Genomic DNA, 57,671 nt, shown 5'->3' on the forward strand with positions numbered 1-57,671 from the left:
GAAGAAGAATAGAGACTAGTTTTTCACAATTATCTGAGCAGTTAAATATAAATAAGGTAAAAACTAAGTCATACTGGGGCTTTATTACTAGAATCAAGATAAAAATTCTTTCTCATAATATATCATTCTTTATAAATAAATTACTTGGAAAAGATGAAGATATATCAAGAATTAAATCTTTAGCATTTGGATAATATAACCATACATTTGAAGTTAAAAGGATATTTTTTTGTTAAAATCAATTTATCATATTAAGTAAATTAATTTCAACTAGCACAATAGATTAAGTTAGCGTATTAAAATAAAGTGAATGCTATTATATTTATTAGGAGGATCTCATGAGTGATATTTTAAATACTTTAGAAATACTGAATAATATATGTGAGGAATGTCCATTTTATAATACCGAAGATTGTAATAATAAAAAATGCTTGATTGGTTATTCTAAAAGACTATTAGAGTTTTCAAAACTTAAAGGAGTTATACAAATAGAGGGTGCATCTAGTATGATTCCAGGTGATGATTTTAAATATTATGGAGAAGATTTAGTATGCTCTGGTATAGCTAATACTTGTGCTCACTGCAAGAACTGTCAGGAAAATCATAATGAGGATTGTATTATAGCAATTCTTAGAAAGTGTCTTGAAAATACTGTTATAAAGAAGAATATACCTTATAAGGGTTCAACTTTTATGTATTTGATGGATCTCAATAATGAAAATAAAGATATAGCAGCTCTTGTGAATGAGAGAATGAAAAGTGTTAATGCATAGAGTAAGCTTTATTTTATAAGTGGGTTATCAAAACTATATATTAAAATACCACGAATACAACTAAGTTTTTATCTTATTTCATGCTAATGAATGCATTGGAGATATATGAAGTATACTAAAAAACAAATGACATTAAAATACCACACTAGTGGTATTTTAATGTCATTTGTTCTGGGATTAAACTAATATGATTCTAAATCTATGAATAACGTTGATAAAAGAACTAGAGTACCAACTATTTTCAAGTAAACAGTCTTTAATGAATTAACTCATAGATTTCATCAGTATGTGCGAACTTTATATTTTTATGATAATATATATTTGGAAAGGAGATGAGATTATGAGTAAAAGTATTGTCGGAGGGCAAGCTGTAATGGAAGGCGTTATGATGAAGAATCAAAATAAGATAGCTGTAGCTGTTAGAAAATCTGATGGAGATATTGAAATAGATAAAAAAAGCATTAAAAGTTGGGTTGCCGATAAGGGGTTTAATAAAGTTCCGTTTTTAAGAGGTGGATTTATACTTCTTGAAACTATGGTTGAAGGAATTAAAGCTCTTAATTTTTCTGCTCAGTTTTTTGACGAAGAGGAAGCGGTTGAACCCTCTAAATTTGAAAAGTTTTTGGAGGATAAGTTTAAGGATAGGACAAATGATATATTAATATATTTCTCTATGTTTATAGCTTTAGTATTTTCTGTTTTACTGTTTATATTATTACCTACTTTTTTAGGTGGTATATTAAAGCGATTTACTGATAATGTAATGGCTTTAAATTTTGCAGAAGGATTGGTTAGAATAGGGATATTTTTATCTTATGTATCTATTATATCTTTAAATAAGGATATAAAAAGAGTATTCCAATATCATGGAGCAGAGCATAAATCTATTTATTGTTACGAGGAAGGTCTTGAATTAACAGTGGAAAATGCAAGAAAATTTTCGACTCTTCATCCAAGATGTGGTACTAATTTTATGTTTATAGTTATGATTGTATCTATGGCTATATACTTTCTATTTGGATGGCCAAATCCGTTTTTAAGAGTTATATATAGATTGTTATGTATACCTATTGTAGCGGGTATATCTTATGAGATTATAAAAATTGCTGGAAAGTATGATAATATATTTGTGAAAATTATTTCATTACCTGGTATGATGCTTCAAAGAATTACGACTAGAGAGCCAGATGATGATCAATTAGAGGTGGCGCTTTGTGCTCTAAAGGCTGCACTTGAAGAAGAGGTGATAAAAAATGACTATAAGACAGATGATGAAAAAGTGGATAAGAGAGCTTAGTAATAGTACTACCGCAAAGCTTGATGTTGAGCTTAGTATTTGTAAGGTTCTTGATGTTACTAGATTATATATACATCTCAATTTAGATGAAGAAATTTCTAAGAAGGATGAAAATAGAATTGAAGCTCTTTTAAAGCAAAGAAGAAAAGGAAGACCTATGGCTTATATTATAGGAAATAAAGAGTTTATGGGACTTAATTTCTTTGTTAAAGAAGGAGTATTAATTCCAAGACCAGATACTGAAGTACTGGTTGAGGATGTTATAGAGCAGGCAAAGAAAATAGACAATCCTTTAATTGTAGATATTGGAACGGGTTCTGGAGCTATAAGTGTATCTTTAGCTAAATATGTAAAAGATTCAAAGGTTTATTCGCTTGATATATCATATGATGCTCTAGAAGTTGGAAGAATTAATGCTAAGAATAATGAGGTAGAAGATAAAATAACTTTCTTAGAGTCAAATGTATTCTCGGCAATTGAAGATAAAAATATAAAATTTGATATAATAGTTTCAAACCCTCCTTACATAAGACGCAGTGATATATCTTGTCTTGATGTTGATGTTAAGGATTATGAACCTTCTTTAGCTCTTGATGGGGGAGCAGATGGACTTGATTTTTATAGAAAGATAACTGAGGATTCTATTAAATTTATAAAAGATAAAGGAATCTTAGGTTATGAAGTTGGATATGATCAAGCGGAGGATGTAAAAAATATAATGATAAAAAATGGATACGAGAATATAAGAATATTAGAGGATTTGGCATCTATACAAAGGGTTGTTATAGGTACGAAAATTTGATATAATGAAAAATTGATATACTGAAAGAGGTGGAAACTTATGTTTGATAAAGTTGGAATTATAGAAGATAAGTATAAAGATTTAACCCAAAAGATTGGGGATCCAGAAGTTATTAATAGACAGTCTGAATGGCAAAAATATATTAAAGAGCATGCGGAAATAGAACCTATAGTTATGAAGTATAGAGAATATAAGGAAACTGTTGCTGGAATTGAAGAATCAAAGCAAATACTTCAAGAAGAATCTGATGAAGAGTTAAGAGAGCTTGCAAAGATGGAATTATCTGATCTTGAAGAAAACTTACCAAATATAGAAGATGAGCTTAAGCTTTTACTTGTTCCTAAAGATCCTAATGATGAAAAAGATGTTATCGTTGAGATAAGAGGTGGAGCTGGTGGAGATGAAGCTGCACTATTTGCTGGAACTTTATTTAGAATGTATTGTAGATACGCAGAATCAAGAAGATGGAAAGTAGAATTAATGAGTAGCAATGAAACAGGTGTTGGTGGATACAAGGAGGTTTCTTTCTCTATAAAGGGAAAAGGAGCATACTCAAGACTTAAGTATGAGTCTGGAGTTCATAGAGTTCAAAGAATACCAACTACAGAATCAGGTGGTAGGATACATACATCTACTGCTACTGTTGCTGTTTTACCAGAAGTTGATGATGTTGAAATAGAAATAAATCCTAATGATTTAAGAATAGATGTTTTCCGTTCTTCAGGAAACGGAGGACAAAGTGTTAATACTACTGACTCAGCTGTAAGAATAACACATCTTCCAACTGGAGAAGTTGTATCATGTCAGGATGGAAAGAGTCAGCTTAAGAATAAGGAAAAAGCTCTTAAGGTATTAAAGGCTAGATTATTTGATAAGGCTCAAGCTGAACAACATAAAGAAATAGCAGCTGAAAGAAAGAGTCAGGTTGGAACTGGAGATAGATCTGAGAGAATTAGAACTTATAATTTCCCCCAAGGAAGAATTACAGATCATAGAATAAACTTAACGTTATACAAGCTAGATAGTTTTATAGAGGGACAATTAGATGAGATGATAGATTCTCTTATAACTGTTGATCAAGCTGAAAAATTAAAGGCTGTAAATAACTAAAATATTAGTCCTATATTATTCTTATGAATAATATTAGGACTTTTTTTCTAAGGAAAGAATATTTTAAATAGTATATCTTGATACTTATGATGAGGTGAGATAGTTGAAGAAAACTTTGGTTTGCAAAATTGACAAGAATAATATTGATATAGATAAAATACAGGAATTTGGAAAAATCTTAAAAAATGGAGGGACTGTTATATTTCCAACTGAAACAGTGTATGGACTAGGTGCTGATGCACTTAATGATAAAGCAGCCAAGAAGATATATGAGGCTAAAGGAAGACCAAGTGATAATCCTTTAATAGTTCATATTGCTGATAAAGAAAAGATTCACGAAATTGCTACTAATATAGATGAAAGAGTTTATAGTGTTATGGATAAATTTTGGCCAGGGCCTATAACGATAGTATTAAAAAAGAAAACGATAGTGCCGTCTATTACTAGCGGAAACTTAGATACAGTTGCAGTTAGAATGCCGTCTCATCCGATAGCTATATCTCTTATAAAGGAGAGTGGAGTATTTGTTGCAGGTCCATCTGCGAATATATCTGGAAGACCATCTCCTACTGATGAAGAGAATGTATATGAAGAGATGAATGGTAGAGTTGATGGTATTATACTTGGAGGAGATTCAAATGTTGGTCTTGAATCTACAGTTCTTGATTTAACTGGAGATATACCTACGATATTAAGACCTGGTGGAGTAACAATAGAAGATTTAAGAGAGGTTCTAGGAGAGGTTGTAATAGACCCTGCAATACTTGAAAAGAACGAAAACATAATTGCAAAGGCACCTGGAATGAAATACACTCACTATGCTCCAAAGGCAGAAGTGTTCATAGTTAAAAAATATGATGAAGACTACATAGATAAAATAAATAAATTGGTTGATGAAGGAATTAAAGAAGGAAAGAAAATAGGAATTATGTGCCTTGATAAAAATAAAGACAAATATAAAGGTGAGGTTATAGGTCTTGGAGAAGATTTGAATGAAGTAGCTTATAACTTATTCAAGGCTTTAAGAGAAATGGATAAAAAAGGTGTAGATATTATATATTCAGAGAGTTTTGAGAATGTTGGAATTGGGCAAGCTATAATGAATCGTTTAATAAAGGCGGCGGGGTATAAATTTGTATAGAATTTGATTTGTAAATTTACTGTATTTGAGCGAAAAATTATGATTATTAAAATACCGATAATGGATTGAATATTTTAATACAACTAAGCATTACGTCTTATTGAATATACTAAAAGTTCTGAACTCCCGTTGGTCAGACAAGGAACTTTCTTAACGTATATTCAAACGTCGTAATACTAGTTGTATAGTAAAATATTAAAAACATTATCTAACATTTTAATAATCATAATTTTTTGAATATGCATACAGAGTCAATCAAAAACCTTAAATATATACAAATTTAAGAGTATAAAAAAAGAAAAGAAGAAACAAAAACATTAAAGGACAAAAAGACAAAAATATTAGAAATAAAGGATGAAATTTAAAGGAAAAAATAAAAAAAGAAAAAATATAAAAAATTAAAATAAAAAGAAGGAATATAAGAATATATGTCGAAATATTATTAGGTTTGTAATTAATTCGATTAAAATGGCTTTAAAAATTAATTTGGAGGTGAACACAAGTGAAGAAAATAGGAATTGCAAGTGATCATGGTGGATACAATTTAAAGGAAGAGATTAAAAAACACCTACAAGGTGAGTTTGAAATTGTTGATTTTGGAACTGACTCATTGGATTCTGTTGACTACCCAGATTATGGAGTTAAAGTTGCTGAGGCTGTGAAAAGTGGTGAAGTTGAAGAAGGGATACTTTGCTGTGGAACAGGAATAGGGATATCTTTGGCTGCTAATAAGGTACCAGGAATAAGATGTGCAGTTGTTTCAGATACTTTTTCAGCTAAGATGTCTAAGGCTCACAACAATGCTAATATGATATCTATAGGAGAGAGAGTTGTTGGAAAAGGATTAGCTCTTGAAATTATAGATTCATGGATTAACACTGAATTTGAAGGAGATAGACATCAAAGAAGAGTTTCAAAGATAACAGAAATAGAAAAAAAATATTCTAAATAGATTTTTAAAGGGAGGAAATAAAATGTCAAAGGTAGTTATGATGAACCATCCATTAATACAACATAAATTAACTCTTATAAGAGATAAGAATACTGGATCTAAGGATTTTAGACAGTTAGTAAAAGAAGTTTCTATGCTTATGGGATATGAAGTAACAAGAGATTTAGCTTTAGAGGAAGTTGAAATAGAAACTCCAGTTACAAAAACTAAGTCTAAGGTTATTTCGGGAAAAAAATTAGGTATAGTTCCTATATTAAGAGCGGGTCTTGGAATGGTAGATGGAATACTTGAGCTAGTTCCAGCTGCTAAGGTTGGACATGTAGGACTTTACAGAGATCCAGAGACTTTAAAACCAGTTGAATACTATTCAAAATTCCCTGCTGATATAGAGGATAGAGAATTTATAGTAGTAGATCCTATGCTTGCTACAGGTGGTTCTGCAGTTGCAGCCATTGATGTTTTAAAGAAGCAAGGAGCTAAATATATTAAGCTTGTGAACCTAGTGGCTTGTCCGGAGGGAATAGAAGAAGTTGAAAGATGCCATCCAGATGTAGATATATATGTAGCATCTATTGACGAAAAATTAAATGATCACGGATATATAGTTCCAGGTCTTGGAGATGCTGGAGATAGATTATACGGTACTAAGTAGTAATTTGAGTGTGTCATATGACACACTCTTTTTTATCTATAGGAATATAATTAAAGTAGTATTTGAGATTGGAACAAAATATATGTTATTATTTACAAGGCAAAATTATACAAGAATCGACATGCTCATGTAGACCTTTAAATTGGTACGAGAGACCAGGAAGGGAGGAATCATGATGGGAGCCATCGGTGCGTGTTTTTATTATGCAAAAAATACTATGATAAGAATAAATATATAAGCGACGAACAGTTGTACCAAACATGGAAGCTTAATTTTGGTACGCTTGTTTGTTGCTTTTTTATATTTTGATTAATGAAATCAGTTGTTGATGCTATAGGAATATAGTAAATAAAAAAATAGGAAAGTCTAAAAGATTAAAATGTTGTTAAAAAATGGACATTTCAATATAAATAAGGTAATATATAAATATAAAATAATTGTAAAAAAATAACATGAGGAGGGGATTGAAATTAAACTTAAAACAAGACTTATATTTTTAAATTTAGGTTTTTTAGCACTTATATCTAGTATGATAATGTTATATTTGATTACAAATACGTATACTAGTGTAAAGGAAAATAGTATTGAAAATATTGCAATGAAGACAGATAAGATATCTAGTGAAATGGAAGAAATTCTTGATGATGCTAAGCATGAAGCTGAAGAAATTGCAATTATATTGAAAAATATGAAAAAAAGTGGTGGAACAAATCGAGATGTTGTTATTGAGGTATTAAAAGAAAAAATGGAACACAATGATAATTATATGTATTGCTGGGCTACTTGGGAGCCTAATGCATTCGATAATGAAGATAATAACTATATAAATAAGCTTGGGAATGATAATACAGGTAGATTTATTCCATTATGGTCTAGAAAAGGAGAAAATTTAGAACTATCATATTGTGAAAATATAGAAGGAAAAAAGTATTATGATATACCAAAGCAAACTAAAGAAAGCTATATTACTGATCCGACTACATATGAAATAAATGGAGAAAAAGTAACAACGATTACATTTTGTGAACCAATAATAATTGATGGTAAGTTTTATGGGGTAGCTGGAGTAGACATATCTTTAGAGCAGCTTACTTTAATCAATTCATCTGTAAAGTTATTTGATAGTGGATTTGGAAGATTAATTAATGATAAAGGAATGGTTTTAGCACATCCAGAAGAAGAAAGAGTAAGCAAAATTGGAGAGGAATTTGAAGGAGATTTAGGAAAACAATATTTGGGAAAGATTAGCAAGGGTGAAAGTTTTATGAATAAGTCATTTTCAACTAGTGTGAAAACGGAAGTTTATAAATTCTATACACCTATTGAGTTTGAGGATTCGAATTTAAAATGGTCTTATACAACAATAGTGCCTATAAATGAGTTGATGAAAAAAACTAATCATATGATATATGTTATGATAATTATTAATATTATTGGGGTATTAATTATATTTGCTGTTCTTTATTACAATAGTAGATATATAATAAAATCAATAACTGCTATTTCGAATATTATTGTAAAGTTATCAAGATATGATCTTACTTTTGATGAAAATAGTGAAGTAGCTAAATTCTTAAAAAGAAAAGATGAGACAGGAGAAATAGCAAGGGCACTAGAAACAATGGAAGATAACTTTACTCAATTAATTAAAAAAGTACAGAATGTATCTGTTCAAGTGTTAGCGTCTTCAGAAGAATTAACAGCTACATCTCAACAAGTAGCAATTGGGTCAACAGAAGTGTCAAAAACTATTGAGGAATTGGCAGTAGGAGCTATGCAGCAGGCTGAGGATACAGAAACTGGTGCTGAAAAAATGAATGATTTAGGGAATTTAATTAAAGAGAATCAAATATATATGAATGATTTAAGTACTTCATCAGAAAAGGTAAATAATTTAGTAGAAGAAGGTTTAGTAATTATAAAGGATCTTACAGATAAAACAAAAGAAAGAGGACAGGCAGCTAGTGAAATATTTGAAGTTGTAAGAGAAACGAATAAAAGTTCACAAAAAATAGGAAATGCAAGTCAGGTTATTGCATCTATTGCAGAACAAACTAATTTATTAGCACTGAATGCAGCGATTGAAGCAGCAAGAGCGGGTGAATCTGGAAGAGGTTTTGCAGTAGTTGCGGATGAGATAAGAAAATTAGCAGAAGAATCTACTAGTTCAACAAAAGAGATTGATAATGTAGTAAATGAACTAATAACAAATTCTTCAAATGCTGTTGGTATAATTAAGAAAGTAAAGGATATTGGTCAAGAACAAGCTCAGAGTGTAATTAATATTGAAAATAAATATAAGGAAATTGCTATATCAATTGATGAATCAGAAAACTCTATAGAAAAAATGAGTACCTCTGTGGAAAAAATGGAAAATAGAAAGTCAAATGTTCTTGATGTTATACAGTCTCTTTCAGCTATAGCTGAGGAAAATGCAGCTAGCACAGAAGAAGCATCTGCATCAACACAACAACAATCAGCCTCTGTTGATGAAATCGCTAATTCTAGTGAAAATCTATCTGAATTAGCAAGAGAATTACAGGAAAATATTTCGAAGTTTAAGTTATAAAAAAGTTATTTCTAAAAAAAATCTAACCCACTAAATCCTATATTTAGGTATGTGGGTTAGATTTTTTATGATATAGGATATTATATGATTTTGAATCTATGGATAATATTGATGAAAAGGCTATATTTGGAACCATTTTTAAGCAACGGAGCCTGTAAGAATCGTTGGCGACATGAGTCACTGCGTTAGCGAGTAGACGAATTTTTTTATTTATATAAAATTTAATTAACTTGTACATATTTAATATAAATAATATAATAAAGATAGCATGAGTATGATTTTTAGGAGTAATGGAGGAAAATCTATGGATAGAAGAGATAAACATAACTATTATTTAGATATAGCAAGATCAGTTCTTGAAAGAGGAACTTGCCTTAGACGCAATTATGGAGCTATTATTGTCAAAAATGATGAGATAATATCTACAGGTTATAGTGGTGCTCCTAGAGGAAGAAAAAATTGCAGCGATATGGGATATTGCTTAAGAGAGAAAATGAATATTCCAAGAGGGCAAAACTATGAAAAGTGTAGAAGTGTTCATGCAGAAGCTAATTGTATTATATCTGCAAGTAGAAGAGATATGATTGGGGGAAATCTTTATTTAGTTGGAAAAGATATGAAGACTAATGAACTTGTTAAAAATGCCAATTCATGTACTATGTGTAAAAGACTTATATTAAATTCTGGTATAGAAAAAGTAATAATAAGAGAAACTAATCAAAATTTTAGAATTATACAAGTAAATGAATGGATAGAAAATGATGATTCTTTAACTGATGATATGGGATATTAAAATACTTAAAGAGGTGAAAATATGAGTCAGATTATTATTGCGATTATTTTATCGTTTGGAATATCTTATTTTTCAACACCACTTGCTATTAAGCTTGCACATAAAATAGGCGCTATAGATATACCAAAGGATGATAGAAGAGTACATAAGGATCCTATACCAAGACTTGGTGGGATTGCGATATTTTTAGGGTTTTTCTTAACTAGCATATTTATTGTACATATAAACAAGGAGATAATAGGGATATTACTTGGAAGTCTTGTTATAGTTTGTATGGGGATAATTGATGATTTAAATGAAATAGGAGCAAAGACAAAGCTTTTAGGTCAGTTAATAGCAGCTGTAATAGTTGTTGTTTGTGGAGTTAGAGTTGAGTGGGTAACAAATCCATTTACTCAAAGTGGAATAACACAACTAGGATTAGTATTATCTGTTCCTGTGACTATATTTTGGATAGTGGGTATAACTAATACTGTTAATTTAATAGATGGCTTAGATGGGTTAGCTGCTGGAGTATCTGCAATAGCTGCAATTACACTAGCTTTTGTGGCTTTTGCTAATAATCAACAAACATCAGCTATACTTTTGATGTGTTTAGCAGGGTCTGCTATTGGATTTTTGCCTTACAATTTTAATCCTGCCAAAATATTCATGGGGGACACTGGGTCTTTATTTCTTGGATACATATTAGCTGTTATATCTATACAAGGAGCTATAAAATCAGCTGCAGCTCTTGCAATATTTATACCAGTACTCGCTCTTGGTATACCTATATTTGATACTACATTTGCTATAATAAGAAGAAAATTAAGTGGAAAACCTATAATGCAGGCTGATAAAGGACATCTTCATCACAGGCTTTTAAGTAGAGGATTATCTCAACGAAAAACTGTTCTCATACTTTATGGAATAAGCTTATTTTTAGGAATTAGTGCTGTTTTAATATCTGAGAGTAATTTCTTTGAATCAACTATTATACTTATATCAGATGCACTTTTTATATACTACGGAATAGTTAGATTAAAGCTTTTATCACCAGAAGATGGTGAGTTTAAATAGGGGGATTTGAAATGAACAAAGTAAAGGTTATGACTGTATTTGGAACAAGACCAGAGGCTATAAAAATGGCTCCTTTAGTTAAAAAAATGGAGCAAAATAAAAAAATAGAATCTATAGTTTGTGTAACTGCTCAACATAGAGAAATGCTGGATAGAGTGCTTGAAATATTCGATATAAAACCTAAGTATGACTTGAATATTATGAAGCATGGTCAAACTATAACAGATGTTACTAATAGAGTTTTAAAGGAACTTGAAAGTGTAATTGCTAATGATAGACCTGATATTTTACTGGTTCATGGGGATACTACAACTACTTTTTCTGCTTCCTTAGCAGCTTTTTACAACAAAGTGCCAGTAGGGCATGTAGAAGCTGGACTTAGAAGTGGCAATATATACTCTCCGTATCCTGAGGAAATGAATAGAAAGCTTACAGGTATGATATCTTCTATTCATTTTGCACCTACTATTGGAAATGAAGAGAATTTATTAAAAGAAAATATAGACAAGGATAAAATATGTGTAACTGGAAATACTGTTATAGATGCACTTTTATCCGTAATAAATAAAGATTACAAATTTAATAATAAAGACATAGATGATATAGACTATGAAAAAAATAAAGTGATACTTTTAACTTGTCATAGAAGAGAAAACTGGGGTAAGCCTATGGAGGATATATTTAAGGCTATTAAAAGAGTTGTTCAGGATAATGATAATGTAGAGGTAATATTTCCAATGCACTTAAATCCTAAAGTCAGAGATTGTGCAAAATCCATAATGGGAGATGTTAAAAAAATACATTTAATAGAACCGCTTGATTATGAACCTTTTGCAAACTTAATGAATAAAGTAGATATAATACTTACTGATTCTGGAGGCATACAAGAAGAGGCTCCTGCTATTGGAAAGCCTGTTTTAGTTTTGAGATGTGAAACTGAAAGACCAGAAGCTGTAGAGGCTGGAACTGCAAAAATTGTAGGAGTTGATGAAGAAGAAGTTTATAAATCGACAAATCTACTAATAAGAAATCAAGAAGAATACTCTAAAATGTCAAATGCAGTAAATCCATACGGAGATGGTAAAGCATGCGATAGAATAATTGAGTATTTAATAGCGAATTATGGAGGAAACGTAGAAAAAACGAAGGATTTTTAAGTTAATAACCAAAAAAGACTGAATTTGACTTATGAAAAAGATTGCATTAAATTTGATTTTTAATCCGCCTAATTATATAATAGATATATGGGCGAATTCTATCTCAAATATACTCAAAATTTAGATTTATGAAATTGGGAAAATGTTTTCATTGAAAAATGTAGTAATATTGTTATATAATCTTGATTAAAAGGTTCTATAGAAAATGGATTGTTATACATAATAGTTTTTAAATTAACAAAAATCGACGAAATATAGGAGTATAAATATGAGTAAAAAGAATAAATGGTTTGACGCTGTAGTTTATTTGAGTCTAGTATCTCAAATAGGTATATATATGGTAGTTCCAATTCTCATATGTAGTTATCTAGGAAGTTTAATAGACAGAAAATTCAATACAGGACCTATTTTTTTTATCATATTAATTTTACTAGGCATTGGAGCTGGCTTTATAAATGCTTACAAAATAGCTATATCAGTTATAAAAAAAAGGAAGTGATCCTTTGAAATCGACAATGGAAATGATTCTTAACATAATAAAAGTGATGGTTATAGTATTTGTCTTTATAGTTATCGTTGCTTTTTTAACACATACTTTTTCGAAGGAACTTCTATGTGGACTTGCATTTGGCAGTATTTTTTCAATATTAAATCTTAGACTGTTGTCGCTTACCTTGGAAAAAGCTGTAACTATGAATCCAGGAAATGCACAAGGGTATGTTCTTTCAAGGTATATTGTAAGGCTTATTATAACAGCCTTTGTATTGATTATATCTTTAAAAGGTACATATATAAATATCATAGGAACCATTATAGGTTTACTTTTACCTAAAATTAGTATATTGATTGTAAATCTATTTGGCATAGAAAAAATTATTAGAGGAAAGGAGGCGTAAAATGAACGGTCCTAAAATTATGTTTACAATTCCCAATACAAGTATACATGTTAGTGAGACAGTAACTACAACATGGATTATTATGATTGGGCTTACATTATTTGCGTATTTTGGAACTAGAAAGTTTAATAAGGTTCCAAAAGGATTTCAAAATTTTGTAGAATTACTTGTAGATGGATTATACTCTATAGTAAAACAAACTATGGGAGAAGATAAAATGAGGTTTGCTCCTTATATAGGAAGTCTATTCTTATTTTTTATGTGTTCCAATCTTATAGGATTACTAGGTCTTAGATCTCCAACAACTGATCTTAATACTACTTTAGCTTGGGCTATTATAACATTTGGTATGGTTCAATATAATGGAGTTAAGAGCAAAGGTTTAGGAGGATATTTAAAAGGGTTCCTAGAGCCAATACCAGCTATGTTACCTCTTAATATAGTTGGGGAACTTGCAAATCCAATATCATTAAGTTTCCGTCCTTTTGGTAATATTACAGGAGGTATGGTTATAATGATGCTTTTATATCAACTACTTGCGTATTTAAGTGGTTTGATAGGAATAGGTATACCAATACTTCAGGTAGGTATTCCATCAGTACTTCATATTTATTTTGACTTATTCTCTGGAGTGCTTCAAGCATTTATATTTATAATGCTTACAATGGTTTTCGTTTCAAGTGCTATTGATTAAAAATTATATAGAAAATACATAAAAATGATTAGGAGGAATTTAAAATGGAAAAAGCGATAGTTTTAGCAGGATCAGCTATAGGAGCAGGTTTAGCAATGATAGCAGGTATAGGAGCAGGTATAGGACAAGGATTTGCTGCAGGTAAAGGTGCAGAGGCTGTTGGAAAGCAACCAGAAGCACAAGGAGATATAATAAAGACTATGCTTTTAGGAGCAGCGGTTGCAGAGTCAACAGGTATCTATGGTCTAGTTATAGCAATGCTTCTTTTATTTGCTAATCCACTAATGAATCTTTTAGGATAATAAAAATAGGAGATGAACTCATCTCCTAATTAAAGAAAGTGGAGCGATTAGCAGAAGGGAGGATTATGATGTACAAAAGCTTTGTAAGTTTAGACTGGGATTTTGTATTTCAACTTGTAAATACATTTATAATGTATTTAATACTTAAGAAGTTATTATTCAAACCCACTACAGAATTTATGGCAAAAAGAACTGCTGAAGTTGAAGGATCTTATAAAGATGCAGAGGAAGCAGTTAGAAAAGGTGAAGAACTTAAAGCTGAATATGAATCAAAGATAAATTCGGCTAAAGAAGAGGCTCAAGAAATAGTTAAGAATGGTTCAAAGAGAGCTGAGGAAAGAGCAGATGAAATAATCAAGTCAGCTCAAGAAGAAACTGTTCAATTAAAAGAAAGAGCTAATAGAGAGATTCAAAGAGAAAAACAAAAGGTTATGAATGAGCTTAAAGATGATATATCATCTCTAGCAATTTTAGCAGCTTCTAAAGTTATAGAAACTGATATAGATGGAGCTAAACATGATAAATTGATAGGAGATTTTATAGAAGAGGTAGGCGAAGCTAAATGGCAAAATTAGTTGCTAGTAGATACGCTAATGCTTTATTCGAAGTTGGAGTTTTAGAGGGAACTACTGCTGCCCTAAACGATGAGTTAAAGGTTATAGTAGATCTTTTCAACGAAAATGAAGACTTTTTAAAGATACTTAGAGCTCCTTTAATTTCTAAAGAAGAGAAAAAAGCATTAGTTGAAAAAATTTATGATAATAAGGCTTCTTTGGAAATGATGAACTTTTTGAAAGTTTTAATAGATAAGGATAGAATAGGAATTATAGACGAGATATTTACTGAGTTTAAAACTTTGATTAATGAGAAAGAGAACATCTTAGAAGCTGTTGCTATAACAGCAGTACCTATGAGCGAAAAAGATTTAAATAATCTTAAACAAAAGCTTTCTGAGACTAAAGGTAAGAATATAACACTTAAAAATGAAGTTGATTCTAGTGTTATAGGTGGAGTTTTAGTTAAGATGGGTAATGAAGAAATAGATGGAACTATAAAAACTCGTTTAGAAAAATTAAAAGATCAGTTATCTCAAATAATAGCGTAGAAGGGCGGTGAAACCCATGAATTTAAGACCGGAAGAAATTAGTTCAATTATAAAAGAACAAATAAAAAAGTATGAAAATAAATTAGAACTGACTGATGTTGGTACAGTTACTCAAGTTGGGGACGGTATAGCTAGAGTTCATGGACTTGAAAAGTGTATGGCAGGAGAGCTTTTAGAGTTTCCAGGTCAGATTTATGGAATGGCATTAAACTTAGAGGAAGAATCTGTAGGAGCCGTTTTACTTGGTTCTGAAGAAAATATAAAAGAGGGCGACACTGTTAAAAGAACTGGAAGAATAGTTGAGGTTCCAGTAGGAGAGGCTCTATCTGGTAGAGTTGTAAATGCACTAGGACAACCTATAGATGGAAAAGGACCTATAGCTAGTGATAAGTTTAGACCTATAGAGTCTGTAGCTTCTGGTATAATATCTAGGAAATCAGTTCATGAGCCACTTCAAACTGGTATCAAGGCGATAGATTCTATGATTCCAATAGGAAGAGGGCAAAGAGAGCTTATCATCGGAGATAGACAAACTGGTAAGACTTCTGTTGCACTAGATACTATAATCAACCAAAAAGGTAAAAATGTTAAATGTATATATGTAGCTATAGGACAAAAGCGTTCTACAGTTGCTCAAATAATGGATAGATTAGAGTCTAACGGCGCTATGGATTATACTACTATAGTATCAGCTACAGCATCTGAGCTTGCTCCACTTCAATATATGGCACCATATGCTGGTTGTGCAATAGCAGAAGAGTTTATGTATAATGGTGGACATGTTTTAATAGTTTATGATGATTTATCTAAGCATGCGGTTGCATATCGTGCAATGTCACTTCTTCTTAGAAGACCACCAGGACGTGAGGCATATCCAGGAGATGTATTCTACTTACACTCAAGATTACTAGAAAGAGCAGCTAAATTATCTGATGAGTTAGGCGGAGGTTCTATAACTGCACTTCCAATAGTTGAAACTCAAGCAGGAGACGTTTCGGCTTATATACCTACAAACGTAATATCTATAACAGATGGACAGATATTCCTAGAGACTGAGCTTTTCAACTCGGGAGTTAGACCTGCTGTTAACCCTGGTATATCAGTATCAAGGGTTGGAGGTAGTGCGCAAATTAAACCTATGAAAAAGGTTGCAGGTACATTAAAACTTACTTACTCACAATATAGAGAACTTCAAGCATTTGCTCAGTTTGGATCAGACCTCGATGAGGATACAAAGTCAAGACTTGCTCAAGGGGAAAGAGTTGTTGAAATGCTAAAGCAAGGTGAGAATGACCCAATAGATGTTGAGAAACAAGTTATGATTATATATGCTGTAACTAACAAATTCTTAACTGATATTCCTGTTAGTGAAATAGGAAGATTTGAAAGCGAATTCTACAAGTTTATGGATGAAAATTACCCACAAATAGGTAAAGATATCCTTAATGGAAAAGATTACAAAGAGGGATTAGAAAGTGCCATAACAGAATTCAAAAAAAGATTTAAAATTGAAGAGTAATCCTCTTTAAACAGGAGGTGAAATAATATGGCTGGAATGAAGGATATTAAAAGACGTATAAAAAGTGTTGGTAACACTAAGCAAATAACTAAAGCTATGGAGCTTGTTTCATCAGCTAAGTTAAAAAAAGCTAAAGAACAAGCACAAGCTACTAAGCCATATTTTGAAACTCTTTATGCTACTATAGAAAAGATAGCTAAAAGTGCTAAAGGGGTTCAAAGTATATACTTAGAGCAAAGAGACTCGTCTAATAAATGCTATATAGTTATAGCAGGAGATAGAGGTCTTGCTGGTGGATACAACTCAAACGTCTTAAAGACTGCAATAAACCATATGGAACATAAAAAAGAAAGTATTATAGCTGTTGGTAAAAAATCTATAGATTTCTTTAACAAAAGAGGCTATAATATTTTAGATAAATTCACTGGAGTTGAAGATTTAACTTATACAGATGCTAGAAAAATTGCAGATATTGCACTTGAGGCATATGCAAAGGAAGAAATCGATGAAGTATATCTTGTGTATACTAAATTTGAATCAACTTTAACTCAAACACCAGAGGTATTAAAATTACTTCCGCTTTCTTTTGAGCAAGATAAAGAAGGTACAAAAGGTGAGATGATAGAGTTTGACCCAGGTGAAGAAGAGGTACTTGAGTATTTAGTTCCTAAGTTTATGGAAGGATCTATATATGGAGGTATAGCTGAATCTTCTGCGTCTGAACAAGGAGCTAGAAGAACTGCTATGCAATCTGCTACTGATAATGCAGATGAGATGATTTCTAAATTAGAATTACAATACAATAGAGCAAGACAAGCATCTATAACTCAAGAGATATCAGAGATAGTTGCAGGTTCAGAGGCGTTAAAATAAGGAGGTATGAAAATGCCAGAAAAGAATATAGGTAAAGTGGTTCAAATTATCGGACCCGTGCTAGACATAAAGTTTAGTAGTGAAAACTTACCAAACCTACTAAATGCGATTGAAGTAGAATACAATGGAAATAGAATAGTGGCAGAGGTAGCTCAACATATAGGGGATGACACTGTTAAGTGTATCGCCATGAGTTCAACAGATGGACTTGTTAGAGGTATTGATGCTGTAGATACAGGAGCACCTATATCTGTTCCTGTTGGAAAAGGTACATTAGGAAGAATATTCAATGTACTTGGAGAGGTTGTTGATAACAAGCCTGCTCCTACTGATTCTCCGAAGTTACCAATACATAGAGAAGCCCCTTCTTTTGAAGATCAAGAGACTTCTACTGAAATTCTTGAAACAGGAATCAAGGTAGTTGACCTTATAGCTCCTTATGCAAAGGGTGGAAAGATTGGTCTGTTCGGAGGAGCAGGAGTTGGTAAAACAGTTCTTATAATGGAGCTTATCAACAATATAGCTACTCAACATGGTGGACTTTCAGTATTTGCTGGAGTTGGAGAGAGAACTAGAGAAGGTAATGACCTTTATAACGAAATGATTGAGTCTGGAGTTATCGATAAGACTGCTCTAGTTTATGGTCAGATGAATGAGCCACCTGGAGCGAGAATGAGAGTTGCGCTTACAGGACTTACTATGGCTGAATATTTTAGAGATCAAGAAGGACAAGATGTATTATTATTCGTTGATAATATATTCCGTTTCACTCAAGCAGGATCTGAGGTTTCTGCACTATTAGGACGTATGCCATCTGCAGTTGGATACCAACCAACACTAGCTACAGAGATGGGTGCTCTTCAAGAGAGAATAACATCTACTAAGAAGGGTTCTATCACATCTGTTCAAGCAGTATACGTTCCAGCCGATGACTTAACTGACCCGGCACCAGCTACAACATTTGCCCATCTTGATGCTAAGACAGTTTTATCAAGAGATATAGCATCTCGTGGTATTTACCCTGCGGTTGATCCACTTGATTCAACATCTAGAATACTAGATCCAAATGTTGTTGGAGCTGAGCATTATGATGTAGCTCGTAGAGTTCAATCTGTTCTTCAAAGATATAAAGAACTTCAAGATATAATTGCTATACTTGGTATGGACGAATTATCTGATGAAGATAAAATGGCTGTTGCTCGTGCAAGAAAGATTCAAAACTTCTTATCTCAACCATTCAGTGTTGCTGAGCAGTTTACTGGTATGGAAGGTAAATATGTATCTCTTAAAGAAACTGTAAGAGGATTTAAAGAAATACTTGATGGTAAGCATGATAACTTACCTGAATCAGCTTTCCTTTATGTTGGTACTATAGAAGAGGCAATTGAAAAAGCTAAGAAGGGAGAGTAGATAAACATGGCAGGAGAATTTTCTGTAGAAATAGTTACTCCCGATAAAAAGTTTTTTGAAGGTACTGCCCAAATGGTAGTTGTTAGAACTATAAACGGTGATGTTGGTATACTTAAGAATCATGCAAGTTACGTAGCACCACTAGATATAGGAGTATTAAAACTTAAAAAAGATGGTTCATTTAGAGAAGCATCTGTTGCTGGTGGGTTTATCCAAGTTGATAAGGAAAAGACTACTATATTAACAGAAGCTGCTGAATGGGCTGATCAAATAGATGTACAAAGAGCTAATAAAGCTAAAGAAGAAGCCGAAGCAAAGATTAAATCTGCTGATGAAAAAGAAGTGAAGCTTGCTAAAGTTGATCTTAAAAAAGCGATTAATAGAATAGAGGTTTCAAATAAAAGGGACTAGTTTTTACTAGTCTCTTTTTGTTTGAATTCATTTAAATTAGATATAACTATAGGTGCATTTATTTGCACTAATTTTAGATTTTTACTCTCGATTGATTTTTCAAGTGCTTGAATCGAATATTTAAGTTTTGCAAATTTTTCTTTTTGTTTAGAATATGTTTCGTTTTTTGAATTTAAAAGTTCTGAAATTTTGCTTACTGTTGCTAATGCTTCTTCATAGTTTTCCATATCACATAAAAGTACTGCTTTTCTTATAGAATACTTTGCAACATCAATATCGGTATTAATGTAAGTTTTAAAATACTGTCTAAAAGAGGACATATATTTAGTCATATTATTGCAGTATATTAGAGAATCGAATATGTTGTATTGAGCAATTGAATCTGTTAATGAATTTAAATTTGTTTCAAAGCTTTTGATGTATTCAGGATCAGCAGAAACTACAATCATACTTGCTTGAAGGTTATTCCAATTTTTATGAATATCTACTAAGTCCTTATTTATACCAAGCCAGTATTCTTCAAGCTTGAATTTAAGCGGATCTTTTTCTAATTTATTTATATCTTGTATATCTTCTGCTAATAAAGACTGATATATGTTTGTATTAACTATATGGCTAGATAGTTTAACTTTATCCTTTTCCATGTCTTCAGGTGTTTTTTGCTTGTCTTTTTCAGGCAACCTAGATTCACTTAATGAAGCTAATTCTTTCTCTTTTTTAAGAGATGTATCTATTAGCTTGTTTCTAGTTTCAAGAGCATCGTTAATACTTGGCATTAAATCTATCTTAGCCATTATAATCAATATACTATCTTGCAACGATTGCAAAGACTTTGGTTCCTTAGGAAGACTACTTTCCTGTGTTTTTTCTTCTGATTTTGCACATCCACTTAAAATAAGTACAAAGAATAGTAGTATACTTATAATTTTTCTCATAAAATCACCTCATGAAATTATTTTTTCCAAACAATAAAAAATAATTCAATAGATTCATTGACTTATTGTACTTTATTTAGTAAATTTATATAGAAATAATTTCTTTTATAAACTATTAAAATATAAATTTATTTTAACGATATAATAAATATAAGGGTATTTAAAAAGGGAAGGTTGGAAGAATATGATATTTGGCAATAATAAACTGGATATGGATTTAATTGAGAAAATAGTAAAAACAAATAAAGTACCTATGTTAGTCCAATACGAGCCGTTTAAAGAGCTTATTAAGATGGAATCAAATGATTCAATATCTAAAAAAATTAAAGAATTAAATGAATTAATCAAAGAGAAAAATATCTTAGAAAAACAGCTTTTAGATATTCAGGCAAAAAAGCCTAAACTTATGGCTAAGATAATATATATATCAAATGAGTTGAATGAGAACAAAAATATAAAGGCAGAACAAGAATTAGATAGACTAAAGCAGGAAATGGAAGAAATAAATGATAATATGGATACTATATTTGAAAAGTTAGAAGATATGCCTATGTTAATAAAAGAAAAGAATTTAGATCTTTTGAGAGAAACGGTAAAGCATTCATATGAGAGAATAAATAAAGGGGAATCGAATCTTTCTGAGATCAATGGAAAAATAGCAAAGCTTAGAAAAGAATTAGATGAACTCAGAGAAAATAAGGAAAAAGAAGAGAAAAAAGTAAATAATACTTATCATTTTATACATTCTATACTAGGTCATAAAGATATGGAAAGATTAGATGACAAGCTTTTGAAGTAGGAAAGTAGCCTTAGGCTACTTTCTTGCACATTCACTGGTTTTACCAAGTAAAATTTCAAGTCCATGATCAAGAGTATCTATTATATATTCTAAAGACTCTTTAACCGCCTTAGGACTTCCTGGTAAATTAACTATTAAGGTTTCATTTCTTATACCACTAATACCTCTAGATAACATGGCTCTTTTAGTTATGTTCAGACTGTAATATCTCATAGCTTCAGATATACCTGGGGCTAGTTTTGTTATGGCTTTTAATGTGGCTTCAGGAGTCACATCTCTTTTGCTAAAACCCGTTCCTCCAGTTGTAAGTATTAAATCAAGATTAAGTTCATCACTCATGTGAATTAATTCATCTGAAATTTTATTCTCCTCATCTGGAAGTACTATATACTTTTTAACTATGTAGCCTTTTTTTTGAACTATTTCAGATATAAGCTTTCCACTTTCGTCAATTCTTTCGTTTTTATAGCCTTTATCACTGGCTGTAATTATACCTACCTTGAACATAAAAAAACCTCCTAATATATGACTATTAAATAATTATATATTATAGATGAGTTAGTGTAAAATTATTATAAAAAATAGGTTGAAAAAATCTTTACTTAGTCGTATATTAGAATAAAGAGTAAGAAAAAAATATATTATCTCCGAACTATATATCCTAAGGATTGATCTATGGAGTATAGTCTGGATTTTAAATCCATTTGAAAAGGAGAATTTTAAAGGAAGAAAAAGCCCTTTATTGTCTCGTTGTGCAATAAATGGCTTTTTTTACGCTATAGGAAATTATATTATTTTTGTTTTGTGGATAACTTATAGAAAAAGATACATTTGCAACTATTTTTGAGCAACGGAGCCGGTAGGGATCGTTGGCGACATGAGTCACCGCGATAGCGAGTAGACGAATTTTTGAGGGGGGAAATAATGAAAAAAATTTCAGTACACGATGCGATTGGACATGTACTATGTCATGATATAACTCAAATAATACCTGGGGAAATTAAGGATAGAGCTTTTAAGAAGGGTCATGTTATAAAGGAAGAAGATGTGAAAACTTTACTTTCTTTAGGAAAAGATAATATTTATGTGTGGGAAAAAAAAGAAGGATATTTACACGAAAATGATGCAGCAAAGAGACTTGCGAATTTAGCCTCAGGTATAGGAATTGAATTTAGTGAAGTAAAAGAAGGAAAAATAAATTTCATTGCAAAATATGATGGACTTTTAAAAATAAATACAGATTTATTATTAAAAGTAAATTTACTCGATGAAATTATAATCGCCACAAGACATAATAACTATCCAGTAAAAAAAGGTGATAAGCTAGCAGGGACAAGAGTAATACCACTTATAATAGATGAGAAAAAAATTATTGAAGCTGAAAAAATTGCAAGTGGAAAAGCTATAGTAGATGTAGTGCCTTATAAAAAAGTAAATGTTGGTATAGTAACTACAGGAAATGAAGTTTATCATAAAAGAATAAAGGATGCCTTTGGTCCTGTTATAAGAAAAAAAGTAGAGAAGTATGGATGTAATGTTATAGAGCAAAAAATAGTTGATGATAATAGTGAAAAAATTAAAAGTGCTATAGAAGAACTTATAAATAAAGGTGCACAAATGATTATATGTACAGGAGGAATGTCTGTAGATCCAGATGATTTAACCCCAAGTGCTATTAAAAAAACAGGGGCTAGTATAATATCTTATGGAGCACCAGTATTACCTGGAGCTATGTTCTTACTTGCATATAAAGGAGATATTCCTATATTAGGACTTCCTGGTTGTGTAATGTATGCTAAAACTACAATTTTTGATTTAGTTCTGCCAAGAGTTCTTTCACAAGATAATATTACAATTAAAGATTTAGCTGGATATGGTCATGGAGGCTTATGCTTAGAATGCATTGAATGTACTTATCCACAATGTAGCTTTGGAAAAGGATGGTAGATTATATGAAAGAAATGATTAATTTAGAAGAAGCTAATCAAATATTAGGTGAAAAAAGCAATTATCTTGAACAGGAGTATGTAAATTTGAAAGATGCTCATAAAAGAATACTATCTAAAGATATAATTTCTACTATTAATCAGCCACCTTTTGATAGATCGCCTTTAGATGGATATGCATTAAAATCAGAAGATACTAAATGTGCAAGTAAAGAAAATGGGATTGCTTTAGAAATTATAGAAGAGGTTTGTGCAGGAAGTTATCCTACTAAAGATTTGAAAAATAATACTGCAACTAGAATTATGACAGGGGCACCTATACCAAAAGGAGCTGATTGTGTAATAAGGCAAGAAGATACTTATGAAAAAGATGGGAAAGTATATATACATAAAGAATTGAATAAGTTTCAAAATTACTGCTTTGAAGGAGAAGACTTAAAAAAAGGAGAAGTAGTTATAAAAAAGAATACTGAAATTAATTTTGGAGAAGTAGGAGTAATTGCAAGTCTTGGAATAAAAGAAGTACCAGTCTATAAAAAACCTAAGATAGCTATATTAAGTACAGGAGACGAACTATTACACATAGGAGAAAAGTTAACTCCAGGAAAGATATACAATAGTAATATATATACAATATCAGCTAGATTGAAAGAATTAAATACAGAGCCGGTTATATTAGGAATATCTGGTGATGATATAGAAAAAACTGCTAAAAATATTCTAGATACAATTGATGAAGTAGATTTAATAATAACTACAGGTGGAGTATCTGTAGGAAAAAAAGATATTATAAAAGATGTAATGAAAAAAATAAATGCAGATATATTGTTTTGGAAGGTTGATCTAAAACCTGGAACACCTGTACTTTGCAGTTGTTTAAAAGATAAATTGATAATAAGCTTGTCAGGAAATCCAGCAGCTGCTACTATAACGTTTGAATTGTTAGTAAGACCCTTGCTGAATAAAATGGTTAATAAAAAGGATTCAAAATTAAAAAGGGTAATTGCAGTATTTGATGATACTTACTTAAAAAAAAGCAATAGAAGAAGATTTTTACGAGGAGAGTTAAAATATTCACAAAATGGACCAATTGTTAAGCTTACTAGCTCAAAGCAATCTTCAGGAGTATTAAGCTCCATTATAAAATGTAATTGCTTAATAGAGGTAGCGGAAGGTTCTGATGGAATAAAAAAAGGGGATAAAGTGGAGATTATACCACTCAAAATGGAGGGTTAATTATGGACAATGAACTTAAGTTAAATCATTTTGATGAAAATGGAAAAGCAATTATGGTAGATGTAAGTGAAAAAGAGGATACTGTAAGAATAGCTATAGCTAAAGGTAAGGTGAGTATGAAAAAACAAACTCTTGCCTTTATAGAAAATGGAAAAATTGGAAAAGGTGATGTTTTAGGTGTAGCTAGAATAGCTAGTATTATGGCAGCTAAAAAAACGTATGAAATAATTCCAATGTGCCATCCCTTAATGCTTAGTAAATGCAGTGTTGACTTTTATATAGATAAAGAAAAATCACAAATTCATATAGAAACTACAGTTAAAACTACAGGAAAAACAGGAGTAGAAATGGAAGCTTTAACTGCTGTATCGGCAGCTGGATTGACTATATATGATATGTGTAAAGCTATTGATAAAGAAATGGTAATTGAAGATATCCATCTTGCTAAAAAAACAGGTGGAAAAAGTGGAATATTTATTAATGAAAGATAGATTTATGAAATTATTAGTGTTTTGCTTATTTATATTATGCACTCTATTTGTAAGTGTACCAATAATATCTTTATTTATATCATCAGGTGCACAAGTCATTTATCAAATAACAAATAATGTAGTTATAGATGCTTTTATTATAAGTATGAAAAGTACCTTGATATCTTTGATTATAATTATTATTTTGGGTCTTCCGAGTGCTTATATACTTGCAAGAAAAAAAATAAGATTTAAGAAGTATATAGAGACAATATTAGAAATACCTTTGGTTTTACCGCCTTCTGTAGCTGGATTAATACTACTTATAGCATTTGGTAAAAATGGAATTATCGGAAAGTTATTATATAAAATTGATTTAAAATTATCATTTACATTTTGGGCAATAGTAATTTCACAAGTGTTTGTAGCAATGCCGTTATTTATAAAAACAGCAAAAAATGGAATAGAAAAGGTTGATAAGGATTTAGAAGTAACTGCAGCAACATTAGGAGATAAGCCTATTCAAATATTTATAAATATAACCTTACCTTTGTCATATAGCTCGATATTAACAGGAGCTATTCTAGCATGGGCTAGATCCTTAGCTGAATTTGGAGCAACTATTATGTTTGCTGGAAATTTATCTGGAAAAACTCAAACATTACCTCTTGCAATATACTCAGCTATGGAAATAGATATGAATGTTTCTTTAGCAATGGCAACTATTTTAGTTATAATATCAGTAACTATACTGTTAATAACAAAGTATATTTCTAAAAGTGGCTAGGAGGATATTAATGCTTAAAGTTAAAGCGTGTAAAAAACTAGATAAGTTTGATATAAATGTTGATTTTAATACTAAAAAAGGTGAGATATTTGTAATATTAGGTTATTCAGGATGTGGAAAATCTACACTTTTAAATCTTATATCTGGTGTAATAAAGCCTGATTATGGGGAAATAGAATCTGATGAAAATTTAATATATTCTAAAAAAAATAAAATAGATCTACCAATACATAAAAGAAAAATAGGATATATACAACAAAAAAGTAACTTATTTCCTCATATGAATATTATTAAAAATATATCCTATGGAGTACGAAATAATCTGGATATATCTGAAGTTGAAAAAATTATGAAAATGCTTGAAATATATGATTTAAAAGATAGAATGCCAAATCAGATATCAGGAGGGCAAAAACAAAGAGTAGCTTTAGCAAGGGCGTTAATTATTAATCCTAATATATTATTGTTAGATGAGCCTTTTAGTGCTTTAGACAATATAATAAAACAAAAGCTTAGAACAATATTATTAGATATTAAACAAAGTTTTAATATTCCTATAGTTTTTGTAACTCATGATCTTGATGAGGCATATATGCTTGGCGATAAGATAGCTATTATGGATGAGGGAAAATTTTTAGATATAGGAAATAAAGAAGATATTTTTATAAGACCAAATAGACTAGATATTGCAAAGTTTGTTGGAATTAAAAATATTATAAAAGGTAGTTTAATTGAATGCAATAAAAATTATTTAATTATAGATGTAAGTGGAATATTTATAAAAATTAAAAATAAGAACTATGTAGAAACTAGAGATATTATACTTGGAATAAAATCTGAAGATATTAGTATAATTAATGAAGACAGAAAAAACAATGTATTTAAAGCTTATGTAAAAAAATTAAATTATACTATTAATAATTGTAAATTAATAGTAGCTTTAGAAAATAATTTAGAATTTGAAGTTGCAGTTAATAAAAAGATAATTAAGCAAAAGAATATTGAAATAGGAAGTTGTTTAAATATATATTTAGATGAAAATAATATCACCATCTTAAATAATGGACAAAATTGGGGGTGATTTAATGATATATAATACAGCGATTATACTTGCAGGAGGAAAAAGCAGCAGAATGAATTACCAAAACAAATCTTTTTTAAAATTAAAAAATAAAACATTTATTGAAAAAATCTTGGATGAGCTTGATTTATATGATGAAAAGATAATTATTTCTAATAAGCCAGAAGAATATTTAAACTTAGATGTTAAAGTTGTAAAGGATATAATCCCTCAGTGTGGACCATTGAGTGGAGTTCATTCAGGGTTAATAAATGCAAAATATGAATATAGCTTAGTTGTCGCTTGTGATATGCCATTTATAAATAAAGAATTTGTAAAAAATATTCTTACTTTTGCAACAGGGTATGATGCAGTTATTCCTATATCAAATGGATATATACAGCCTCTTTGTGGTGTATATAAAAAAACATGCTTACCTGTTATAGAAAAAAATCTAAAAAAAAATAATCATAAAATTAGAGAAATATTTAAAGATTTAAATGTTAGATACTTAAAAGATGAAGAAATAAATAAATTATCAAATAGTGAATATGTATTTATAAATATAAATAATCCAAAAGAATACGATTATTATGTGAGGGGAGAAAACAATTGATACCTATAGTTTGTATTGTCGGTAAATCTAATGTTGGAAAAACAACTTTAGTAGTTAAAATAATAAAAGAGTTAAGGAAAAGAAACTATAAAGTCTCAACAATTAAACATGATGTTCACGGATTTGATATTGACAAGCCTGGAAAGGATACCTTTAAGCATGCTCAAGCTGGAGCAGACTCTGTAATGATATCCTCACCTAATAAAATAGCTATGATAAAAAAAGTAGAGGAGGAATTAAGCCTTGATAAATTAATTCAACTTAATAATGACTCTGATATAATAATTGCAGAAGGATTTAAAACAAGTGATAAGCCTAAAATAGAAGTAATAAGATCTGAAAAATATACAGAGTCAATATGTAGGAAAGAAGATTTAATAGCTATAGCTAGTGATATAAATCATAATACCCAAGGCATACCAGTTTTTGATTTAAATGATTCAGTTGGTTTGGTAGATACGATAGAAGAAAAAATCTTAAATATTGGAAAGTGTGATAAATAATGATTGATAATTGGGGAAGAAAAATAGAATATTTAAGAGTATCAATAACTGATAGATGCAATTTAAGATGTATATATTGTATGCCAAAGGATGGAATTGAGCTTATTAAGCATGATGAAATATTGACATTTGAAGAATTAATAAGGATAATAAAATCTGCATCAGAATTAGGAATTTCAAAAATTAGAATAACTGGTGGAGAACCCTTAGCTAGAAAGGGAATAACCCAGTTTATAAGAAAAATAAAAAGTATAAAAGGAATCGAAGAGGTAAGCATTACTACAAATGGAATCTTACTTGAAGAGAATATAGACGATTTAATAAAGGCGGGCTTAGATAGAATAAATGTAAGTATAGATAGTTTAAATGAAGATATATACAGTAAAATAACTAGAAGTAAAGGTTTAGATAAAGTATTAAGGGGCATAAATGTTGCTTTAGACAAAGGAATAAAAAAAGTAAAAATAAATACAGTTATAGCAAAGGAAATAAATTACTCAGAAATAATGGATTTTGCAGAATTAACTGAAAAAATGCCAGTGGATGTTAGATTTATAGAGCTTATGCCTATTGGAGAAGGAAAAAAATATACACAAGTATCTAATGATGATATAAAAAAAATAATATTAAAAAAGAGAAAATTAATTCCGTTTTTAAATTCAAAAGGATCAGGACCAGCCACTTATTTTAGAACTTTATCAAGCAAAGGTGCTATAGGATTTATAAGTCCTATTAGTCATGAGTTTTGTAATAAATGTAACAGAATAAGGATAACGCCTGAAGGTTTTTTAAAGTTATGCCTTCACTGGAATGATGGAGTTGATTTGAAAAAGGTTTTAAGAAGTAAAGCAAGTGATGAGCAGTTATATAAAATTATATATAATGCTATAAAACAAAAGCCTTATAAACATGAATTTAAAAGTCAAAACAAAAATTCAGATTCTAGAAATATGTCTCAAATAGGTGGATAATTAGGAGGAGAAAAATGGGGAAAATATTAGGAGTATGTATAAGTGAGAAAAAAGGGGTTCAAAAGGTTAATGTGGGAAAAGTTGAATTAGTGAAAAATCATGGATTAAAAAAAGACGCACATGCAGGAAATTGGCATAGACAAGTTAGTCTGCTTTCATGGGAAAAAATAGAAGATTTCAAAAACAGGGGAGGACAAGTTAAGGATGGAGACTTTGGAGAAAATTTAATAGTACAAGGAATAGATTTAGCAAAATTACCAGTAGGAACCAAGCTTAAAATAAATGAAGCAGAATTAGAGGTAACTCAGATTGGAAAAGAGTGTCATCAGCATTGTGCTATTTATCATGCGGTTGGAGATTGTATAATGCCTAGAGAGGGAATATTTGCTAGAGTATTAAATGGAGGAGTAGTTCAAATAAATGATGTAATAGAGGTTGTTGACTAATGAAAAAATCTGTTTCTTGGTTAATTGTATTAATATGTATAACTATAGGAACCACAGGATGTAATAATAAGAAAGCAGAAAAAGAAATCACTGTATTTGCAGCATCATCTATGACTGAAAGCATGAAAGAAATTAAACAAAAATTTGAAAAAAATAATCCAGATACAAATATAATATTAAACTTAGATAGTTCAAGTAGACTTAGAACTCAGATTGAAAATGGAGTAAAAGCAGATGTTTTTATATCAGCAAGTGAAAAACATTGTAAAAAGCTAAAGGAAAAAGGTATTATAGATAATAAAGAAAAATTATTGAGTAATTCAATGGTTTTAATAGTTCCATCTGATAATCCTGCTAATATAGAGAATCTAAATGATTTAAGAAATAAATGTGATTTAGTAATAGCTCAAAGGGAAGTACCTGCGGGAGATTACGCATTAAAAATTTTAGATGATTTAAATAATAAATATGGTGAAGATTACAAAGAAAAAGTTTTAAATAATGTTGTTTCAAAAGAAAACAATGTTAAGCAAGTATTAGCAAAAGTTATTCTAAAAGAAGCACAAGCGGCTTTTGTATATTCATCTGATATTACAGATAATATAAAAAATAAGGTTAGGGTAATAGATATACCTAAAGATTACAATATTAATGCAGTTTACTTTTATAGCTTATTAAAAAATAGTGATGATGGTTTGAAGTTGTATAAATATCTTAAAAGTGAACAATCTGAAATTATTTTTGAAAAATATGGATTTAAATTATTTTAATCAAGTGAAACTTATCTTCAGGTGGAGTTTGTAACTCCATCTGAAGGTTAGTTGAACTTATCCAGAAGCTGTAGAGTTCTCATCTCCAACCTTGAAGAGGATGGAGTATTAGAACTCTTAGCTTTCGGATAAGAGTTATATATCACTATGAAAAAATCTGATTAAGTTTAGGTTTTAATATAGTGGTTCTTTTTTTGTATAATAAAATCAGTAAGTAAATATATTTAAAGGAGGGTTTTATGAATATTTTAGGTACTGGAATAGATATAATAGAAATAGAGAGAATAAAAAAAGCTATAAAAAAAAATAATAGGTTTTTAGAAAGGATTTATACACAAAAAGAAATAGAGTATTTTAAGCAAAAAAATTATAAGTCTCAAACTATAGCTGGGAATTTTGCTGCAAAAGAAGCTATAAGCAAAGCATTTGGAACTGGAATCAGAGGGTATAATTTTAAAGATATAGAAATATTAAGAAATAGTCTTGGAAAACCGGTTGTAAAATTATATAATGAATTATATAAATTGTCAGAAAAATCAGAAATGAAAGAAATTTTATTATCTATATCTCATTCAAAAGAATATGCAGTTGCAAATGCTATTATAACGACTAGAAAGGAGAAATAACTATGAAGGCAAAAGATATAATGACTAGTGATGTAGTAGTTGTAAATCAAGAGGATACTATAAAAGAGATAGCTGAAATATTCTTAAAGAATAGGATTGGGGGTGTTCCAGTAGTAGACAAGGAAAGAAAGATAGTAGGTATAATATCAGAAACTGATATTATACAAAAAGAGAAAAATGTAAATGTACCATCTTTTATAAATATACTTCAAGGGTATATATTTTTTGATAGTTTTAAAGAGGTAGAAGAGGATATTAGAAAGATAGCAGCTTATAAGGCATCCGATATAATGTCAAAGGGTGTTATGACTGTTAAAGAAGATGACAGTGTAGAATATGTTGCAAATGAAATGATAAAGAAGTCTATAAATAGGGTACCTGTTGTTGATGACAATAATTATATAAAAGGGATTATATGCAGATATGATATTATAAAAGCTATGTACAATTAAATATAAGGGGGGATTTTGTGAAAAAGTGGATTTTATGTATCCTTGTAATCATACTAGTAGGTATTAATTTTACAGGATGTAGGGAGTCCACAGATGAAGAAGTGTATTATAAATTTCAAAAGAAGATAAATAAATTAGATTCATATACATGTATAGCAACTATAAATGTATGTGGTAATAAATCTATAAAAGAATATGAAGCGAGTCACTATTTTAAAAGCCCAAATTACTACAAGCTCACAACATTAGATCCTAGTAATATAAAAGGAAAAATAACTATTTACGATGATGATAAGATTATAATAAAAAATCCAAAATACAATGATGAATTAAGATTTACTCATAAAGGGATAGAAAATAGATATTTATTTGTAGGAGATTTTTTGAAAAATATTTTTGAAAATGAAAATTTAAAAATAAGTTCCGATAAATATTTCTTGATTCTAGAAACTAATATACCTGGCTCTTCTTTTTATTTTAATAAACAAAAGATTTATGTTGACAAAAAAACATTAAAGCCTAATAAGTTAGAGATAATGGATATCAACTTAAAGAAAAGATTTGTTGTTAATTACAAGGAGTTTAAATACAACGGGGATTAAATTTAAGGGGGAAGGAATATTGAGTTATAAAACAAGAGCTACTTGGGCAGAAATAAATATAAAGAATCTAAAGCAAAATTATAAGAATATAAAAAAATTACTCAAAGAAGATACCAAAATATGCGGAGTTATTAAAGCTAATGCCTATGGACATGGTTCTATACAAATTGCAAAGGTGCTTGTAGATGAAGGCGCAGATTATTTAGCTATTGCTACACTTGAGGAAGGAATAGAACTTAGAAATAATGATATAAAACTACCCATATTATGTCTAGGCTATATACAAGAAGAATGCTTTGATCTAGCATTACAAAACGATATAGACATAACTATATATTCAAAAGAATCAGCCCAAAGTTTAAACAAAGTTAGTAAACAAAAAAATAAAAAAGCTAGAGTACATATAAAATTAGATACGGGAATGTCAAGACTTGGATTTCAAATAAATGACGAAACTGTAGACATTATTGAAAGTATATGTGGATATTCTAATTTAGATATTGTTGGTATATATAGTCATTTTGCTATGTCAGATGAGAAGGATAAGACTTTTACCAACATGCAATTTAATAAATTTAAATATATTATAGATGAATTAGAAAATAGAGGAATAAAAATTCCAATAAAGCATATATGTAATAGTGCGGGTATAATAGATTGCCCCAATTACCATCTTGATATGGTGAGAAGCGGAATAATACTTTATGGACATTATCCTTCTGATGATGTCATGAAGGATAGATTAGATCTAAGACCTGTTATGACACTAAAGACAACAGTATCTAATATTAAAACTGTAAATCCTAACACAGGAATAAGCTATGGTCAAAAGTATAGAACAAATGATTTTACAAAAATAGCTACTGTTCCTATAGGGTATGCAGATGGTTTTACAAGAATGTTAAATGAAAGTGCAAATATGAAGATAAAAGATAAACTAGTGCCTGTAGTTGGAAGAATATGCATGGATCAATGTATGCTACAAGTAGATGGGTTAGATGTAAGAATAGGAGATGAAGTAAAGATATTTGGAGAAGATGCCGATATTAAAATAGAGAGAATAGCTAATTCTTTAAATACTATAAATTATGAAGTTCTATGCATGATTTCTAGAAGGATACCTAGGGTCTATTTGGAAGGAAATACAGTTTTACACATACTAGATTATCTGATAAAATAAGTGTGTAATTAACTTTGGGAGGCGGTTTTGTGTCTAGTTGTATGGGTAAAAAGAAAATTGTTGTAAGTTTACCTAATAACTTACTTTTAGAAGTGGACAAAATAATAAAAGTAGAAAACAAAAATAGATCAGAGTTCATAAAAGAAGCAATGAGCCTTTATCTGAGAGAAAAAAGAAAAGTTCAAACGAGAGAATCTATGATAAAAGGCTATAGAGAAATGGGTGTTATAAACTTAGCTTTAGCAGAAATGGGTCTTAGCATGGATATGTCTTCTTTAGAGGGATATGAAGGGAAGATAGCAGAAGGTGAATAATTTAGAGATTAAACGAGGTGACATATTTTACGCGGACTTAAGTCCCGTAATAGGGTCTGAACAAGGGGGAGTAAGACCAGTATTAATTATTCAAAATGATATAGGTAACAAATATAGCCCAACGGTTATAATTGCAGCTATAACATCTCAAATAAATAAAGCAAAACTACCGACTCACATTGAAATAAACGCAAATGATTACGGACTTAATAGAGACTCAGTGGTGTTACTTGAGCAGGTAAGAACCATAGATAAAAGGAGATTAAGAGAAAAAATAGGCAATTTCGATGATGGTATGATGAAAAAAGTAGACGAGGGTCTTCAAATAAGTCTGGGATTGTTTGATATTTAGTGAGCTGATAAACAGCTCTTTTTTTTATATTGATTTATTCTATGAATTTTGTAATAATGTATATTAGTAATGAGTGGATTGGAGGGAAAAATTTATGCTTAAGAATTTGATTAAAAATAAAGTTGTGATATCTATTTTATCATGTTCGATTATTATAACATCTACATATATAGCTAAGGCATCTGATTATGAAGCAGGATCTAATATGGACCCTGTTGCAACAAAGTCCTATGTTGATATGAAAATAGATGAGCTTGCAAAGAATGTAAATCAAGTTATTGAAAAGATAAATACAAATAAGCAAGAACCAGGTACAGATGATAATCCACAAGAAAAACATTCTAATGAATTAGAGATAGTAGAGGTTCAAGAAGGGAAAAGTATAATATTAAAAGCAGGAAGTGAGATAATATTAAGAGGTGGTGAAGGAGCTATAATAGATTCAGAACTTGGTGGAATAGCTGATTTAACACAGGGGGTAGATTTAAGAGGAGGATATGAGGTTCCTGCAAATCATCTTTTAATGATTCCAAGATCAGATGGAAGAGGTATTATGGCAAAGACAAACTGCATATTCATGGTAAAAGGAGAATATGAGATAAAATAATCTAGAGGGGGATTAATACCCCTTATTTTCTTGTATTCAACCAAAATACCTAATTAAGCTAAAAATTATACTCATTAAAATAACGCTACTTAGTCAATATTTTAATTAAACTAAAGATTATACAGTTAAAATATCCTAAAAGTTCTAAACTCCCTTTGGTCAGACAACGAACTTTCTTAACGGATATTTTAACAGTATAATCTAAGTTTAATAATAAAATATTAACCAAAAGTATCTAACATTTTAATGAGCATAATTTTTAAGTGTAGTGCCTAGGTTTTTAGTGAAATTAAGAAAAAATACAATACATTTCAAATCTTTAGAATGGGGATTTTTGCAAAAACAAAGGAGGGATAGACTTGAAGGTAAATAGGTTGTTTAGTATATTTTTAATTATAGGTATATTATTTTCTAGTGTTTTAGTGTTTGAAAGAAATAGTATTGAAAGTGAATATAAAAATGTTGAGGTAGTTCTTGATTATGATCAATTAATTAAGATGCAACAAGAAAGTGATAAGGATTTAAAGTATTTCTTAGATGAATTTAAGAATATGAAGGTGGGTAGTGTTGCTTTAAATGAATCTACTATAAATACACTGAAAAATAGAAGAGAATACAATATAAAAACTAGTGTAGAGGGGTATGATTTAATAGTAAGTGCAGATGAATCAGTATATAATTTTATATTTGACGGATTTAAAAGAAAATTAGGAGCTAATAGAGTAGAGGCTATAGATGCGAGTACTATAAGAGTTAAGGGAGAGAGCAAAGATTATATATATGATGAAACTAAGCTCTATGATGTTCATGGAGATTATGTAGGAAAGAGTACGGTTTTAGAAGGCTCTAAGCTTGAGTTTTTGGGACTAGGTTTTTTACAAGAGGATATAGATACAATAAAGTCTAGTGGGCTAGATGTTCTTCCAAGACCTATATACTTATCTGAGTATGAAGATGAAAAAAGTATAAAGTACTATTTTGAATTTTTAGATAAACAAGATATTCGTCCAAGCTCTATAATATTTGCTGGTGGAGAGGTTTTAGGGTTTGGCTTAGATACTGATTACTTAAAAAAAGAGCTTAAAAAGAGAAATATGGTAGTAGGTATGATTGAAACTAGTGTACAAAGAGAAAATATAGATCAAAAAGGTCTAAAAAAATTAGTTGAGGATAGTGGATATTATGCTACAAGAGTATTTAATGTATGGGATTGGGTTCAAATAAGATATGATTATGAAATACCGTATCATCGCCAAGGACAAGAAATAATAAACTCTATGTACAGAGCTGTAACAGAGAGGAATATAAGGATTATATACTTTAAGCCTTTCATAGATAAACAAGGAAAATATGTAACGGATATGAGTATATACAAGCAGAGATTTGAAGAGTTTGATAATAGAATACAAAAAGGTCATAATATGAAAATTGGCAAGGTCAATTCTATGAGAGAAGTTCATCCTAATAGATTGATGCATATACCTATAGCTTTAGGTATAATAGCTGCATTTTTAATATTAATAGACAATCTGGTAAATATAAACTATAAATACATGAACATATTATTTGGATTATCATCAGCAGGTACTGCACTTTTATATGGTTTAGGTATTAAATCAGATCTTTTAGACAAAATGTTTGCATTACTTGCAACTATTGCAATGCCTTCTATAAGTATGGCGTTTATACTGTATATTATTAGACTAGCTTTAAAAACTAAAAATAATATGAATGCATTTAGTATATTAATAAAAGGAATAATAACATTGACAATAGCATGTATGATATCTTTAATAGGAGCTTTATTTGAGACATCTCTTCTACTTGATAGCAAGTTTTTACTTGAGATGGATATATTCAGAGGAGTTAAAATATCTCAAATTGTACCTATAATGTTTACTGTATTACTTTATTTATCTATATTTGGATATAAAAGAGAAGAAGAAAGAAATGGTTTATCTTTTACAGAAATAATAAGATTGTTTAAAGAAGATATAAAAATAGGACATGTTATAGTTTTAGGTGCGTTCTTGGTTATGGGTATTGTATTTATAGCTAGAACTGGACATGAGACTAATATAAAGCCTTCAAGTATAGAATTGTTGTTTAGAAATATGTTAGAGTTATTCTTGACAGCAAGACCTAGAAATAAATCATTCTTAATGGCTAATCCTGCTTTTATTTTAATGATGTATTTAGCGTTTAGAAAGAAAAAGTGGTCAATATTTCCTCTTTCTCTATTAGTTGTAATAGGTCAGGGAAATATAGTGAACACTTTCTCACATATAAGGGCACCTCTTTATTTATCTTATATTAGAACTAATTATGAGATATTATTTGGAGCTATCATAGGAGGCATATCTATTATTTTGATAGAGTTTATATGGAGAAAGATTGAAGGGAGAAAAATAAATGCCTAAAGTTGTTATATCCGGATATTATGGTTTTAATAATATAGGAGATGAAGCTATACTTAAAGGAATAATAGATGGAATAAAAGGTTTTAGTCAGGATACTGAGATAGTTGTTTTATCTCAGTATCCTGAATTCACTTCTAAAAAGCATAATGTAAGGTCTATAAAGAGAATGAATTTCTTCAGTATAATAAAAGAAATAAAAGATTGTGATTTGTTAGTTAGTGGAGGTGGGTCATTACTTCAAGATGTAACTTCAAAGAGATCTATTCTTTATTATATAGCTATAATACATATAGCTAAGATATTAAATAAAAAGGTTATGATATATTCTCAAGGGATAGGTCCTGTTAATAAAAATTACAACAGAAATCTTTTAAAGAGGGTTTTAAATAAGGTTGATTTTATAAATGTAAGAGATGAAAATTCTAAACAAGAGCTTTTAAATATGGGTATAGAAAAAAATATACTTGTTACTATGGATACTGTGTTTGGAATTAAAAAACCAAATATTGAGATTGGAAAAGAAATATTAAGGGATATAAATATAGATTTTGATAAGAAAATAGTGGGTCTTTCTATAAGACCTTGGAATAATAATAAGCAAATAGTATCAGAGATTAGTAAGGTTTGTGAAATTTTAGTAGAAGAATATGATTATCAAGTATTATTCATACCTTTTCATTTTTATGCAGATTCTAGTATAATAAAAGATATTTATAAAAACATAGATAAGAAATTCAGAAAAAATGTACTTGTATTAGACAAATACCTTTATGTAGATGAGTATATATCTTTAGTTGGAAATCTAGATTTTTTAATAGGTATGAGACTTCACGCACTTATATTTTCTGTTTTAATGGGGGTACCTGTTGTAGGACTTTCTTATGATCCCAAAATAAATAATTTCTTAAATTTTATTGAAAAGAATAATGTTATTTCTATTTTAAATATAAATTTTAATGATATAATGAATGATGTAAAATATTTAATAGATAATATTGATGAAGAGAGAGAATTAATATCTAGAAAAAGAGATGAATTTAGGGAAATAACTGACATTCACAATAAGATATTAATGGACTTGATTGAAAATAGAGGTGAATACTTTGGAAAAAATTGATATTTTAGGTGTTCCAGTACATAAGGTAGATATGAAGGAAGCATTAAATGCATCTAGCAATTTCTTTAATAAAGATGAAAAAAGTATTATAGTAACACCAAATAGTGAAATAGTTATGATGGCCAAGGATGATGAAAAGTTTTTAAATATAATAAAAGAAGCAGATCTTGTTATACCAGATGGAATAGGTCTTGTAATAGCTTCTAAAATAGTAAAAAATCCTTTAAAGGAAAGAGTTACAGGAATTGATCTTATGGAAAACATACTTAATTACTGTAACGAAAACAATAAATCTATATTTATAATAGGTGGAAAGCCTGGAGTTGCTGATAAGGCAGCTCAGAATATAGTCAAAAAATATCCTAACATAAAGAATTGGGGATCTCATCACGGTTACTTCAAAGGTTATCATATAGGATATGAAGGCCACGATGAGGAAAAAGAAGTTATAGACAAGATAAATGAAATAAAACCTGACATATTATTTGTTGCATTTGGAGCTCCAAAACAGGAATTATGGATTCAAAAATATAAAAATGAGATAGACACATCTGTTCTTATGGGTGTTGGGGGTAGTGTTGATGTATATGCAGGAGAAGTTAAAAGAGCACCTAAAATTTATCAAAAACTTGGACTTGAATGGTTATACAGATTAATAAAGGAACCGTGGAGATATAAAAGAATGATGTTGCTCCCTAAATTCATTGTACAGGTAATAGTAACAAAATAGATAAAGGGGAGAAGTTTAATATGAAGAAAAAGCATTGGAGTACTATATTAATTGAGTACATACTTATAACTATTGGATGTGCGTTAATGGCATTATCAATAGATCTATTTTTAGCACCACATACAATAGCACCTGGAGGAGTTACAGGTCTTGCTATAGTTATCAAAAAAATTACAGGGATATCTGTTTCTGTAACAAACCTGGTTATAAATATTCCGCTTTTTATAGCTGGAGTTATAATTCTTGGGAAAGCATTTGGAGCAAAAACTGGTTATGCTACACTTGCATTATCATTTTTTATAGAATTAGCTTCAAAAATGTCTTATGGATATATACCAACTGATGATATGTTGTTATCAGCTATATATGGAGGTCTTATTTCAGGTGTTGGAATAGGTCTAGTATTTAAATCTGGAGGGACTACAGGAGGAACAGATTTAGCAGGAGCAATACTTAATAAATATTTCCCTAATATAAGTATACCAAAGCTTATGATGTGTATAGACCTTCTTATAGTGGCACTTGCAGGTTTTGTAAATAAAAATGTAGAAACCTCTCTATACTCTATAATCGCACTTTACATACTTGTTAAAATGGCAGATTTTATAATAGAGGGTATGGGCTATTCCAAGGCCTTCTTTGTAATATCATCAAAGCCAGATAAAATAAGTGATGAGATAATGCAAACTTTAGGAAGAGGGGTTACCTGTATAAATGGGAAAGGTATGTATACTAAGAATAACAAAGATATATTATGGGTAGTAGTTGATAGAACACAAGAGGTAAAATTAAAAAATATAGTAAAAGACATAGATGAAAATGCATTCATAATGGTTGCAAATGTACATGAGGTTTTAGGAGAAGGATTTAAGCCTATAAGATCATAAAGTTAGTTAAAATTTTTTAAAATATATTAAGTTAAAATATAAGAAGGAGGGTAATAAATGAGAGATCATAATGAATTGAAACAAATTGCTACTAGTGTAAGAAAGAATATAGTTCAAATGATTAATGAATCAAAATCAGGTCATCCAGGAGGTTCGCTATCTTGTGTTGAAATAGTTACAGCTTTATATTTTGACGAGATGAACATAGATGCTCAAAATCCTAAGAAGGAAGATAGAGATAGATTTGTATTATCAAAGGGACATGCAGCTCCTGTTTTATATAGTGCTCTTGCTGAAAAAGGATATTTTGAAAAGGAAGAGTTATTCAAATTAAGAAAGATAAATTCTATGCTTCAAGGACATCCTGATATGAAAAGAACTCCTGGTGTTGAAATGTCTACGGGATCTTTAGGTCAAGGATTCTCTGTTGCTTGTGGTATGGCTATGGCATCTAAGATGGATAATGCTCCTTGGAGAGTATATACTATACTTGGAGATGGAGAAATCCAAGAAGGCTTAATATGGGAAGCGGCTATGAGTGCTTCTCACTATAAGTTAGATAACTTAGTTACTTTCTTAGATTTCAATGGACTTCAGATTGATGGTAAGAATGAAGATGTAATGAATATCTATCCAGTTGTTGATAAATTCAAAGCTTTTGGATGGCATGTAATAGAAATAGATGGACACGATTTTGATCAAATATTTGCATCACTTGACTCAGCTAGAGAAACAGTAGGAAAGCCAACGATGGTAATAGCTAAAACTGTTAAAGGTAAAGGTGTTTCATTCATGGAAAATCAAGCGGGATGGCATGGAACAGCTCCTAGCGATGAAGATTTAGCAGTAGCTTTAAAAGAATTAGGAGGTGTTGAGTAATGAAAAAAATAGCAACAAGAGAAGCTTATGGTAATGCCCTTGTTAAACTTGGACAAATGAACGAAAATGTAGTAGTATTTGATGCAGACCTCTCAAAATCTACAAAAACAGCAGGTTTCCAAAAGTCTTTCCCTGAAAGATTTTTCAACATGGGAATAGCAGAGCAAAACTTAATAGGATCAGCAGCTGGTATGTCAACTGCTGGAAAGATTCCTTTTGCAAGTACTTTTGCAATGTTTGCAGCTGGAAGAGCTTTTGAAGTAATAAGAAACTCTGTTTGTTATCCTAAATTAAATGTAAAAGTATGTGCAACTCATGCAGGTCTTACAGTTGGAGAAGATGGAGCATCTCACCAATCGGTAGAAGATATGGCTATAATGAGATCTATTCCTAATATGACAGTAATAGTTCCAGCTGATGGAGTAGAAACAGAGCAAATTATATTTGAAATAGCTAAATATAACGGACCAGTTTATGTAAGACTTGGTAGATCAGCAGTACCTACTATATTTGATGAAAACTATAAATTTGAAATCGGTAAGGGAGTTGAAGTTCTAGAAGGAACAGATGCTACTGTAATCGCTTGTGGAATGATGGTAAATGAAGCTATGCAGGCTCATGAAATTTTAAAAGAAGAAGGTATATCTTTAAGAGTTATAAATATGCCTACTATAAAGCCAATAGATACTGATATAATAATAAAAGCTGCTAAAGAAACAAAAGCTATAATAACAGCAGAAGAGCATAGTGTAATTGGAGGACTAGGATCGGCAGTTAGTGAAGTTGTAGCTGAGAATTGTCCAATTAAGATTAAAAAAGTTGGAGTTAAGGATACTTTTGGTGAATCAGGAACTCCTAATGATTTATTAGAAAAGTATGGTTTAACAGCGGTTGATATAGTTAAAGCAGTTAAAGAAAGTATTTAATAAGTTAAAGCTAGCATATTTATGCTAGCTTTTTTTAAAATGTATGTTTCTAATTTCAGCAAAACTCCATATAAGAACAGGTAAAATCACTTGAAATAAAAAGGCAAAATGATACCAAACTTTGTCTGTCCATTCCCAATATTCTTTTATATTATCAACCATAATATAAGATAGATTAATAGATATTAGTGCAATAGGAGTTATTATAAATCTATAGTCTTTAAAATTAAATAAATGAGCTAAGGCTATACATCCAGCCAATAAAAAAATACTTGTCTTGATAAATGCAGCTAATATTAATGTTGTACCTATTAATATCTCTATTCCTTGTATGTAAGGTCCAATACGTATTCTTGCAGCGACAAGATATGTAGGATGATACACAGATGCAGTAGATTCTATTCCTAAAACTAAAAGACTTGTTACTGAAAGTAAAAATATTAACATACCTCCTAAAAATAGGCTTGTAAAATATATATAATAAGAAGATCTTTTTTCCTTTAAGTTAGAGAATAATATAGGGAATCCTACTATTTGTGTAAATGGAAATAAAAAAGTTTGAAATAATCCCTTTATAATTGGTTTTATTCCACCATTAAGTACTGGATAAATATTACTTATATCCATATTTGGAATGGAAGATAAGGAAAAGAATAATATAAACATAATAAGTATTGGCAAAAAAGCCTTTGAAAACCTACTGGTTACTTCTATTCCCTGCTTTGTTGTAAAAATGCATAAGAGAGTTATAAATATTATAGGAATTATTAGTGGAGTTTCACCGAAATTAACTGTAGCAATAAATTGTGCTACATTTCTTAAAACTTCATATGTTTCTTCTATCATATAAAAAGCAAATAATCCTATTAATATTTTTCCAATAAATTTTCCAAAGCAAATTTCGGTAACCTCTAATATATTCTTTTCTGGAAATAGTTCGTATAATCTTGAATATATAAACATAATAGGCATAGAAATAAGTATTGATAATATAATACTTATCCATAGATTTTGCTCGGATTCTAGGCCTGATACTTGCATTGACGAAGTTCCTACTATGAACATAGTCATAAGGCATATTCCATGTGTATCAGATATAACTTCTTTGTTCACTATAAGACCTCCTATAAAAATAAGTAATCTTTTATAACGAATAGTAAATTATAATCATCTTCAAATTGTGGATAAGTATAATTTTCGTTATGAGTTCCAAAAAAGTCTACATTAAAAATTTTCAAAAATAAGACTTTTTTATTAAGACTTCTTTATAGTTTAACCAAAAAAATATATATTTATATTAGTTTTATTTAATTATATCCATATTTTTTCACTGTCTACTTTATAGGGTATATTATTATATCATAATAGCCTTTTTTCTAAATGCTTGTGTTTAATTTCAGCAAAAAACCATATAAAAATAGGTAATATTATTTGAAATGGAAATGCAAAATGATACCAAACCTTGTCTGTCCATTCCCAATATTCTTTTATATTATCAACCATAAGATAAGATAGGTTAATACATAGTAGGGCAATAGGAGTTATTATGAATCTATAATCTTCAAAATTAAATAAATGAGCTAAGGCTATGCAACTAGACAATAAAAGAACACTTATCTTGATAAATGCTGCTAATATCAATGTTGTACTTATTAATATTTCTATTCCTTGCACATAAGGGCCGATACGTATTCTTGCAGCCACAAGATATGTAGGATGATATACAGATGTAGTAGATTCTATTCCTAAAACTAAAAGACTCGTTACTGAAAGTATAAATAGCAAAATACCTCCTAAAAATAAGCTTGTAAAATATATATTATAAGAAGATTTTTTTCTTTCCAAAGAAGAAAGTATGATAGGGAAGCTTAATATTTGTGTAAATGGAAATAAAAAAGTTTGAAATATTCCCTTTATAATTGGATTTAAACCATCATCAAATATTGGATAAATGTTATTTATATCCATATTTGGAATGGAAGATAAGGAAAAGAATAATATAAACATAATAAGTATTGGCAAAAAAAGTTTTGAAAACCTACTAGTTACTTCTAATCCTTGCTTTGTTGTAAAAATACATAAGAGAGTTATAACTATTAGAATAATTATTAATGGAGTTTCTGGGAAATTGACTGTGGTAATAAATTGTGATGCATTCCTTAAAACTTCATAAGTTTCTTTTATCATATAAAAAGCAAATAATCCTATTAATATTTTTCCAATAAATTTTCCAAAGCAAATCTCGGCAACCTCTAATATATTTCTTTCTGGAAATAGCTCGTATAATCTTGAATATATAAACATAATAGGCATAGAAATAAGTATTGACATTATAATACTTATCCATAAATTTTGTTCAGATGATAAGCCTGATACTTGCATTGAGGAAGTTCCTACTATGAACATAGTCATAAGACATATTCCTTGTGTATCAGATATAACTTCTTTGTTCACTATAAGACCTCCTAAAATATAAGTAATATCTAATAGTTTGACCCAAAAAAAAAAATATATTAAATTTATTTAATTTAAATGCTAAGAAATGCATCTTTTTAAGCAAAAATGAGGCTCATCAAAATACCGCTATCTAGTCAATATTTTAATAAAACTAAAGAGTGCATCTTATTAAATATCTTAAAACTTCATAAACTCCCTACGGTCAAACAATTAAGTTTCTTAACATATATTTAAACGTTGCAATCTAAGTTTTATGGAAAAATATTAACCAAAAATAGCTAACATTTTGATAATCCTCATTTTTAGACTAGTATATAGTATTTAACAGTAATTAAGCTACAGTTTAAATGGATTCTTAATAATGACATACATTTGCTGCTTTTGTTTGTAAGTATCTGAAAAAATTGCGATAGCTATATATAACAACTTCACATACACTTAAAATGCTGGGGATTAAAATATTTAACACAGCAGCGGTATTTTAATCCCCGGCATTTAGGCACTTATAAACTTGAATAGCAAAAGTCAATCCGTTATGATCCATTATTAAAAAAATAAATACAATATATTCCAATTATAGAAAAAACTCATTATATTATTTCTAGACCATATGATATACTTCAATGGTACGAAAACATAAGAAAAAGGGAGGATTATACATATGAAAAAAATATACTTAATAGTAGTTGCAATTTTAACTGTAATATTAGCAGCTGGATGTACTAATACAAATGTAAGTAATAATAATGGGGAAACTAGTACAACTGAAAAATATACTAATAATGATTACATAGTTGAAGCAGATTGGCTAAATGATAATTTAAATAAAGATGATGTATTAATACTTGATACAAGATCGGAAAAAGAATATAAAAAAGGACATATATCTGGTGCTATAAATGTATCTTGGACTCAATTTGCTAATGTAAGTAATAAACCTGGAGATAAAGGGTGGGGTGTAGTTCTTGAACCTGAAAAACTATCTGAAAAGTTATCAGAGATAGGTATAGATGATAAAAAGACTATAGTTGCTTACTCTGATAATAAGAATGGATGGGGTGAAGATGGAAGAATAGTTTGGATGCTTAGAATGTCTAATTTAGAAAATACTAAAATGTTAAACGGTGGATGGCAGTATTGGAACGTAAAAGGTTATGAGGTATCCAAAGAAGAAGGTAGTATTATAAAAACAGACTTTAAAGTAGAGTCTTTTGATAAATCTTTAAATGCTGATACAGATTGGATTAATGAAAATTTAGGAAAAATAAAGATTGTAGATAGTAGAGATTCATCAGAATATGATGGTGCTGTTAAATATAAAGAAAAAAGAGGAGGACATATTCCACAATCTATAAATATAGTATATACAGATTTGTTTAAAGAAGATGGAAGAATTAAAAATCAAGAAGATCTTGAAAAAATGTTTGAAGCAGCGGGAATAAATAAGGATGATACTATTGTATCTTATTGCACAGGAGGAATTCGTTCGGCTTATATAACTATGGTATTTAAGATGACTGGATATGAAAAATCAATGAATTACGATGCTTCTTTTTATGAATGGGCTGGAGATGAAAGCTTAAAATTGGAAAAATAGTGTTTACATGTTTTAGTAAGTATGATAGAATTATATAAAATTAAAGATGAGAATATATTAGCCATGAAGGTAGTAAATCCTATAGGAATATGGGGTTATACATTCATGGTTTTTTGTTGTCCAATAAAAAATAAAGACCAGCTAGTAATAGTCAATAATTATTTTGAAAATTTATTTGTAATTTAATTTATTAAAAAATTGCGTAGCAAACAAGCCATTGAAAAATACGAACAATGACAATTGTATTATAGGGTTTTAATCTCGAAACTAAAATTAATTATTTTTCTCTCTCAGCTTAAATTTTATTCTGATTATAAAAAATATAGGTAGAATAAACATTTAAAAGTCGTTCAAAAAATGATTAATTCTTAGTTTCTTAGCGAGTAGTATTATGGATATTTCAAGTTAAACCTTATGTAGCTTTACAAGTGTTCTTAAGATACATTCTTTCATGGATTTTAGGATCTTTAATTTCATAAGGTTGTTTATTCTTAAGAACTGAAAAAATATATTTTAATAGCTTATTCATGATTGCTACAAGACCAACTTTTTTACTTTTACCTTTGAGGTTTTGGTGATAATAATTCTGTAAAACAGGATTAATAGCATTACCGTTACGAGTACTTCTGACTGAAGCTAATGCGACAGCATAAAGGGCTCTTCGCCCTATTCTAGTACCTCGTTTAGACATTTTGTTTTTAGTACTATTAAATTTACCAGATTGATTTACAGAAGGATCTATTCCAAAGAAAGCTACTAAATATTTAGCTTTATTAAACTTATTAATATCACCGATTTCACTTATAAGGGTTACGGCAGTAATAAATCCTACTCCTGGAATTGATGAAATTAAATGCACGCAATCTCTAATCTCGTTAGTTACATTTTTACTATTTAAGAATTCTTCTATTTGAAACAATAGTTCTTCAATTTGTAAAGAATATGTTTCATATAGATTAAGAAGTCTTGAAAGCTTAGAAGTGTAGCCAAATGTAGGTATAGCTATAGATTGTGCACTAGAAGATACCTCTAGTAATTTTGAATATATCTTGGCAGACCATTCAGAACCTTTTCTAGAAGTAGCTTTAATATGCTGGATAATCTCTTCTTTAGAAGCATTTAAAATATTACTAGGAGAAGAATACTTTTGTAATATAGAAATAGATGTATTTCCAGTAATGTTAGAAAAAACATTTTGATATCCAGGAAAAAACAATCTAATATCAGAAGATAATTTCTTTTTAACATTAGCTCTTAAATCTATTAATTCAAAGTATTCTCTACAAAGGCTTCGCAAGTAATAAATGTTGGTATTTAAGGCGTTTGAAGTTTTTATATTTTCAAATTTACCTGTTTTGGCAATAGAAATCGCATCGGAATTATCATTTTTTACTTTTCTTATGTTCTTATTCTTGTTACAATTAGTAACAAGAGGGTTAATAACAAATGTATTAACATTGTTATTATTAAGAAAGTAGAAAAGAGTAAGGTGATAGATTCCTGTTGCCTCCATGAAAAGTGCGATTTTCGTGGAAAACTCTTCTTCTACTTTTTTTATTGTTTCTAAAAAGTAGTTGAAGCCATCAGCATCATGGTTGAATCTAAAAGGTTTTTTATAAATTTCTCCGTTAGGAGCTAAAATAGCAGCTACAGAAAAGTCTGCTGCAACATCAACACCTATAACAGGTGTACTATAAAATTTTGACATGGTAATGTCTCCTTTCAAAAGTAAAAAAATAGAGTATCCATTTTTATCAGTAAGTCAAATATCCTTGTTGGTGACTCGGGTAATTCTAAGGGAAACCCAACCAGCTAAATCATAGAATCTCACTGATGGAATGACACGCTTTGTTACGGATAACGGTTGAAAAACCATCCAGGGGGGATACGTCTAACCTCTATTCAGAGATATTATAATATAAAATTAATGATTATTGAAATTGGTTAAGTTCACAATTGAATTATGATAGAAACTTAAAAATGAGAATTTTAGATGGGATAAATAAGTTTTTAAGAAATGAAATATTTGAAATAAATTTATAAGAATGTTCGTTAGGAAATGCTATAAGTTTTCTATCAAATGTTCTAACTATATTATACAAGGGGGATAAATATGAAAAGAAAAATTTCAAACTTATTTTTAAGTGTTGCTATAATTGCAGTTATATTAACTGGATGTAACTCTACTATAAAAGAACAATCCAGTAAAGATGTACAAAAAGAGAAGGTATTAACCTATGGTACGGCTAATGTAAGCGAAACTGGAAGGATAAATCCAGCACTTGATGAACATGCAGAGATACATAAGCTTATATTTACAGGGCTTACTAAGCACGATAAAGAAGGAAAGGTTGTACCTGATTTAGCTAAAGAATGGACTTTTGATGAGAGAACTAATACATATGATTTTAAACTTAATGAAGGAGTTAAATGGCAGGATGGTGAAGAGTTTACAGCAGAGGATGTTAAATTTACAATTGAAAGTATAAAAAATCCCAATAATGCTTCAGAGATTAAATCAAATTATGAAGAAATAGAAAGTGTTGAGGTTATAGATAAATATAATGTCAAGCTACATTTAAAATCTCCATGTGTTGCTGTACTAGATTATTTATCTGTTGGAATGCTTCCTAAGCATTTATTAGAGGGTAAGAATTTAAATAATAATGAATTTAATCAAAATCCAGTTGGAACAGGACCTTATAAGTTTGACAAGTGGGAAGTAGGACAATACATACAGTTAGTATCAAATAAGAATTATTATAATAATACCCTTAACATAGATAAAGTAATATTTAAAATTATAAAGGATGAAAAGGTTAGAGCTATGCAGTTAAAATCAGGTGAAATTGATTTAGCTCAGCTTGAACCAAAGGATACAGAAGTTTTTGAAGATATTGAAGGTATCAAATTATATAGAGAAAAAACTGCTGATTACAGAGGGGTAATGTATAATTTTAATAATGATTTATTTAAGAATAAAGAAGTTATAAAAGCTTTAAATTATGCGGTTAATAGACAAGACATAGTCGATAGTGTACTTAATGGAATGGGAAAAGTAGCTTATGGACCTTTGCAAATGAGTACATATAATAATGAAGATGTAGAAAAGTATGAGTATAATCCTCAAAAATCAAAAGAAATATTAGTTCAAAATGGTTGGAAATTAAATGAAGATAATGTTTTTGAGAAAGATGGGAAAACATTATCTTTTAAACTAACTTGCTTTGAAGGAGATCCAGTAAGAGTTAATATGTCAAATATAGTTAGCCATCAATTTAAAAAAATAGGCGTAGAGGCAAAGGTTGATATACAATCAGAGATAGATTGGGAAAATTTAGAATCATTCTTGATAGGATGGGGAAGCCCATATGATCCAGATGATCATACTTACAAGGTATTTCATTCTTCACAAATAGAATCTGGAATGAATCTAAATGCATATACAAATAAGAAGGTTGATGATTTTATAACTAAGGGAAGAACTACTCTTAAAGAAGAAGATAGAAAACAATATTACATGGATTTCCAAAAAGAATTAGCACTTGACCCACCGTTTACATTTTTAGCTTATATAGATGCTGTTTATGGAGCTAAGAATAATATAGTTGGTATCGAAGATACTGTTCTTGGACATCATGGAGTAGGATTTTTATGGAATATAGAAGAATGGGATATTAAATAAATGATGAAATTTATTTTTAAAAAAATTAGAGAAGCAATACTAACTATAGTAATACTATCATTTGGGGTATTTATTATTTCACATTTAGCACCAGGAGATTCTCTTGTATCTGTATATGGGTCTGGTGTTGAGAGAATTTCAAATGAATTAAGAGAGAAGGCTATAGATGATTTAGGGCTTAATAAGCCGCTAATATATCAATATGGAGTGTGGATTAAAAACTCTATAAAAGGTGATTTGGGGTATTCTTTTAAGTATAAGATGCCAGTAAAAGATGTTATAAAGACTCGCTTACCAAACACTATTCTATTAATAGGTCTTTGTCTTAGTCTAACATTTATATTATCTATAGCACTCGGATTAATAACTGCTTTAAATGAAGGAAAGTTAGTAGATAGAATTATTATAAGGTGTACTACATTTCTTTATTGTGTACCTGGATTTTGGATTAGCTTAATATTGATACTTGTATTTAGTGTTAATTTAAGGATATTACCATCATCCGGAGTTTATGATATAGGTAAGGAAAGTGATATTTTAAATAGAATAACCCATCTTATATTGCCAATTACAGTTATAGTTATTGGACATTTAGGATATTATTCTAATTTCGTAAGAAATAAAGTTTTAGAAGAACTAAAGGAAGATTATATACTGCTTGCTAGAGCTAAGGGTCTTTCTAAATTTCAAATAATAGTTAGACACCCACTTAAGAAGATAATGCCATCTATTATAATACTGATGTCTTTATCTTTTAGCCACTTGATAGCTAGTGGTTTTGTTGTAGAGTACATATTTTCATATCCAGGTCTTGGACAGTTGATATTCGAATCAGCTAAGTATCATGACTATCCTCTTTTGATGGGGGGGGTTATGTTGACAGGTATTATAGTTGTATTATCAAGTTTAGTATCTGATGCATTAAGTAGTTCAATAGATCCCAGATTAAAAGAGAGAGGAATGAATTAAAATGGATTTTACACCTATTGGAGTTTTGAGAGAAGATAGTAATATAGAAAAAAAGAAATTTTCTTTTAAGCATTTTAAGTTTAAAGGAGATATATTTATTTCGCCTCTTGTATTATTTATAATAGTATCTCTATGTATACTAGCACCTTTAATTACGAGCATAGATCCAACTAATATGAAGTTATCTCAGGTGTTTAGATCTCCATGTAGAGATTATATATTTGGAACTGATCATTTAGGTAGAGATATATTTTCAAGAGTTTTATATGGAGGAAGAATATCTATTATTATAGGGGTATTGTCTATGGTGATATCTACTGTAATAGGAGCAGCATATGGAAGTGTAAGTGGTTATTGCGGTGGTATTGTAGATGATATTATGATGAGATTTATAGATATAATTATTAGCATTCCATCTTTACTTATAATGACACTTATGCAAGCTATGCTTCAAAGCAATAAGGTTAGTAGTATTATATTTGTAATAAGTATAACGAGTTGGATGAATATAGCCAAGATAGTAAGAGGTGAAGTTCTTGAATTAAAGCAAAGAGAGTTTGTTCTAGCATCTAGAATTATGGGTGCAGATTTTATGTACATAATAAAAAAACATTTGATACCTAATTATATGATTAGCATAATATATATGTCAGCAGTGAATTCAGCTAATGCAATTATGGCAGAAACTACACTCAGTTTTTTAGGATTAGGACTTCCTATAGATGTACCATCGTGGGGATCTATGCTTATGGATGCTAGAGAGAGTATACTTTTAAATAAATGGTGGGTTGCTTTATTTCCAGGTGTTTTTATGATAAGTACGATATTTTGTATAACTAACATAGGAGAATATATAAGAGTTAAAAGTAATAGGAAATTCAATAATATATAAAATTCTAGTTCCTTCATAGGGTAAAAACCATTATAAATTGAATTAATGGCATAAGTTACATAAAAACGTTTATTGGAAATGCATTGATTAATCTTTTGTAAAAAATTATAATAGACATATACATATTCACAAAAAAATAAATAATGGAGGAATCATATATGTTAAGACAGATTAAGGTAACTATCAACATGGAAATTAATATTAATGAAGAGGGATTGCTTTTAGATGAATTAGTAAATAACCAAGATGCTATGAATGATCATATGAATAATGAAATTATCACTGTTTTAGAGGAGATAGATGAAAATAAACTTGAATACATAGGACTTAGTAGAAAAATTCAAAATTCTCATATGAAAAAAGTATTAGATAATATGGGAGAAGATGAAATTTTAGAAAGTATAGAGAATATTCAAAAAAATATAGTTACAAAAATAAAGAGTATAGAGATTGTATAAACCAAAGGAGCTTATCTTTAGATTTAATCTAAAGATAAGCTCCTTTGGTTTATATTAGATAATATATATTTGTCTTTTAATAATTTATATATATTGTCGTTTGAATTGCTAGAGAGTTTTTTATTTCTATAAATGTATTCATCTATATAGTCTACATTCAATATGTTTTCTGGACATTTAAATTCATTTATAACGCTTTTTACTGAGTTATTATTGTAAAACAAATTTAGATTTTTCTCTATAGCCTTTTCATCTATATCATCACATCGCATAGATATATAATCTCTAACACATTTATTGTGATTTATAAAATTTTTATTAAAGTATTTTGAATCTAGGAGTTTTAAGTATTTATTAAAATGTTTATAAGACTTATCAAAGTTTCTTTGATTATAATTTAACATGCTTAAGAATAATTCCATATTAGAGTAATACCAAGGTGTATTATTATTATTGTCTAAATTTAATATCTGGGTTACAGAAATATTTGGATTGTAACTAGCTTCATTTATTAAATCTATTAGACTTGTAATATCTTGATTTGATAGAGTGTTTAAACTTTTTATATATTTTTTTATTTGAACATAATTAATATAATTATCTAGTGAGTCTATATCATCGAATTTATCTACTTCACTAAGGCCTGGAACTATCACATGGTAAGAAGGGAAACCTAAAAAAGAACAGTCTCTAACAAATATATTAAATCCTTTATCATTTAATAGTTTTATAATATAATTTAGCATTTGTTTATTATCTAAACTTGAAAGATCTTTAAATTCATTAAAACAATAATCAGCTTTTGAAGCAAAAAACTTGCTTGGATAATAACCAGATCCATTAACTAGGATTCCAAGTAGGTTCTGATATTTATCTGATATATTTTCTTTATATGAATACTCTTTAAGACCCATCATATTATTTATATCCTGACCTTGTAAGAGCTCAGTTAGAGTTCTCTCTATTGATATTTCAAATACTGGATGAGCACCGAATTTAATAAAGTAGTTTTGATTATCTTTATTTATAAATACAACAGCTACTACTGGATAATCTTTATTTAATGAACAGTCCTTTAGTATAACTTTATAGTTACCTTTAGATTCTATATTATTTATCATTGAATCTAATTGGGGGAATTTTTGTATATATGTTTTTGGTATATCTGGTGGAGTTATTTTTTCATTTACTATAATTTGATTGACATGTCTCTCTAAGGTTTCAGATATGCCTTGAATTAATGCTTCTTCAAATGTATTTCCTGCACACATTCCATTTGACATATATATTTTAGATGCCATATTAATAGGTATGTATGATAGCTTGTTAGTATTTAAACTCTTGTATGGAATACTTACAAAATCAAGAGGTGTATGTTCATAAGATGTTTGTGCCCATTTGCTCAAGAGTTTCAATTTATCTGTTTTAGAGTTTATTTTACTGAGTTGATATGAGGACCATTCGTCATTTCTTTGTAAAAAGTCATCTACACTCAAATATTCTTCATCAGGAGCATAATAAAAGTCTTTGTATGACATGGAGTTTTCGCTTAAGGTATCGTTTAATCTAAAGAAAGTCTGGTTTTGCATTCTTTCCATAAGTTCTGCATAAGCACTAGCAAGAGCATATTCATGAGAAGTTCCTTTTCCGTTACTTGAAATTGAAGTATTTGGAATTTGGACTGTTACAGAACAAAATCCTTTAGCTGAGTTTTTCCAATTTGTTTCTATTGAAGTAATTCCTAAGTCAGAAAGGATTTTTCTTATTTTATTTACAGTATTGAGTGGCAATTCATCCTTGAATTTTCTATCTTTTAATGAACTCAAACTAATCACCCCTTTATTTTAACTTTGAATCTAAAAGCAGATTAATTTCCTTGAATATATTAAACATCATAGAGTTAAATTCTTTAGTTGAGTTAAAAAAATCATTTACTTCAGGTATTTCATGTAGGTTTTTGAACTCATTATTAAGTCGCATCATTTCTGCATTTAATTGTTCCTTTGATAATTTTGATTTTTGTATTTTAATTTGCTTCTTTTTAAAATTCTCGACTTGTTTTTTAAGATTTTTATTTTTATCAATATTTTTTTTAGAATTTTTAAGTTTTTTAAACTCCTCTGTAGTGCAAATAAATTCTACCAATTCCTTAGTTTGATTTTTCATAAAAATCACCTCCGATTAAAAATAAGATACACTTTACTATTATATTCATGAGTAAAGAAAATGTGACTATCTTAAAAGTTCTAATATTAGAATCATTTTCATATAATTATAAAAAGATTTGGAGGTGATATAATTTGAAAATTAAATGGAATACTAAGGCGGTATTGTATGGAATTATCGCGATTATATTAGTTGTTGGGAGTTTTTTAGTACTTCCAAGATTCTTAGGAGAAAAAGCTGAAGCTCTAGAGTTTACAGTAGTAGAACGAGATAGCATACCAGATAAAATACTTGATATAATGCCTAAATACGTTAATGAAGAAAGAGCGCTTGCTTGTAAGATTAAGGATAAAGTGTATGTAATAGTTACAAGGGGAGAAAATAAAGATTACGGAGTTGAGATAGACAAGATAGAGATGGTAAAAGAAGACGATAAGATGAATATGAAGGTTTATTCTGTGTATAAAAAGCCAGAAGATTCACATCCATACATAGTAGTTGAAAGCACTCTAACAGAGCTTCCAGACAAGGTAGAATTGATTAGTAGGTTTGAGGATAAGTAAAAATTTCACTTGAAAATACCTAGATTTTTTTAAGATAAAATCTAGGTATTTTTGTTGTATAGAAATTTAAATTAGATAGTATATATTTAACTTATTTGCTTAATAAAAACCATTTTATGGTATAATTATAAATTAATAGAGAAAAGCAGAATCTTGGAGGTTGATTGTATGAATAATAATTCTTTTAAAAAATTTCGTTGTTCAAAATAGTCGCAAGTGTATCTTTCTTAATGAGTTACACACAATACCAGTATTTTACAAATTTTCAGTATATAAAAATATAAAAAAATTGTCTATAAATATTGTGTAAGCAGTTTTTTTTCAAGTTTTTTGGGTAAAAATAAATAAGATTAATACAAAGACTATGTAAGAAAGGAGTTTTTATGAAAAATATAGACAGATTTAAAATTGATATAAAAGATTTGAAAAATGAATATGATATTGATAAATTGAGTTTTGATACAACTGAGGATATAAGTCCACTTAAAGGAATAATAGGACAGGACAGAGCAGCTTGCGCTATGGATTTTGGTCTTAACATAAAAAGAAGAGGGTACAACGTATATGTAGCTGGGATGAGCGGAACAGGAAGAACTAGTTATACAATGTCTACGATTGAAAAAATATCAAAATATAAAAGAGATAACTTTGATTATGTATATGTATACAATTATAAGAGCCCCAATGAACCTATATCTCTTAAATTTAAAGCAGGTAAAGGTAAGAAGTTTAAAAAAGATGTAGAGGATATTTTAGAAAAGTTAAAATCGGATATTCCAAAAACATTTGAATCAAAAGAGTATGAAGATAGAAATAAAGCTATAACATTAGAGTATGATAATATGACTCAAGAAGTTATAGATGAATTGAATGAGTTTGCAAAATCAAGAGGGTTTACATTTCAAATAACACAAAGAGGACTTGTTAGCATTCCTTTGAATGAAGACAATACACCTATGGATGACGAAGAGTATAAAAAATTATCTCAAATACAGTTAAATAATATAAGAGAAAGTGCTAATGAGTTAAACAATGATATAGGTGAATATTTGAAAAAAATAAAAGAAATAGAGGAAACATTAAAAAGAGAGATATCTAATTTGGACAAAAGAATTGGAGATAATATAGTAACCTTTTATATGAATATGCTAATAGATAATTATGGATACAATGAAAAAAAGCTGAACTTCCTACATGATATGAAGGATGATATGGTAGAGAATATAGATAAGTTTAAGCCTAAAGAAGAAACTGAAGAAAATATATTTGGCGTTATGCAAAAAGATGATAGTAAATTCTTTATAAGATACCATGTTAATTTATTTATAGACAATAGCGAACAAAAAGGAGCTAGGGTCATAAATGAGACTAATCCAACTTATTACAATTTAACTGGTATGATAGAATATAAAAATGAAATAGGAGTTCTTACTACAAGTTTCATGGAACTAAAGCCTGGTGCTATTCACAAAGCGAATGGAGGTTTTTTAATACTAAATGTGAAGGACTTGTTTTCACATCCATTTGCATGGGAAGGAATTAAGAGAACTTTAAAAACTGGAAAGATAAATATAGAGACACTAAATAAGCAGTATGGATATATAGTAACATCTACATTAAAGCCAGAGCCTATAGAGGTAGATATAAAGGTTATATTAATAGGAGATAATCGTACTTATAATCTTTTATATGCATATGATGAGGATTTTGCAAAGTTTTTTAAAGTCATGGCTGATTTTGATGTTGAGGTGGATAGAAATGAAGAAAATATATATAAGGTAGCTAGATTTATTTCATCTCATTGTGAAAAGGAAGGATTAAAGCATTTTGATAAAGAAGCTGTTATTAAGATTGTAGAGTATAGTTCTAGAATATGTGAAAATAAAAAGAAGTTAACAGCTAGATTTAATCAGATAGTAGATATTCTTTATGAGGCAGAAAATTTGAGTGATGAGAATTCAGAATATGTTACAGAGAAGGATGTAAAAAAAGCAATACAGTTTAAAAAATATAGAAATAATAAGTATGAGCAAAAGCTTAATGAGATGTTTGAAGATGAGACTCTTATCTTGAATGTAGATAGTGATAAGATAGGTCAAATCAATGGACTAGCTGTAATGGGAACTGGAGAGTATTCATTTGGAAAGCCATCTAGAATAACAGCATCTACTTATAGGGGAAAACGTGGAATAATAAATATAGAAAGAGAAATTAAGCATAGTGGAAGTATACATGATAAAGGTGTACTTATATTAAGTGGATATCTGGGTGAAAAATACGGAAAAGAAAGACAATTATCAATTAATACATCTATAACTTTTGAACAAAATTATTCTGGTATAGATGGAGATAGTGCTTCGAGCACAGAACTGTATGTTATAATATCGAGTATTGCATCTATACCTATTAAGCAAAATGTAGCAGTTACAGGATCTGTAAGTCAAAAAGGTGAGATACAGCCTATAGGAGGAGTAAATCAAAAGATTGAGGGATTTTTTGATATATGTAAGATAAAAGGGCTTACAGGAGATCAAGGTGTTATGATTCCTATACAAAATGTGAAAAATCTTATGTTAAATGATGAGGTAATACAGGCTGTTAAAGATGGAATGTTCCATATATATGCAGTATCAAACATAAGTGAGGGTCTTGAAGTTCTTACAGGATTTTGTGAGGGTGAAATAGATGATAGAGTAAATAGTGCTCTAGACAAATTAATAGATGAAGAAGAGAGTAAGGATGAAAAGGATAATTAAATTTTAATTATCCTTTTTTCTGTTATTATGTAGTTAAGTTTTGCATCATGATCTTCCTTTGGAACTTTATCAAATACTTGAATTTCAAAGGCGATTCCAATCGTGATGCAGTCATCTCTTAGAGATTCTAAGAATCTATCGTAATACCCTCCGCCATAACCTAGTCTATATCCATTAGTATCATATGCTACAGCTGGAACTATTACTATATCTATGTTTTTAGCATCTACTGGTCTTATAAATTTCGGCTTAGGCTCTCTAATACCATAAGTTCCTATATAAACTTCGTTTTTAATATCTTTTATTTCAGATAATAATAATTTTTTCTCATCTACTATTGATAGTGGAACTACAATTTTTTTGTTTTGGGATAAGAAATAATTTATTATATTATCTGTTTTTACCTCACTATTAAAGTCAAGGTATGCCATTATTACATTAGCTTTTTCGATTTCATCTAGTTTTAATAAATTTTGAAATATTAATTCTGAATTTAAATTTATTAATTCTGGATTTTGTTTTTTTCTATCTGATATAACTTTTTTTCTAAATTCTTTTTTCAATAAAATCATCCCCCTTTATATAATTATATCAAAATAGTTTAGAAATATATGTATAGCTGTAAGCTTTATTTGTTAATTGAATTTAAGTAGAGGAGTTTATCCGAAAGCTTGTTGTTTAGATGAGTCAATAGATAGTAACTAGATGAATTTTTTCTACATCTAAAGTTCTAAATTCACCTCATTTCAACATCTGAATTGGAGTTTTGTCTTATTTATTGTTATAATAAAAGAGTTAGAGTCAAATTTTTGGATGGAGTTGGTGTAGGTGATAGAGTTTAAAGATGTTAGTAAAAGTTATAAAAATGGTAAATTAGCACTTTTCAATATAAATTTAAAGATTGATAAAGGAGAATTTGTGTTTTTAGTTGGTTCATCAGGAGCAGGTAAATCTACTTTTATAAAGGCACTTTTGAAAGAAG

The 57,671-nt window shown here is 29.4% G+C and carries 62 protein-coding genes, 1 pseudogene and 1 riboswitch (1 of these 64 running past the window's edge); of the genes and pseudogenes, 55 read left to right on the forward strand and 8 right to left on the reverse strand.

Annotation, left to right across the window (positions count from 1 at the left end; translation table 11 throughout):
- From N4A48_RS02325 to N4A48_RS02430, 22 genes and pseudogenes are all read left to right on the forward strand, one after another.
- Positions 1-194, forward strand: a pseudogene (locus N4A48_RS02325) (IS982 family transposase); the annotation flags it as partial.
- Positions 195-338: 144 nt separating this feature from the next.
- Positions 339-773 carry a hypothetical protein gene (locus N4A48_RS02330; RefSeq protein WP_293664064.1) on the forward strand — a complete coding sequence of 145 codons (435 nt, stop codon included), beginning with the start codon at positions 339-341 and terminating at the stop codon, positions 771-773.
- A gap of 340 nt (positions 774-1,113) precedes the next feature.
- The gene (locus tag N4A48_RS02335; protein ID WP_293664065.1) at positions 1,114-2,070 is read left to right on the forward strand and encodes a DUF1385 domain-containing protein; all 957 of its coding nucleotides are present in this window, start codon (positions 1,114-1,116) and stop codon (positions 2,068-2,070) included.
- Entirely contained in the window at positions 2,027-2,872 is an 846-nt protein-coding gene (gene prmC, locus N4A48_RS02340) for a peptide chain release factor N(5)-glutamine methyltransferase (RefSeq protein WP_293664066.1), read from the forward strand. The genes N4A48_RS02335 and prmC overlap by 44 nt, the downstream gene beginning before the upstream one ends.
- A 39-nt stretch (positions 2,873-2,911) precedes the next feature.
- Positions 2,912-3,982 carry a peptide chain release factor 1 gene (prfA, locus tag N4A48_RS02345; protein WP_293664067.1) on the forward strand — a complete coding sequence of 357 codons (1,071 nt, stop codon included), beginning with the start codon at positions 2,912-2,914 and terminating at the stop codon, positions 3,980-3,982.
- Between the two features lie 103 nt (positions 3,983-4,085).
- The gene (locus N4A48_RS02350; RefSeq protein ID WP_293664068.1) at positions 4,086-5,123 is read left to right on the forward strand and encodes an L-threonylcarbamoyladenylate synthase; all 1,038 of its coding nucleotides are present in this window, start codon (positions 4,086-4,088) and stop codon (positions 5,121-5,123) included.
- Between the two features lie 502 nt (positions 5,124-5,625).
- Positions 5,626-6,075 (forward strand): ribose 5-phosphate isomerase B, encoded by a 450-nt coding sequence (gene rpiB / locus N4A48_RS02355; RefSeq protein ID WP_293664069.1) that lies wholly within the window; start codon positions 5,626-5,628, stop codon positions 6,073-6,075.
- Positions 6,076-6,097: 22 nt separating this feature from the next.
- Positions 6,098-6,727 carry a uracil phosphoribosyltransferase gene (gene upp / locus N4A48_RS02360; protein WP_293664070.1) on the forward strand — a complete coding sequence of 210 codons (630 nt, stop codon included), beginning with the start codon at positions 6,098-6,100 and terminating at the stop codon, positions 6,725-6,727.
- Positions 6,728-7,256: 529 nt separating this feature from the next.
- Positions 7,257-9,296 carry a methyl-accepting chemotaxis protein gene (locus N4A48_RS02365; protein WP_293664071.1) on the forward strand — a complete coding sequence of 680 codons (2,040 nt, stop codon included), beginning with the start codon at positions 7,257-7,259 and terminating at the stop codon, positions 9,294-9,296.
- A gap of 304 nt (positions 9,297-9,600) precedes the next feature.
- On the forward strand, positions 9,601-10,089 hold the full coding sequence (locus N4A48_RS02370) for a deoxycytidylate deaminase (RefSeq protein ID WP_293664072.1): 489 nt from the start codon (positions 9,601-9,603) through the stop codon (positions 10,087-10,089).
- 21 nt (positions 10,090-10,110) lie between these two features.
- Entirely contained in the window at positions 10,111-11,148 is a 1,038-nt protein-coding gene (locus N4A48_RS02375) for a glycosyltransferase family 4 protein (RefSeq protein WP_293664073.1), read from the forward strand.
- Positions 11,149-11,159: 11 nt separating this feature from the next.
- Positions 11,160-12,305, forward strand: coding sequence for a non-hydrolyzing UDP-N-acetylglucosamine 2-epimerase (gene wecB, locus N4A48_RS02380; RefSeq protein WP_293664074.1), 1,146 nt, complete (start codon positions 11,160-11,162; stop codon positions 12,303-12,305).
- 268 nt (positions 12,306-12,573) lie between these two features.
- A complete protein-coding gene (locus N4A48_RS02385) occupies positions 12,574-12,804 on the forward strand; it encodes an AtpZ/AtpI family protein (RefSeq protein ID WP_293664075.1) in 231 nt (76 codons plus the stop codon).
- Positions 12,805-12,808: 4 nt separating this feature from the next.
- Positions 12,809-13,201, forward strand: coding sequence for an ATP synthase subunit I (locus tag N4A48_RS02390; protein ID WP_293664076.1), 393 nt, complete (start codon positions 12,809-12,811; stop codon positions 13,199-13,201).
- Position 13,202: 1 nt separating this feature from the next.
- On the forward strand, positions 13,203-13,895 hold the full coding sequence (gene atpB, locus N4A48_RS02395) for a F0F1 ATP synthase subunit A (RefSeq protein WP_293664077.1): 693 nt from the start codon (positions 13,203-13,205) through the stop codon (positions 13,893-13,895).
- 44 nt (positions 13,896-13,939) lie between these two features.
- Positions 13,940-14,197, forward strand: coding sequence for an ATP synthase F0 subunit C (gene atpE, locus N4A48_RS02400; RefSeq protein ID WP_293664078.1), 258 nt, complete (start codon positions 13,940-13,942; stop codon positions 14,195-14,197).
- A gap of 68 nt (positions 14,198-14,265) precedes the next feature.
- Positions 14,266-14,772, forward strand: a complete 507-nt coding sequence (gene atpF / locus N4A48_RS02405; protein ID WP_293664079.1) for a F0F1 ATP synthase subunit B — start codon at positions 14,266-14,268, stop codon at positions 14,770-14,772.
- Positions 14,760-15,302: a F0F1 ATP synthase subunit delta gene (locus N4A48_RS02410; RefSeq protein ID WP_293664080.1), complete on the forward strand. Its 543-nt coding sequence runs from the start codon at positions 14,760-14,762 to the stop codon at positions 15,300-15,302. The genes atpF and N4A48_RS02410 overlap by 13 nt, the downstream gene beginning before the upstream one ends.
- A gap of 16 nt (positions 15,303-15,318) precedes the next feature.
- Positions 15,319-16,821 (forward strand): F0F1 ATP synthase subunit alpha, encoded by a 1,503-nt coding sequence (gene atpA, locus N4A48_RS02415; protein WP_293664081.1) that lies wholly within the window; start codon positions 15,319-15,321, stop codon positions 16,819-16,821.
- Positions 16,822-16,848: 27 nt separating this feature from the next.
- A complete protein-coding gene (gene atpG / locus N4A48_RS02420; RefSeq protein ID WP_293664082.1) occupies positions 16,849-17,694 on the forward strand; it encodes an ATP synthase F1 subunit gamma in 846 nt (281 codons plus the stop codon).
- Positions 17,695-17,706: 12 nt separating this feature from the next.
- Positions 17,707-19,104, forward strand: a complete 1,398-nt coding sequence (gene atpD / locus N4A48_RS02425; RefSeq protein ID WP_293664083.1) for a F0F1 ATP synthase subunit beta — start codon at positions 17,707-17,709, stop codon at positions 19,102-19,104.
- Between the two features lie 6 nt (positions 19,105-19,110).
- Positions 19,111-19,515, forward strand: coding sequence for a F0F1 ATP synthase subunit epsilon (locus N4A48_RS02430; RefSeq protein WP_293664084.1), 405 nt, complete (start codon positions 19,111-19,113; stop codon positions 19,513-19,515).
- On the opposite strand, the gene N4A48_RS02435 is transcribed toward N4A48_RS02430, so the two are convergent.
- Positions 19,512-20,450, reverse strand: coding sequence for a hypothetical protein (locus N4A48_RS02435; protein ID WP_293664085.1), 939 nt, complete (start codon positions 20,448-20,450; stop codon positions 19,512-19,514). The genes N4A48_RS02430 and N4A48_RS02435 overlap by 4 nt on opposite strands.
- Positions 20,451-20,634: 184 nt before the next feature.
- On the opposite strand from N4A48_RS02435, the gene N4A48_RS02440 reads away from it, so the two are divergent.
- Positions 20,635-21,249, forward strand: coding sequence for a hypothetical protein (locus tag N4A48_RS02440; protein ID WP_293664086.1), 615 nt, complete (start codon positions 20,635-20,637; stop codon positions 21,247-21,249).
- A 15-nt stretch (positions 21,250-21,264) separates the two neighbouring features.
- Here the strand turns inward: N4A48_RS02440 and N4A48_RS02445 are convergent, their stop codons facing one another.
- Positions 21,265-21,756 carry a MogA/MoaB family molybdenum cofactor biosynthesis protein gene (locus N4A48_RS02445; RefSeq protein ID WP_293664087.1) on the reverse strand — a complete coding sequence of 164 codons (492 nt, stop codon included), beginning with the start codon at positions 21,754-21,756 and terminating at the stop codon, positions 21,265-21,267.
- Positions 21,757-21,882: 126 nt separating this feature from the next.
- Positions 21,883-21,980, forward strand: a riboswitch (molybdenum cofactor riboswitch).
- A gap of 193 nt (positions 21,981-22,173) precedes the next feature.
- On the opposite strand from N4A48_RS02445, the gene N4A48_RS02450 reads away from it, so the two are divergent.
- The 23 genes from N4A48_RS02450 to N4A48_RS02560 all read left to right on the forward strand — a co-directional run bounded on the left by N4A48_RS02450 (position 22,174) and on the right by N4A48_RS02560 (position 41,146).
- A complete protein-coding gene (locus tag N4A48_RS02450; RefSeq protein ID WP_293664088.1) occupies positions 22,174-23,196 on the forward strand; it encodes a molybdopterin-binding protein in 1,023 nt (340 codons plus the stop codon).
- A gap of 5 nt (positions 23,197-23,201) precedes the next feature.
- Positions 23,202-24,431 (forward strand): molybdopterin molybdotransferase MoeA, encoded by a 1,230-nt coding sequence (locus tag N4A48_RS02455; RefSeq protein ID WP_293664089.1) that lies wholly within the window; start codon positions 23,202-23,204, stop codon positions 24,429-24,431.
- 2 nt (positions 24,432-24,433) lie between these two features.
- A complete protein-coding gene (gene moaC, locus N4A48_RS02460) occupies positions 24,434-24,922 on the forward strand; it encodes a cyclic pyranopterin monophosphate synthase MoaC (protein WP_293664090.1) in 489 nt (162 codons plus the stop codon).
- Entirely contained in the window at positions 24,897-25,688 is a 792-nt protein-coding gene (gene modB, locus N4A48_RS02465; RefSeq protein WP_293664091.1) for a molybdate ABC transporter permease subunit, read from the forward strand. Before moaC ends, modB begins: the two co-directional genes overlap by 26 nt.
- Positions 25,689-25,698: 10 nt before the next feature.
- Positions 25,699-26,769 (forward strand): ABC transporter ATP-binding protein, encoded by a 1,071-nt coding sequence (locus tag N4A48_RS02470; protein ID WP_293664092.1) that lies wholly within the window; start codon positions 25,699-25,701, stop codon positions 26,767-26,769.
- Between the two features lie 4 nt (positions 26,770-26,773).
- Positions 26,774-27,364, forward strand: a complete 591-nt coding sequence (locus N4A48_RS02475; RefSeq protein ID WP_293664093.1) for a molybdenum cofactor guanylyltransferase — start codon at positions 26,774-26,776, stop codon at positions 27,362-27,364.
- On the forward strand, positions 27,361-27,867 hold the full coding sequence (gene mobB, locus N4A48_RS02480; protein ID WP_293664094.1) for a molybdopterin-guanine dinucleotide biosynthesis protein B: 507 nt from the start codon (positions 27,361-27,363) through the stop codon (positions 27,865-27,867). Before N4A48_RS02475 ends, mobB begins: the two co-directional genes overlap by 4 nt.
- Entirely contained in the window at positions 27,867-28,838 is a 972-nt protein-coding gene (gene moaA, locus N4A48_RS02485; RefSeq protein WP_293664095.1) for a GTP 3',8-cyclase MoaA, read from the forward strand. Before mobB ends, moaA begins: the two co-directional genes overlap by 1 nt.
- Before the next feature lie 14 nt (positions 28,839-28,852).
- Positions 28,853-29,284: an MOSC domain-containing protein gene (locus tag N4A48_RS02490; RefSeq protein WP_293664096.1), complete on the forward strand. Its 432-nt coding sequence runs from the start codon at positions 28,853-28,855 to the stop codon at positions 29,282-29,284.
- A complete protein-coding gene (gene modA / locus N4A48_RS02495) occupies positions 29,284-30,054 on the forward strand; it encodes a molybdate ABC transporter substrate-binding protein (RefSeq protein WP_293664097.1) in 771 nt (256 codons plus the stop codon). Before N4A48_RS02490 ends, modA begins: the two co-directional genes overlap by 1 nt.
- A 239-nt stretch (positions 30,055-30,293) precedes the next feature.
- Positions 30,294-30,680 carry a holo-ACP synthase gene (gene acpS, locus N4A48_RS02500; RefSeq protein ID WP_293664098.1) on the forward strand — a complete coding sequence of 129 codons (387 nt, stop codon included), beginning with the start codon at positions 30,294-30,296 and terminating at the stop codon, positions 30,678-30,680.
- 2 nt (positions 30,681-30,682) lie between these two features.
- Positions 30,683-31,132: a CBS domain-containing protein gene (locus N4A48_RS02505; RefSeq protein WP_293664099.1), complete on the forward strand. Its 450-nt coding sequence runs from the start codon at positions 30,683-30,685 to the stop codon at positions 31,130-31,132.
- A 17-nt stretch (positions 31,133-31,149) separates the two neighbouring features.
- Complete coding sequence (gerS, locus tag N4A48_RS02510; protein ID WP_293664100.1) at positions 31,150-31,734, forward strand: germination lipoprotein GerS; 585 nt, start codon at positions 31,150-31,152, stop codon at positions 31,732-31,734.
- A 19-nt stretch (positions 31,735-31,753) separates the two neighbouring features.
- Positions 31,754-32,914: an alanine racemase gene (alr, locus tag N4A48_RS02515; RefSeq protein ID WP_293664101.1), complete on the forward strand. Its 1,161-nt coding sequence runs from the start codon at positions 31,754-31,756 to the stop codon at positions 32,912-32,914.
- Positions 32,915-32,943: 29 nt separating this feature from the next.
- Entirely contained in the window at positions 32,944-33,228 is a 285-nt protein-coding gene (locus N4A48_RS02520; protein ID WP_293664102.1) for a CopG family ribbon-helix-helix protein, read from the forward strand.
- Positions 33,221-33,580 carry a type II toxin-antitoxin system PemK/MazF family toxin gene (locus N4A48_RS02525; protein ID WP_293664103.1) on the forward strand — a complete coding sequence of 120 codons (360 nt, stop codon included), beginning with the start codon at positions 33,221-33,223 and terminating at the stop codon, positions 33,578-33,580. Before N4A48_RS02520 ends, N4A48_RS02525 begins: the two co-directional genes overlap by 8 nt.
- A gap of 94 nt (positions 33,581-33,674) precedes the next feature.
- Complete coding sequence (locus N4A48_RS02530) at positions 33,675-34,187, forward strand: hypothetical protein (protein WP_293664104.1); 513 nt, start codon at positions 33,675-33,677, stop codon at positions 34,185-34,187.
- A gap of 359 nt (positions 34,188-34,546) precedes the next feature.
- Positions 34,547-36,607, forward strand: coding sequence for a DUF5693 family protein (locus N4A48_RS02535; RefSeq protein WP_293664105.1), 2,061 nt, complete (start codon positions 34,547-34,549; stop codon positions 36,605-36,607).
- Positions 36,600-37,724, forward strand: a complete 1,125-nt coding sequence (gene csaB, locus N4A48_RS02540) for a polysaccharide pyruvyl transferase CsaB (RefSeq protein WP_293664106.1) — start codon at positions 36,600-36,602, stop codon at positions 37,722-37,724. The genes N4A48_RS02535 and csaB overlap by 8 nt, the downstream gene beginning before the upstream one ends.
- Positions 37,711-38,454, forward strand: a complete 744-nt coding sequence (locus tag N4A48_RS02545; RefSeq protein ID WP_293664107.1) for a WecB/TagA/CpsF family glycosyltransferase — start codon at positions 37,711-37,713, stop codon at positions 38,452-38,454. Before csaB ends, N4A48_RS02545 begins: the two co-directional genes overlap by 14 nt.
- 20 nt (positions 38,455-38,474) lie before the next feature.
- Positions 38,475-39,341 carry a YitT family protein gene (locus N4A48_RS02550; RefSeq protein WP_293664108.1) on the forward strand — a complete coding sequence of 289 codons (867 nt, stop codon included), beginning with the start codon at positions 38,475-38,477 and terminating at the stop codon, positions 39,339-39,341.
- Between the two features lie 57 nt (positions 39,342-39,398).
- Positions 39,399-40,220 (forward strand): transketolase, encoded by an 822-nt coding sequence (locus tag N4A48_RS02555; protein WP_293664109.1) that lies wholly within the window; start codon positions 39,399-39,401, stop codon positions 40,218-40,220.
- Positions 40,220-41,146, forward strand: coding sequence for a transketolase family protein (locus N4A48_RS02560; RefSeq protein ID WP_293664110.1), 927 nt, complete (start codon positions 40,220-40,222; stop codon positions 41,144-41,146). The genes N4A48_RS02555 and N4A48_RS02560 overlap by 1 nt, the downstream gene beginning before the upstream one ends.
- A gap of 24 nt (positions 41,147-41,170) precedes the next feature.
- Here N4A48_RS02560 and N4A48_RS02565 read toward each other — a convergent pair whose 3' ends face one another.
- Positions 41,171-42,259: a GerAB/ArcD/ProY family transporter gene (locus N4A48_RS02565; RefSeq protein WP_293664111.1), complete on the reverse strand. Its 1,089-nt coding sequence runs from the start codon at positions 42,257-42,259 to the stop codon at positions 41,171-41,173.
- 246 nt (positions 42,260-42,505) lie between these two features.
- Positions 42,506-43,600, reverse strand: coding sequence for a GerAB/ArcD/ProY family transporter (locus N4A48_RS02570; RefSeq protein WP_293664112.1), 1,095 nt, complete (start codon positions 43,598-43,600; stop codon positions 42,506-42,508).
- Between the two features lie 664 nt (positions 43,601-44,264).
- Between N4A48_RS02570 and N4A48_RS02575 the strand changes: the two genes are divergently transcribed.
- Positions 44,265-45,200: a sulfurtransferase gene (locus N4A48_RS02575; protein WP_293664113.1), complete on the forward strand. Its 936-nt coding sequence runs from the start codon at positions 44,265-44,267 to the stop codon at positions 45,198-45,200.
- 21 nt (positions 45,201-45,221) lie between these two features.
- Positions 45,222-45,386 (forward strand): hypothetical protein, encoded by a 165-nt coding sequence (locus N4A48_RS02580; RefSeq protein ID WP_293664114.1) that lies wholly within the window; start codon positions 45,222-45,224, stop codon positions 45,384-45,386.
- A 226-nt stretch (positions 45,387-45,612) separates the two neighbouring features.
- Here N4A48_RS02580 and N4A48_RS02585 read toward each other — a convergent pair whose 3' ends face one another.
- Positions 45,613-46,908: an IS110 family transposase gene (locus N4A48_RS02585; RefSeq protein ID WP_293664115.1), complete on the reverse strand. Its 1,296-nt coding sequence runs from the start codon at positions 46,906-46,908 to the stop codon at positions 45,613-45,615.
- 405 nt (positions 46,909-47,313) lie between these two features.
- Here N4A48_RS02585 and N4A48_RS02590 point away from each other — a divergent pair, with 405 nt between their 5' ends.
- The 4 genes from N4A48_RS02590 to N4A48_RS02605 all read left to right on the forward strand — a co-directional run bounded on the left by N4A48_RS02590 (position 47,314) and on the right by N4A48_RS02605 (position 51,204).
- Positions 47,314-48,885, forward strand: a complete 1,572-nt coding sequence (locus N4A48_RS02590; RefSeq protein ID WP_293664116.1) for an ABC transporter substrate-binding protein — start codon at positions 47,314-47,316, stop codon at positions 48,883-48,885.
- Positions 48,886-48,888: 3 nt separating this feature from the next.
- On the forward strand, positions 48,889-49,854 hold the full coding sequence (locus N4A48_RS02595; RefSeq protein WP_330665034.1) for an ABC transporter permease: 966 nt from the start codon (positions 48,889-48,891) through the stop codon (positions 49,852-49,854).
- Between the two features lies 1 nt (position 49,855).
- On the forward strand, positions 49,856-50,746 hold the full coding sequence (locus tag N4A48_RS02600) for an ABC transporter permease (RefSeq protein ID WP_293664118.1): 891 nt from the start codon (positions 49,856-49,858) through the stop codon (positions 50,744-50,746).
- Positions 50,747-50,904: 158 nt separating this feature from the next.
- The gene (locus N4A48_RS02605; protein WP_293664119.1) at positions 50,905-51,204 is read left to right on the forward strand and encodes a hypothetical protein; all 300 of its coding nucleotides are present in this window, start codon (positions 50,905-50,907) and stop codon (positions 51,202-51,204) included.
- A 23-nt stretch (positions 51,205-51,227) separates the two neighbouring features.
- Here the strand turns inward: N4A48_RS02605 and N4A48_RS02610 are convergent, their stop codons facing one another.
- Both N4A48_RS02610 and N4A48_RS02615 read right to left on the reverse strand, forming a co-directional pair.
- A complete protein-coding gene (locus N4A48_RS02610; RefSeq protein ID WP_293664120.1) occupies positions 51,228-53,030 on the reverse strand; it encodes a YcaO-like family protein in 1,803 nt (600 codons plus the stop codon).
- Between the two features lie 13 nt (positions 53,031-53,043).
- Positions 53,044-53,370: a YlbF family regulator gene (locus N4A48_RS02615; protein WP_293664121.1), complete on the reverse strand. Its 327-nt coding sequence runs from the start codon at positions 53,368-53,370 to the stop codon at positions 53,044-53,046.
- A gap of 134 nt (positions 53,371-53,504) precedes the next feature.
- On the opposite strand from N4A48_RS02615, the gene N4A48_RS02620 reads away from it, so the two are divergent.
- Both N4A48_RS02620 and N4A48_RS02625 read left to right on the forward strand, forming a co-directional pair.
- Positions 53,505-53,933 carry a hypothetical protein gene (locus tag N4A48_RS02620; protein WP_293664122.1) on the forward strand — a complete coding sequence of 143 codons (429 nt, stop codon included), beginning with the start codon at positions 53,505-53,507 and terminating at the stop codon, positions 53,931-53,933.
- Positions 53,934-54,316: 383 nt separating this feature from the next.
- Positions 54,317-56,689, forward strand: a complete 2,373-nt coding sequence (locus N4A48_RS02625; RefSeq protein WP_293664123.1) for a Lon protease family protein — start codon at positions 54,317-54,319, stop codon at positions 56,687-56,689.
- Here N4A48_RS02625 and N4A48_RS02630 read toward each other — a convergent pair.
- Entirely contained in the window at positions 56,686-57,252 is a 567-nt protein-coding gene (locus N4A48_RS02630; protein WP_293664124.1) for a 5-formyltetrahydrofolate cyclo-ligase, read from the reverse strand. The two genes, N4A48_RS02625 and N4A48_RS02630, sit on opposite strands and share 4 nt — an antisense overlap.
- Positions 57,253-57,517: 265 nt before the next feature.
- Between N4A48_RS02630 and ftsE the strand changes: the two genes are divergently transcribed.
- Positions 57,518-57,671: the start of a cell division ATP-binding protein FtsE gene (gene ftsE / locus N4A48_RS02635; protein ID WP_293664125.1), read on the forward strand. 530 nt of this gene lie beyond the right edge of the window; only the first 154 of its 684 coding nucleotides appear in the window; the start codon lies at positions 57,518-57,520; its stop codon lies off the right edge, out of view.

The organism is Tepidibacter sp. (assembly GCF_025210165.1).
Lineage (GTDB): Bacteria > Bacillota > Clostridia > Peptostreptococcales > Peptostreptococcaceae > Tepidibacter_A.

Coding starts and splice junctions, on each gene's coding strand:
- N4A48_RS02590 (WP_293664116.1), top strand. CDS start 47,314: ATGAAAAGAAAAATTTCAAACTTATTTTTAAGTGTTGCTATAATTGCA.
- modA (WP_293664097.1), top strand. CDS start 29,284: ATGAAAAAATCTGTTTCTTGGTTAATTGTATTAATATGTATAACTATA.
- atpD (WP_293664083.1), top strand. CDS start 17,707: ATGCCAGAAAAGAATATAGGTAAAGTGGTTCAAATTATCGGACCCGTG.
- N4A48_RS02330 (WP_293664064.1), top strand. CDS start 339: ATGAGTGATATTTTAAATACTTTAGAAATACTGAATAATATATGTGAG.
- N4A48_RS02625 (WP_293664123.1), top strand. CDS start 54,317: ATGAAAAATATAGACAGATTTAAAATTGATATAAAAGATTTGAAAAAT.
- N4A48_RS02335 (WP_293664065.1), top strand. CDS start 1,114: ATGAGTAAAAGTATTGTCGGAGGGCAAGCTGTAATGGAAGGCGTTATG.
- N4A48_RS02490 (WP_293664096.1), top strand. CDS start 28,853: ATGGGGAAAATATTAGGAGTATGTATAAGTGAGAAAAAAGGGGTTCAA.
- prfA (WP_293664067.1), top strand. CDS start 2,912: ATGTTTGATAAAGTTGGAATTATAGAAGATAAGTATAAAGATTTAACC.
- N4A48_RS02600 (WP_293664118.1), top strand. CDS start 49,856: ATGGATTTTACACCTATTGGAGTTTTGAGAGAAGATAGTAATATAGAA.
- atpF (WP_293664079.1), top strand. CDS start 14,266: ATGTACAAAAGCTTTGTAAGTTTAGACTGGGATTTTGTATTTCAACTT.
- N4A48_RS02440 (WP_293664086.1), top strand. CDS start 20,635: ATGATATTTGGCAATAATAAACTGGATATGGATTTAATTGAGAAAATA.
- moaA (WP_293664095.1), top strand. CDS start 27,867: ATGATTGATAATTGGGGAAGAAAAATAGAATATTTAAGAGTATCAATA.
- N4A48_RS02585 (WP_293664115.1), bottom strand. CDS start 46,908: ATGTCAAAATTTTATAGTACACCTGTTATAGGTGTTGATGTTGCAGCA.
- N4A48_RS02475 (WP_293664093.1), top strand. CDS start 26,774: ATGATATATAATACAGCGATTATACTTGCAGGAGGAAAAAGCAGCAGA.
- N4A48_RS02370 (WP_293664072.1), top strand. CDS start 9,601: ATGGATAGAAGAGATAAACATAACTATTATTTAGATATAGCAAGATCA.
- N4A48_RS02575 (WP_293664113.1), top strand. CDS start 44,265: ATGAAAAAAATATACTTAATAGTAGTTGCAATTTTAACTGTAATATTA.
- atpE (WP_293664078.1), top strand. CDS start 13,940: ATGGAAAAAGCGATAGTTTTAGCAGGATCAGCTATAGGAGCAGGTTTA.
- N4A48_RS02430 (WP_293664084.1), top strand. CDS start 19,111: ATGGCAGGAGAATTTTCTGTAGAAATAGTTACTCCCGATAAAAAGTTT.
- N4A48_RS02615 (WP_293664121.1), bottom strand. CDS start 53,370: ATGAAAAATCAAACTAAGGAATTGGTAGAATTTATTTGCACTACAGAG.
- N4A48_RS02595 (WP_330665034.1), top strand. CDS start 48,889: ATGAAATTTATTTTTAAAAAAATTAGAGAAGCAATACTAACTATAGTA.
- N4A48_RS02605 (WP_293664119.1), top strand. CDS start 50,905: ATGTTAAGACAGATTAAGGTAACTATCAACATGGAAATTAATATTAAT.
- atpA (WP_293664081.1), top strand. CDS start 15,319: ATGAATTTAAGACCGGAAGAAATTAGTTCAATTATAAAAGAACAAATA.
- N4A48_RS02450 (WP_293664088.1), top strand. CDS start 22,174: ATGAAAAAAATTTCAGTACACGATGCGATTGGACATGTACTATGTCAT.
- atpB (WP_293664077.1), top strand. CDS start 13,203: ATGAACGGTCCTAAAATTATGTTTACAATTCCCAATACAAGTATACAT.
- N4A48_RS02410 (WP_293664080.1), top strand. CDS start 14,760: ATGGCAAAATTAGTTGCTAGTAGATACGCTAATGCTTTATTCGAAGTT.
- N4A48_RS02470 (WP_293664092.1), top strand. CDS start 25,699: ATGCTTAAAGTTAAAGCGTGTAAAAAACTAGATAAGTTTGATATAAAT.
- N4A48_RS02580 (WP_293664114.1), top strand. CDS start 45,222: ATGATAGAATTATATAAAATTAAAGATGAGAATATATTAGCCATGAAG.
- upp (WP_293664070.1), top strand. CDS start 6,098: ATGTCAAAGGTAGTTATGATGAACCATCCATTAATACAACATAAATTA.
- N4A48_RS02445 (WP_293664087.1), bottom strand. CDS start 21,756: ATGTTCAAGGTAGGTATAATTACAGCCAGTGATAAAGGCTATAAAAAC.
- N4A48_RS02555 (WP_293664109.1), top strand. CDS start 39,399: ATGAGAGATCATAATGAATTGAAACAAATTGCTACTAGTGTAAGAAAG.
- N4A48_RS02435 (WP_293664085.1), bottom strand. CDS start 20,450: ATGAGAAAAATTATAAGTATACTACTATTCTTTGTACTTATTTTAAGT.
- csaB (WP_293664106.1), top strand. CDS start 36,600: ATGCCTAAAGTTGTTATATCCGGATATTATGGTTTTAATAATATAGGA.
- N4A48_RS02365 (WP_293664071.1), top strand. CDS start 7,257: ATGATAATGTTATATTTGATTACAAATACGTATACTAGTGTAAAGGAA.
- N4A48_RS02530 (WP_293664104.1), top strand. CDS start 33,675: ATGCTTAAGAATTTGATTAAAAATAAAGTTGTGATATCTATTTTATCA.
- atpG (WP_293664082.1), top strand. CDS start 16,849: ATGGCTGGAATGAAGGATATTAAAAGACGTATAAAAAGTGTTGGTAAC.
- moaC (WP_293664090.1), top strand. CDS start 24,434: ATGGACAATGAACTTAAGTTAAATCATTTTGATGAAAATGGAAAAGCA.
- prmC (WP_293664066.1), top strand. CDS start 2,027: ATGACTATAAGACAGATGATGAAAAAGTGGATAAGAGAGCTTAGTAAT.
- N4A48_RS02375 (WP_293664073.1), top strand. CDS start 10,111: ATGAGTCAGATTATTATTGCGATTATTTTATCGTTTGGAATATCTTAT.
- N4A48_RS02505 (WP_293664099.1), top strand. CDS start 30,683: ATGAAGGCAAAAGATATAATGACTAGTGATGTAGTAGTTGTAAATCAA.
- N4A48_RS02455 (WP_293664089.1), top strand. CDS start 23,202: ATGAAAGAAATGATTAATTTAGAAGAAGCTAATCAAATATTAGGTGAA.
- N4A48_RS02550 (WP_293664108.1), top strand. CDS start 38,475: ATGAAGAAAAAGCATTGGAGTACTATATTAATTGAGTACATACTTATA.
- wecB (WP_293664074.1), top strand. CDS start 11,160: ATGAACAAAGTAAAGGTTATGACTGTATTTGGAACAAGACCAGAGGCT.
- N4A48_RS02385 (WP_293664075.1), top strand. CDS start 12,574: ATGAGTAAAAAGAATAAATGGTTTGACGCTGTAGTTTATTTGAGTCTA.
- acpS (WP_293664098.1), top strand. CDS start 30,294: ATGAATATTTTAGGTACTGGAATAGATATAATAGAAATAGAGAGAATA.
- N4A48_RS02560 (WP_293664110.1), top strand. CDS start 40,220: ATGAAAAAAATAGCAACAAGAGAAGCTTATGGTAATGCCCTTGTTAAA.